Source organism: Cloacibacillus evryensis DSM 19522, from assembly GCF_000585335.1.
GTDB lineage: Bacteria > Synergistota > Synergistia > Synergistales > Synergistaceae > Cloacibacillus > Cloacibacillus evryensis.
On record NZ_KK073872.1, the window covers coordinates 1924081 to 1981751 of the forward strand.

The 57671-nt window shown below is 59.0% G+C and carries 52 protein-coding genes (2 of these 52 only partly in view); 15 read left to right on the top strand and 37 right to left on the bottom strand.

What is annotated here, in order from left to right; translation table 11 throughout:
• From CLOEV_RS08615 to CLOEV_RS08735, 25 genes are all read right to left on the bottom strand, one after another.
• Positions 1-209, bottom strand: partial view of a DUF501 domain-containing protein gene (locus CLOEV_RS08615; RefSeq protein WP_051484998.1) — the 5' portion only. It extends 424 nt beyond the left edge of the window; the window shows 209 of its 633 coding nt (coding positions 1-209); the start codon lies at positions 207-209; the stop codon falls past the left edge of the window.
• 1 nt (position 210) lies between these two features.
• Positions 211-633, bottom strand: a complete 423-nt coding sequence (locus CLOEV_RS08620) for a S1 RNA-binding domain-containing protein (RefSeq protein ID WP_008712024.1) — start codon at positions 631-633, stop codon at positions 211-213.
• A 112-nt stretch (positions 634-745) separates the two neighbouring features.
• Positions 746-1108: a response regulator gene (locus CLOEV_RS08625; protein WP_008712025.1), complete on the bottom strand. Its 363-nt coding sequence runs from the start codon at positions 1106-1108 to the stop codon at positions 746-748.
• A gap of 28 nt (positions 1109-1136) precedes the next feature.
• Positions 1137-1970 carry a GTP-sensing pleiotropic transcriptional regulator CodY gene (gene codY / locus CLOEV_RS08630; RefSeq protein WP_008712027.1) on the bottom strand — a complete coding sequence of 278 codons (834 nt, stop codon included), beginning with the start codon at positions 1968-1970 and terminating at the stop codon, positions 1137-1139.
• 37 nt (positions 1971-2007) lie between these two features.
• Positions 2008-2910 carry a tyrosine recombinase XerC gene (locus CLOEV_RS08635; RefSeq protein ID WP_008712029.1) on the bottom strand — a complete coding sequence of 301 codons (903 nt, stop codon included), beginning with the start codon at positions 2908-2910 and terminating at the stop codon, positions 2008-2010.
• 175 nt (positions 2911-3085) lie between these two features.
• On the bottom strand, positions 3086-4423 hold the full coding sequence (trmFO, locus tag CLOEV_RS08640; RefSeq protein WP_034443190.1) for a methylenetetrahydrofolate--tRNA-(uracil(54)-C(5))-methyltransferase (FADH(2)-oxidizing) TrmFO: 1338 nt from the start codon (positions 4421-4423) through the stop codon (positions 3086-3088).
• A complete protein-coding gene (gene topA / locus CLOEV_RS08645; RefSeq protein WP_034443192.1) occupies positions 4407-6668 on the bottom strand; it encodes a type I DNA topoisomerase in 2262 nt (753 codons plus the stop codon). The genes trmFO and topA overlap by 17 nt, the downstream gene beginning before the upstream one ends.
• A gap of 19 nt (positions 6669-6687) precedes the next feature.
• Positions 6688-7788 carry a DNA-processing protein DprA gene (gene dprA / locus CLOEV_RS08650; RefSeq protein ID WP_034443193.1) on the bottom strand — a complete coding sequence of 367 codons (1101 nt, stop codon included), beginning with the start codon at positions 7786-7788 and terminating at the stop codon, positions 6688-6690.
• Entirely contained in the window at positions 7773-9287 is a 1515-nt protein-coding gene (locus CLOEV_RS08655) for a YifB family Mg chelatase-like AAA ATPase (RefSeq protein ID WP_034443195.1), read from the bottom strand. Before CLOEV_RS08655 ends, dprA begins: the two co-directional genes overlap by 16 nt.
• A complete protein-coding gene (locus CLOEV_RS08660) occupies positions 9284-9739 on the bottom strand; it encodes a YraN family protein (protein WP_245591120.1) in 456 nt (151 codons plus the stop codon). Before CLOEV_RS08660 ends, CLOEV_RS08655 begins: the two co-directional genes overlap by 4 nt.
• Positions 9720-10316 (bottom strand): ribonuclease HII, encoded by a 597-nt coding sequence (locus tag CLOEV_RS08665; protein ID WP_008712040.1) that lies wholly within the window; start codon positions 10314-10316, stop codon positions 9720-9722. Before CLOEV_RS08665 ends, CLOEV_RS08660 begins: the two co-directional genes overlap by 20 nt.
• Positions 10317-10318: 2 nt before the next feature.
• A complete protein-coding gene (locus tag CLOEV_RS08670; RefSeq protein ID WP_008712042.1) occupies positions 10319-11152 on the bottom strand; it encodes a YlqF/YawG family GTPase in 834 nt (277 codons plus the stop codon).
• The gene (lepB, locus tag CLOEV_RS08675; protein WP_008712044.1) at positions 11153-11668 is read right to left on the bottom strand and encodes a signal peptidase I; all 516 of its coding nucleotides are present in this window, start codon (positions 11666-11668) and stop codon (positions 11153-11155) included.
• 56 nt (positions 11669-11724) lie between these two features.
• Positions 11725-12561 (bottom strand): diaminopimelate epimerase, encoded by an 837-nt coding sequence (dapF, locus tag CLOEV_RS08680; RefSeq protein WP_034445642.1) that lies wholly within the window; start codon positions 12559-12561, stop codon positions 11725-11727.
• Between the two features lie 208 nt (positions 12562-12769).
• Positions 12770-13552: a tryptophan synthase subunit alpha gene (trpA, locus tag CLOEV_RS08685; protein ID WP_156938390.1), complete on the bottom strand. Its 783-nt coding sequence runs from the start codon at positions 13550-13552 to the stop codon at positions 12770-12772.
• Complete coding sequence (trpB, locus tag CLOEV_RS08690) at positions 13545-14729, bottom strand: tryptophan synthase subunit beta (protein ID WP_008712049.1); 1185 nt, start codon at positions 14727-14729, stop codon at positions 13545-13547. The genes trpA and trpB overlap by 8 nt, the downstream gene beginning before the upstream one ends.
• Complete coding sequence (locus CLOEV_RS08695) at positions 14729-15334, bottom strand: phosphoribosylanthranilate isomerase (RefSeq protein WP_034443199.1); 606 nt, start codon at positions 15332-15334, stop codon at positions 14729-14731. Before CLOEV_RS08695 ends, trpB begins: the two co-directional genes overlap by 1 nt.
• Positions 15331-16122 (bottom strand): indole-3-glycerol phosphate synthase TrpC, encoded by a 792-nt coding sequence (gene trpC, locus CLOEV_RS08700; protein ID WP_034443201.1) that lies wholly within the window; start codon positions 16120-16122, stop codon positions 15331-15333. Before trpC ends, CLOEV_RS08695 begins: the two co-directional genes overlap by 4 nt.
• Positions 16119-17129 (bottom strand): anthranilate phosphoribosyltransferase, encoded by a 1011-nt coding sequence (gene trpD / locus CLOEV_RS08705; RefSeq protein WP_008712054.1) that lies wholly within the window; start codon positions 17127-17129, stop codon positions 16119-16121. The genes trpC and trpD overlap by 4 nt, the downstream gene beginning before the upstream one ends.
• 5 nt (positions 17130-17134) lie before the next feature.
• Complete coding sequence (locus CLOEV_RS08710) at positions 17135-17710, bottom strand: anthranilate synthase component II (RefSeq protein WP_034443203.1); 576 nt, start codon at positions 17708-17710, stop codon at positions 17135-17137.
• Positions 17710-19194 carry an anthranilate synthase component I family protein gene (locus CLOEV_RS08715; RefSeq protein WP_034443205.1) on the bottom strand — a complete coding sequence of 495 codons (1485 nt, stop codon included), beginning with the start codon at positions 19192-19194 and terminating at the stop codon, positions 17710-17712. Before CLOEV_RS08715 ends, CLOEV_RS08710 begins: the two co-directional genes overlap by 1 nt.
• Before the next feature lie 338 nt (positions 19195-19532).
• The gene (locus CLOEV_RS08720; RefSeq protein ID WP_034443207.1) at positions 19533-21647 is read right to left on the bottom strand and encodes a heavy metal translocating P-type ATPase; all 2115 of its coding nucleotides are present in this window, start codon (positions 21645-21647) and stop codon (positions 19533-19535) included.
• A gap of 92 nt (positions 21648-21739) precedes the next feature.
• A complete protein-coding gene (locus CLOEV_RS08725; RefSeq protein ID WP_008712061.1) occupies positions 21740-21964 on the bottom strand; it encodes a DUF1490 family protein in 225 nt (74 codons plus the stop codon).
• A gap of 990 nt (positions 21965-22954) precedes the next feature.
• Positions 22955-23383 carry a flavodoxin gene (locus tag CLOEV_RS08730; protein ID WP_034443208.1) on the bottom strand — a complete coding sequence of 143 codons (429 nt, stop codon included), beginning with the start codon at positions 23381-23383 and terminating at the stop codon, positions 22955-22957.
• 32 nt (positions 23384-23415) lie between these two features.
• Positions 23416-23991 carry a DUF3793 family protein gene (locus tag CLOEV_RS08735; protein WP_034443210.1) on the bottom strand — a complete coding sequence of 192 codons (576 nt, stop codon included), beginning with the start codon at positions 23989-23991 and terminating at the stop codon, positions 23416-23418.
• A 153-nt stretch (positions 23992-24144) separates the two neighbouring features.
• Between CLOEV_RS08735 and CLOEV_RS08740 the strand changes: the two genes are divergently transcribed.
• Entirely contained in the window at positions 24145-24675 is a 531-nt protein-coding gene (locus CLOEV_RS08740; protein WP_034443212.1) for a GNAT family N-acetyltransferase, read from the top strand.
• A 78-nt stretch (positions 24676-24753) separates the two neighbouring features.
• Here the strand turns inward: CLOEV_RS08740 and xth are convergent, their stop codons facing one another.
• A complete protein-coding gene (xth, locus tag CLOEV_RS08745) occupies positions 24754-25554 on the bottom strand; it encodes an exodeoxyribonuclease III (RefSeq protein WP_034443214.1) in 801 nt (266 codons plus the stop codon).
• Positions 25555-25684: 130 nt separating this feature from the next.
• Here xth and CLOEV_RS08750 point away from each other — a divergent pair, with 130 nt between their 5' ends.
• On the top strand, positions 25685-26389 hold the full coding sequence (locus CLOEV_RS08750) for a GNAT family N-acetyltransferase (protein WP_051485000.1): 705 nt from the start codon (positions 25685-25687) through the stop codon (positions 26387-26389).
• Positions 26390-26517: 128 nt separating this feature from the next.
• On the opposite strand, the gene CLOEV_RS08755 is transcribed toward CLOEV_RS08750, so the two are convergent.
• Together CLOEV_RS08755 and CLOEV_RS08760 are read right to left on the bottom strand one after the other, a co-directional pair.
• Positions 26518-27627, bottom strand: coding sequence for an aromatic amino acid ammonia-lyase (locus CLOEV_RS08755; protein WP_034443216.1), 1110 nt, complete (start codon positions 27625-27627; stop codon positions 26518-26520).
• A gap of 13 nt (positions 27628-27640) precedes the next feature.
• Positions 27641-28876, bottom strand: a complete 1236-nt coding sequence (locus CLOEV_RS08760; RefSeq protein ID WP_034443218.1) for an aromatic amino acid lyase — start codon at positions 28874-28876, stop codon at positions 27641-27643.
• 299 nt (positions 28877-29175) lie between these two features.
• On the opposite strand from CLOEV_RS08760, the gene CLOEV_RS08765 reads away from it, so the two are divergent.
• Positions 29176-32250, top strand: coding sequence for an ATP-binding protein (locus CLOEV_RS08765; protein WP_034443220.1), 3075 nt, complete (start codon positions 29176-29178; stop codon positions 32248-32250).
• Between the two features lie 118 nt (positions 32251-32368).
• On the opposite strand, the gene CLOEV_RS08770 is transcribed toward CLOEV_RS08765, so the two are convergent.
• Entirely contained in the window at positions 32369-33313 is a 945-nt protein-coding gene (locus CLOEV_RS08770; protein ID WP_034443222.1) for a LysR family transcriptional regulator, read from the bottom strand.
• Positions 33314-33553: 240 nt separating this feature from the next.
• Here CLOEV_RS08770 and CLOEV_RS08775 point away from each other — a divergent pair, with 240 nt between their 5' ends.
• The 12 genes from CLOEV_RS08775 to CLOEV_RS08830 all read left to right on the top strand — a co-directional run bounded on the left by CLOEV_RS08775 (position 33554) and on the right by CLOEV_RS08830 (position 47418).
• Positions 33554-34750 carry a thiolase family protein gene (locus CLOEV_RS08775; RefSeq protein WP_034443224.1) on the top strand — a complete coding sequence of 399 codons (1197 nt, stop codon included), beginning with the start codon at positions 33554-33556 and terminating at the stop codon, positions 34748-34750.
• Positions 34751-34774: 24 nt separating this feature from the next.
• Positions 34775-36091, top strand: a complete 1317-nt coding sequence (locus CLOEV_RS08780; RefSeq protein ID WP_034443226.1) for a CaiB/BaiF CoA transferase family protein — start codon at positions 34775-34777, stop codon at positions 36089-36091.
• 26 nt (positions 36092-36117) lie between these two features.
• A complete protein-coding gene (locus CLOEV_RS08785) occupies positions 36118-36981 on the top strand; it encodes a 3-hydroxyacyl-CoA dehydrogenase family protein (protein ID WP_034443229.1) in 864 nt (287 codons plus the stop codon).
• Positions 36978-37757 carry an enoyl-CoA hydratase/isomerase family protein gene (locus CLOEV_RS08790; RefSeq protein WP_034443231.1) on the top strand — a complete coding sequence of 260 codons (780 nt, stop codon included), beginning with the start codon at positions 36978-36980 and terminating at the stop codon, positions 37755-37757. Before CLOEV_RS08785 ends, CLOEV_RS08790 begins: the two co-directional genes overlap by 4 nt.
• A gap of 20 nt (positions 37758-37777) precedes the next feature.
• A complete protein-coding gene (locus CLOEV_RS08795; protein ID WP_034443233.1) occupies positions 37778-39016 on the top strand; it encodes an FAS1-like dehydratase domain-containing protein in 1239 nt (412 codons plus the stop codon).
• A gap of 211 nt (positions 39017-39227) precedes the next feature.
• Entirely contained in the window at positions 39228-40502 is a 1275-nt protein-coding gene (locus CLOEV_RS08800) for an oxidoreductase (protein WP_034443235.1), read from the top strand.
• Positions 40503-40625: 123 nt separating this feature from the next.
• Positions 40626-41432: an enoyl-CoA hydratase/isomerase family protein gene (locus CLOEV_RS08805; protein ID WP_034443237.1), complete on the top strand. Its 807-nt coding sequence runs from the start codon at positions 40626-40628 to the stop codon at positions 41430-41432.
• Positions 41429-42574: an acyl-CoA dehydrogenase family protein gene (locus CLOEV_RS08810; protein WP_034443239.1), complete on the top strand. Its 1146-nt coding sequence runs from the start codon at positions 41429-41431 to the stop codon at positions 42572-42574. Before CLOEV_RS08805 ends, CLOEV_RS08810 begins: the two co-directional genes overlap by 4 nt.
• A gap of 5 nt (positions 42575-42579) precedes the next feature.
• Positions 42580-43368, top strand: coding sequence for an electron transfer flavoprotein subunit beta (gene etfB, locus CLOEV_RS08815; RefSeq protein ID WP_034443241.1), 789 nt, complete (start codon positions 42580-42582; stop codon positions 43366-43368).
• Between the two features lie 35 nt (positions 43369-43403).
• Positions 43404-44594 (top strand): electron transfer flavoprotein subunit alpha, encoded by a 1191-nt coding sequence (locus CLOEV_RS08820; protein WP_034443243.1) that lies wholly within the window; start codon positions 43404-43406, stop codon positions 44592-44594.
• A 456-nt stretch (positions 44595-45050) separates the two neighbouring features.
• On the top strand, positions 45051-45794 hold the full coding sequence (locus CLOEV_RS08825) for a SpoVA/SpoVAEb family sporulation membrane protein (protein WP_034443245.1): 744 nt from the start codon (positions 45051-45053) through the stop codon (positions 45792-45794).
• A gap of 16 nt (positions 45795-45810) precedes the next feature.
• Complete coding sequence (locus CLOEV_RS08830; protein WP_051485002.1) at positions 45811-47418, top strand: S-layer homology domain-containing protein; 1608 nt, start codon at positions 45811-45813, stop codon at positions 47416-47418.
• A gap of 83 nt (positions 47419-47501) precedes the next feature.
• On the opposite strand, the gene CLOEV_RS08835 is transcribed toward CLOEV_RS08830, so the two are convergent.
• The 8 genes from CLOEV_RS08835 to CLOEV_RS08870 all read right to left on the bottom strand — a co-directional run.
• Positions 47502-48452, bottom strand: a complete 951-nt coding sequence (locus tag CLOEV_RS08835; protein WP_051485003.1) for an FAD binding domain-containing protein — start codon at positions 48450-48452, stop codon at positions 47502-47504.
• An 11-nt stretch (positions 48453-48463) separates the two neighbouring features.
• Entirely contained in the window at positions 48464-50704 is a 2241-nt protein-coding gene (locus CLOEV_RS08840) for a xanthine dehydrogenase family protein molybdopterin-binding subunit (protein WP_034443247.1), read from the bottom strand.
• Positions 50704-51183 (bottom strand): (2Fe-2S)-binding protein, encoded by a 480-nt coding sequence (locus tag CLOEV_RS08845; protein ID WP_008712202.1) that lies wholly within the window; start codon positions 51181-51183, stop codon positions 50704-50706. The genes CLOEV_RS08840 and CLOEV_RS08845 overlap by 1 nt, the downstream gene beginning before the upstream one ends.
• 104 nt (positions 51184-51287) lie before the next feature.
• Positions 51288-52805: an HAL/PAL/TAL family ammonia-lyase gene (locus CLOEV_RS08850; RefSeq protein WP_008712204.1), complete on the bottom strand. Its 1518-nt coding sequence runs from the start codon at positions 52803-52805 to the stop codon at positions 51288-51290.
• Complete coding sequence (locus CLOEV_RS08855; RefSeq protein WP_051485004.1) at positions 52802-54394, bottom strand: BCCT family transporter; 1593 nt, start codon at positions 54392-54394, stop codon at positions 52802-52804. The genes CLOEV_RS08850 and CLOEV_RS08855 overlap by 4 nt, the downstream gene beginning before the upstream one ends.
• Before the next feature lie 52 nt (positions 54395-54446).
• Entirely contained in the window at positions 54447-56684 is a 2238-nt protein-coding gene (locus tag CLOEV_RS08860; RefSeq protein ID WP_034443249.1) for a xanthine dehydrogenase family protein molybdopterin-binding subunit, read from the bottom strand.
• Positions 56677-57522: an FAD binding domain-containing protein gene (locus CLOEV_RS08865; RefSeq protein WP_034443251.1), complete on the bottom strand. Its 846-nt coding sequence runs from the start codon at positions 57520-57522 to the stop codon at positions 56677-56679. Before CLOEV_RS08865 ends, CLOEV_RS08860 begins: the two co-directional genes overlap by 8 nt.
• Positions 57519-57671: the end of a (2Fe-2S)-binding protein gene (locus tag CLOEV_RS08870; RefSeq protein WP_008712209.1), read on the bottom strand. The gene runs 321 nt beyond the window's last position; the window shows 153 of its 474 coding nt (coding positions 322-474); the start codon falls outside the window, past its right edge; the stop codon is at positions 57519-57521. Before CLOEV_RS08870 ends, CLOEV_RS08865 begins: the two co-directional genes overlap by 4 nt.

Sequence of the window (57671 nt, forward strand, 5' to 3'; positions counted from 1 at the left end):
ATCCCCGACGACGAGATAGGCGATGAGACGACGACCTGCGGAAAACCATGGCGGCAGCGCCGCGCCACCGCCAGCACGGCGGAGGTGTCAAATTTCCTGCCCTTCGTCTGCTCGCACAGTATGGGGAGGTCCTCCTCCCGCAGGTCCGTCCAAAAGGCCGGAAGAGCGTACTCTTCCGGCCCAGTCTCTTTTATTGTATGACCTGTCACGTTACTTCTTTCCGGAAGTCCCGCCGCCTGCGCGGCGTTTCGTTCCGCGGGGGTCTTTGCATTTGCTGTTCAGGTCAGCTATCTTTTCGTCGCTGAATTTGAGAAAGTTCGTCAGCTTCTTTTCAAAATCCTCTTCACGATGTACCGGCGGGCGGACCTCTTTTACCTGCAGAGCCTTGATCGACAAATCGATACGGCCTTTATCGTCGATCTTTATGACCTTTGCTGTGATTTTTTTACCCTGTTCGAGAACATCTTCTACTTTCTTCACATAGTTGTGGGAGAGCTCTGAGATATGTACCATGGCCTTCTGCCCTGATTCAAGTCTTACAAAGGCCCCGTATGGAGCGACATGTTCTACCGTGCCGCTTACTGTTTCTCCCACGCTTACCGCCGGTGCTGCTGCAGCCGCCTTCTCTGCCATCTGTGGTTTCTGACCTCCAAAATTTGTTTTAAAAGACAATAATACTCTCAAGCCCTTTTAAGACTATGAAGCGAATTGTACCATATTTTTTAATTTAAGTATTGCGAAAGAGTTATTTCAGCGCTCTTTCTATCGCCTCGGCGACGCGTTCCGATTGGAGCGGCTTGATAAAAAAGTCCGAGGCCCCCGCCCTGATCGCCTCTATCACCTGGTTCTGCTGGTTCATTGCGCTGACCATCACCACTTTGGCATGCGGGTGCTCGTTTTTTATCGCTTTGAGCGCCGCGATCCCGTCCATCTCCGGCATAGCGATATCGAGCGTTACCACGTCCGGGTGGAGCTCATTGTACATCCGTACGGCCTCTTCACCGTTTTCAGCCTCGCCTACAACGTCGTATCCGTCTCTTATGAGTATGTCCTTAAGGATCATACGCATGTGTGTGGAGTCTTCCGCTATCAGCACTGTAGCCTTCATCTTTGCCGCTCCTTTCTTATTTTTCTTATTATCTGGCCGCTATTCCAAGCTCCTCAAGGAAGAGGGGGCTCAGCACCTTGATGTAGGTACCCTTCATTCCAAGGCTTCTGCTCTCTATTATACCCGCACTTCCCAGTTTTCTCAGCGCGTTCACGATGACGCTCCTGGTAACTCCGACTCTGTCCGCGACTTTGCTGGCAACGACGACGCCCTCGGGGCCTCCGAGGTCTTCGATGATGTGGCGGACGGATTCCACCTCGGAGTATGAAAGGGCGCGCATCGCCATTTGAACGACGAGGCGTTCGCGTCCGCGCTCTTCTATCGATTTTCCGCGGTCGTTAAGTATCTCAAGGCCGACGACCGTCGAAAGGTACTCGGCGAGTACGAGGTCGCGGGTGTCGAACTGGCAGCCGAAGCGGGCGAGTATAAGGGTGCCCAGCCTATCGCCGGCGCCGTTGATCGGTACGATCAGGACGTGCTTGTTGGAGTAGGCGCAGGGCTGGTCGGCATAGGCGCAGAGGCCGTGGTCTGTGTGGTTGAGGACCGATTCGTGGAACTGGTTCACCTTTTCGACATAGGGAGCCGGCATTGCCCCATTTATGAGGATCTCCGCCATTATCGGGCAGTCATATTCGCTGACCCAGGCGTAGCCGAGTATCCTTCCCTCTCTGTTTATCACGTAGACGTTGGCGGCCGAGAGGTCGGACATCAATCTAGCGAGTTTCGGGTAGTCGGGCGTGCCCCTGTCTTTTCTGGCCTGCAGCACGCGGCTGACGACGCGGGTCTTTTCAAGCAAGTCCTGCATTGCTGACTGGTTCATTATTTTAGGACGGTTTTCGATAAGTTCTTTCGGCGTATCCATTAAAATTGCCTCCCTGATTTCTTTCTATATACAAAGACTATAATTCTCCGTCTTCCAGCGCTCTGGGGTGTGCCTCCAGATAACTCTTTTTGATCTGCTCGGATGTGATCAGCAGATATCTCTGCGTCGACGCGATGCTCTCGTGTCCGAGCATCTCCTGCACGACGTGGAGCGGCGCTCCGTTTTCCAGCATGTGCGTCGCGCAGCTGTGGCGCAGCGTATGCGGCGTCACTCCGTGCAGCCCGACGCGTGCCGCGGCGCGCAGCACTATACGGTCTACGGTGCGGACCGTAAGGCGTTCGGCCCCCTTGGCGGAGAGAAATACCGGGGCCGCACCGTCAACGCAGGTGACGTCGCGCCAATCTTCCAGCAGCTTCTTCAGCGGCGCGCCGATCGGCACGAGGCGTTCTTTGTCGCCCTTGCCCATAACGCGCAGCATCCGCTCGTCAAGCTCCACCATGTTCCAGTTGAGCCCGATCAGCTCCGACACGCGCAGCCCGGCCCCGTACATCAGCTCAAGCACGAGCCTGTCGCGCCGGAAGCTCTTCGAGCCCTCCTCCGGCCCCTCCGTGAGCAGCTTGTCGATCTGCTCATATGAAAGAGCGCGCGGCAGCGCCTCGGACTTCTTGGGGCCCTTCAGCCCCAGCGAAGGGTCTTCGGCGATCAAACCGCGCCAGCAGAGCCACGCCGTAAAACCGCGTACCGCCGAGAGCCTTCTTGAAGCGGTGGTCTTTTCCTCGCCTACTCCAAGTATACTGCTTAAGAAAATCCGTATCGCGCGCGTATCTATTTCACGCACATCGGTAATTCCCTGATTGGAAAGATAGCCTTTGAAATGCGAGAGGTCTATCTTATAGTTTACCGTTGTATGTTTAGATTTTCCCAGTGATGTCAAATACTCAATATAAGCATCGATATTATCAGATATATTTTCCATCATGAACGGTATTTTAACAGGAAAATTGTAAATATCAAGCGGAATTTTAAGAAAATTCGCAAGTAACTGTACAATGTGTACGATTTAACAAACTCGTTACGGCAGAAGGCGGGCAAAGGCGGCCAAAAAGCCGGGCCGCGGCGGGCTCCGCCGCCGCATGGTCCGGCTCGGTCGAGTTCTATTGATCCGGAAACAATCCCTTATTTTCCGCGATCAGTTTTTCCACGGCGGCCAGGGAGCGCGCTGCATAAGCCTCGCAGCGTTCGGTCCTTTTGCGTATTTTTTTCCCGTGCAGGCGCGGGAAGATGCCAAGGTTGACGTTCATCGGCTGGAAGCTCTTCGGCAGCGCCGTCCTCAGATAGTTCAGAAGGGAGCCGACAGCGGTCTCCGGCGGAAAATCGATCATCGGCCGGCCGCTGAGCCGCAAATATGCGAATATCGCCGCGGCAAGCCCCATCGCCGTGCTCTCCATGTATCCCTCCACGCCGGATGCTTGCCCGGCGATAAAGAGCGCCTCGCGCCCGTTGAAGCGAAGGTAAGGGTCAAGCACCTTCGGAGCGCAGACGAAGAGGTTGCGGTGCATCACGCCCTTGCGTACAAATTCGGCCTCTCTGAGCGCTGGGATGAGCCTGAACACGCGTTCCTGTTCGCCCCATTTCAGGTTTGTCTGAAAACCTACGATGTTGAACAGGGTCCCGTCCTCGTTGTCCTGACGCAGCTGTACGACGGCGCAGGGCTCTTCGCCGCCGTTCGCCGCCTCGAAACCTACCGGGCGCAGCGGGCCGAACAGCAGCGTCTTCTCACCGCGCTTGGCGATGACCTCTACCGGCAGGCAGCCGTCAAAATGGCGCATCTGCTCTTCCTCAAAATCATGGCGCGGCGCGGTCTCGGCATTGACGAGTTCCTTCCAGAAGACAGCGTACTCTTCTTCGTTCATTGGGCAGTTTATATAGTCCCCCTCCGTGCCGTAACGGTTGGCGCGAAAGGCTTTAGTCATATCAACGGTGCTTACGTCGACGATCGGCGCGACCGCGTCGTAAAAATAAAGGAAATCCTCTCCCGTGAGCGCCGCGAGCGCCCGCGCCATCGGCGCGCTTGTGAGCGGCCCCGTGGCGATTATCGCCGGCTCTTCGGGTATCTCCGTCAGTTCTTCGCGCGCCAGCTCGATATTCGGGTGGTTAGCGACGCTGCTGTCGATGAGATGCGCGAAGACCTCCCGGTCCACCGCAAGCGCGTTGCCGGCTGGTACGCGGCTCGCCTCCGCGCAGCGCATGATGAGGCTGCCCATACGTTTAAGTTCTGCCTTCAGGATGCCGGCCGGGGTCGTCGGCCTGTCGCCGCCGAGGGAATTGCTGCAGACGAGCTCGCCGAGCAGCGGCGTCTCGTGCGCGGGGGTCATCTTTAGGGGGCGCATTTCGCAGATGCGGACGCGCACGCCGCGCTCCGCAAGCTGCCAGGCGGCTTCGGAGCCGGCAAGTCCGCCGCCGGCTACGGTCACATCACATGTCGGTTTCATTTGTCTCCGTTGCCGGCGATCCCTCTTCCCCGGCCGCGCCATCTTTGCCGGGCTTCTTCCAGGAGACGTAGTCGCAGTCCGGATAACGTTCGCAGCCATAGAAGAAACGGCCCTTCATCTTGCCCTTCGTCGCCTTACGGCGGATCAGTTCGCCCTCGCCGCATTTCGGACATTTTATGCCGGTCGTTTTCACTATCTTTCTCGTATATTTGCATTCGGGATAGCCGGTGCAGGCGATGAATTCCCCGAAACGCCCGCGTTTTATGATGAGGTCGTGCCCGCATTCGGGACATTTTTCGCCGATCAGTTCCGGCTCCGGCCTCATGCTTTCGCCATGTGCCGAGACCTCATCGACGACCGGTTTAAAACCGCGCCAGAAATCGGCCATCAGCTTCTTCCACTCGATATCTCCGGATTCGATCTGGTCAAGCTCCTTCTCCATCGTCGCCGTGAAGCCCTCGTTGATGATCGAGGAGAAGTATCTTACAAGAAAATTGTTGACAAGCCTCCCCAGTTTCGTCGGGATCAGCTTCTTATCCTCTTCGCCGCGGTCTACGTAGCCGCGCAGCGAAAGAGTGTCGATTATCGTCGCGTACGTGGAGGGGCGTCCGATGCCCTTTTCTTCGAGCGCCTTGACAAGTCCGGCCTCGGTGTAACGCGGCAGCGGCTGCGTGAATTTCTGCTCTTTGATTGTGTTTTCGATCGAGAGCTCCTCGCCCTTCACCGCGGGCTCCATCGTAACGTCCTTGATGCCGAGCGGATAGACGCGCCCCCAGCCGTCAAAAGTGACGACGACTCCTGACTGTTTCATCTGATAACCGGAGGATGAGCATAACAGGTTTGTGCGCGCCACGACGGCGTCCCTCATCTGGCTGGCGATGAAACGGCTCCATATCAGCTCGTAGAGCCTGTACTGTTCCGGGGTCAGATAATCTTTGACGGACTCGGGCGTGAGCATGGGGTCGGTCGCGCGTATCGCCTCGTGGGCGTCCTGTGCCTTGCCCTTCGGCATGTATTCGTTCGGCCTGTCGGGCAGGTAGTCCCCGCCGAAGCTGTTCGCGATGAAGGCCCGCGAGGCTTCCAGCGCCTCGGGCGCGAGCCGCAGGCTGTCGGTGCGCATGTAGGTGATGAGCCCCGTCGGGCCGCGCCCCGGTATTTCGATGCCCTCGTAGAGCGCCTGCGCGATGCGCATCGTGCGCTTAGGCGCGAAGCCGCAGCGGCGGGAGGCCTCCTGCTGCAGAGTGCTGGTCTTGAACGGCGGGTTCGGCTGTTTTTTGCTCTCTTTCGTGCTGAAGTCGTCGACCGTCAGCTTGCCGGCGCGGATCTCGCCCTCTATCTTGAGCGCCTCTTCCTCGTTGTTTATCGTCAGAGGCTTGTTTTGATATTTTTCAACGCGAAGCTTGTAGCCCCGTTTTTTATCAAGGCTTTTCGCATCGACGTCCATGAGCCAGTATTCTTCGGGGATGAAGCGTTCGATCTCTTCCTCGCGCTCACAGACGATCCGCAGCGCCACGGACTGGACGCGTCCGGCGGAGAGTCCGCGCTGGACTTTGTACCAGAGAAGCGGGCTCAGTTCATATCCGACGAGCCGGTCGAGCACGCGGCGCGCCTGCTGGGCCTCGACGAGCTCCATATTTATCGTGTCAGGCTCGGCGATGGCGCTCTTCACGCCATGCTCCGTGATCTCGTGCATCCTGATGCGGCACTGCTGCCGCGTGTCGATGTCGAGCAGAGAGGCAAGGTGCCAGGCGATCGCCTCTCCCTCGCGGTCGGGGTCGGAGGCAAGCAGCGTGCGTTTGCTCACAGCGGAAGCGCCTTTGAGCGTCTTTATCAGGTCGGCTTTGCCGCGTACCTGGATATATTCAGGGTCGAAGTCATGCTCGATGTCGATCGCAAGGCGGCCCTTCGGCAGGTCTCGCACATGTCCCACGCTCGCAAGCACTTTATAGCGCGCGCCGAGTATCTTTTCAAGCGTCTTGGCCTTCGCGGGAGACTCGACCACCACCAGCGTCTTGCCGTCATACTGAGAAAATTTCTGGCTGCGGGAGGTTTTTGTCGTGCTTTTCGTCCCCGGCGCCTTTTTTTTCGCCGTCGTGCCGGCGCTCGTTTTAGCGGTCTTTGTTGTTTTGGCCGTCTTTTTCACAGTTTCAGCCTTAGTCTCTTTCTTTGCGGAGGCGCTTTTAGCGCTTTTTTTTATCTCACGGGGTGCTGCTTCTTCCTGTTCCACGGTTTTTTTTGCAGCCATCGTTGCGGACACCTCTTTCTTACAAATTACCCTTTACGCTGTATCGTCCAGGCGCGGACATAAAAACAATCCCTTTTGCGGATAAGAGTGCAATATTTTTTAAAAGGTCAGCGGGGCTCATTTTAACGGCAAGCGATAGGTTGTCAATCGTCATCGCCCCGTTTTCCGCGAGAAAATTGAAAATTCTCTTCTCTTCGCCGGATATCCCCGCGCCTTCCGGGCCTTTCTTTTCCGGCGGCGAGGCGGCAATGTCAATGCCGCAGGCGTCGAGGAATATCTCCTCGCCGATATATGGGTAAGCCCCGTCGTATATCAGGCGGTTCGTTCCCTCAGAATTGGCGCCGTATATCTGCCCCGGCACTGCCCATATCTCGCGGCCGAGTTCCAGCGCGAGACGCGCCGTGATCATCGATCCGCTTTTGAGCGGGGCCTCCACCACCACGACCTTTTCCGAGAGCGCGGCGACTATCCGGTTGCGCTGAGGAAAGTGCCACGGCTCGCCGTTCGCTCCGAGAGGAAACTCGGATATCAGCGCGCCGCGTTCGGCGATCCGCTCAAACAGTTTTTTATTGGCCGCGGGGTAGACCAGATCGATGCCGGTGCCAAGCACGGCGAAGGTCTCCCCTCCGCCGCCGCAGCAGGCCTCCTGCGAACAGCCGTCGACGCCCCAGGCGCCGCCGCTTATCAGTATGATATCATGTTTCGCGCAGGCGGCCCCTATACGCATAGAGACCTCTCTGCCGTAGCGGCTCATGCGGCGGGTGCCGACGACGCCGATTTTCTTTTTATCGGGCAGTTTTTTTGCGCCGCCTTTCCAGTAGAGCACCAGAGGGGCGTCTTTAAGGTCAAACAGCTCTTGCGGATAGTCGCCGTCGTCCACCGTCAGCAGCCGCGCGCCAAGCTTACCGGCGCGCTCAAGCTCGCGCTCCGCCCAGGCGGCGTCGTTGGCGGCGCGTATTTTCGCGAGGCTCTTTTCGCTGAAGACCTCTTGAGCGACGTCTGTTTTTGCCGGATTCCAGAGCTCGCGCGGCTCGGCCCCGCGCAAAAGGAATTTCGCGAGCGCGGCGGCGTTGGCGTTGACGCTGTTTAGAAGCAGCATCATCTTCAGGCGGTCATCCATGCGGTGGCCTCCCCTTCGCGGTAGCTTACCGCCTCGGCGACATGCTTTACCTCTATCTGCGCCGCGCCCTCAAGGTCGGCGATCGTCCGCGCCACGCGCAGCACGCGCGAAAGGCCGCGGCCGGAGAGTTTGACACCCTTGAGCGCCTCTAAAATGAACGAGCGCACCTCCGGCCTCATAGAGGCGTTGCGGCGCAGGAATTTTTCCGGTATCTCGGAGTTGCATTGAAAACCAAAGCGCGACCAGCGTTCCGCCTGTATCTTACGCGCCGCGGAGACGCGCGCGCGCACCCTCTCGCTGCGTTCCCCGCAGTCTCCGCCGAGTGAAACGAGTTCTTCGGGGGTGAGGCGCGGGACCGCCACATGCAGGTCGATCCTGTCCAGGATCGGACCGGACAGCTTTCGCCGGTAGCGCTCAAGAGAGGCGGGGGTGCAGACGCACTGCTTCTCTCCGTCTCCCGCGAATCCGCAGGGGCATGGATTGCAGGCCGCGACGACGAGGACCTTTGCCGGATAGACGACGCTGCCGGCCGCGCGGCTCACCGTGATCGAGCCGTCCTCAAGCGGCTGCCGCAGCGCCTCGATCACGTCGCGCTGAAATTCGGGAAATTCATCAAGAAAAAGCACGCCGCGCGAGGCAAGGCTTATCTCGCCGGGGCGTAGCGCGGAGCCGCCGCCGCAGATCGAGACGGCGCTCGCGGTGTGGTGCACGGAACGAAAGGGGCGCTCGCGGCTGAGCTCGAAGCCGAGCCCGGCCGTGCTGCGCAGGAGGACGACCTCCATCATCTCCGCGTCGGTAAGCGGCGGCAATATGCCCTTCAGGGCGCGGGCCAGCAGCGTCTTTCCCGAACCGGGGGAGCCGACGAACAGTACGTTGTGATGGCCGGCCGCCGCTATCTCCAGAGCGCGTTTAGCGGCGGCCTGCCCCTTGATGTCGGCAAAATCGGGATCGGCGGGGGCCGGGACATCCTCTATTTTACGGGCGGCTATCGGTTCAAGCCGCCTCTCGCCGCGCAGATGCGCGAAAAGCTCGCGCAGATCCTCCACGGCGTAGGCGCGCGCGCCCTCGACGAGGGAGACCTCGGCGGCGTTATCCGCGGGGATAAAAAGCTCGATATTATTTTCTTTGGCAAAGAAAGCGGCCGGCACGGCCCCTCTGACACCGCGCAGCCTTCCGTCGAGCGCCAGCTCGCCGATGAAGAGCGACGGGGCGGGGACGGAAATATATCCGGAGGCGGAGGCCATGGCGACGGCGATCGGCAGATCGAGCAACGCCCCCTCCTTGGGGACGTCGGCGGGAGCGAGATTTATCGACACGCGCCCTCTTATGTTGACGCCGGCGGCGCGAAGCGCGGCGCGCACCCTCTCGCGCGCCTCTTTGACGGCGGTGTCGGCCAGGCCGACCACCGATATCGAGAAGAGCCCCCCTGTGATCTCGACCTCGACTTCGACAGGGACGCCCTTCACTCCGCGCAGCGTCAGCCCCGAAACGTTGTTCATATTATCGGCTCCGTTATATCGCGCAGGTGTTCTATCAACGGCTCTCGTCCCTCTGCCAGGGTCACGGCGACCAAGTCGACGCGCCAGAAGCCGTCATAATTACGCCCTTCGGTCCAGGCGCGTCCGGCATATTGGAGGTTGGCGAGCTTCTTTGGTCCGACGCTTTCCGCGGGAGACATCATCCATCCCTCGCTGCGCGTGCGCACCTCGGCGAAGACCAGTTCGTCCCCGTCCCTGGCGATGATGTCTACCTCGCAGCGCCCGATCTTTACATTTCTGTCCAGTATTTTAAAACCGTGTCCGGTGAGATATTCGGCCGCGATATCCTCGCCCATGCGCCCCTTGGCGAGATGCGGAGCCCGGGGAGGCTCCGCCGCCGCACGTTTCGCGGCGGGAGCGCCGCCGCACCCGGCTTCGCTCTTCAGCGCGTATTCAAGAGAACGTTTTGTCATCGTCGGCAAGCACCCCTCTGAAAGAGAGTCTGTGTATCGGTGACGGCCCGTATTCCGCGATCAGGCTCTTGTGCAGCGCGCTGGGATAACCCTTGTGGCTGGCGAAGGAGTACCTGGGATATATGCGGTCCATGGCCTCCATCACGCGGTCGCGCAGCACCTTCGCGATCACCGAGGCGGCGGCGATCGCGGGGACGCGGTCGTCTCCCTTGATCACCGGCTTCTGCGGCACCGATAGGCCGGGTATCGCCATGCTGCCGTCAACAAGCACGAGCGACGGCGAGACCGACAGCCTTTCAACGGAACGCCTCATGCACCAGAGCGAGGCCTGAAGGATATTTATCCTGTCGATGCGCCTGGCACAGGCGGCCTGCGCCCGCCAGACCACGCCGGTGCGGCATATCTTTTCAAAAAGCGCCTCCCGGCGCTTAGGCGTCAGCTTTTTTGAATCGCGGAGCCCCGCGGCGAGCAGCAGTTCCCGCTGTTCCGGCGTCAGCACCGCAGCGGCGGCGACCACCGGTCCCGCAAGAGGACCGCGCCCCGCCTCGTCTGTCCCCGCAATGATAAATGCGGCCACGCCTACAGGCTCTCCCACAGCGGCGGGTCTTGAGGCTTTTCGAGACTCATCCGCCCGAGTTTGCCGGTCGCGAACGAATCGATAAAGACGCGTCCCGCGGCCTCCATGTCAACGGTCCCGCCCGCCTTAAGCTTTCCAAGGCGGCGGCCTATATTTTCCAGAATATCGTTCGGAGGGCCCTCCGGCTTTATGCCCCACGCGGCCTCAACACCGCGCCAGAGCCCCTTGTCTATCATAAATTTTATACAGTCTTTAGCGTGTTCTTCCAGGTTTCCGATAACCTGACCGCGCGAAGAACCTATCCATGAGATCAGCCGGTGCGCGCGCGCGTCGCTGTGCGGGTCAAGTATCCCGGGCGAGTCCACAAGCAGGAAGCCCTGTCCCTTGAACCAGGAGACGCCCTTCGTGATGCCGGGGATGCCGCCCACAGGGGCCGCCTTGCGCCCCACAAGCTGATTGATCAGCATCGACTTGCCGACGTTCGGCGTGCCGACGACCGCCATCCGCAGATCGCGAAAGGCGGGCTTTTTGTCGGTGAGATTTTTTATTATGCGGCTCATACCGCCCTTACGCAGATCGAGGGGCCAAGCGGTCAGCCCCTCTCTCCTCAAATGCTCCACCCATAGCTTCGTTATCCTGTCGTCGGCCAGGTCGGCCTTCGAGAGCACGACCATCGTCTCTATCTTCGGCGCAAAGAGCGAAAGCATCGGCGAGGAGGTGAGGCGCGGCGCGCGGGCGTCGCGTACCTCTATCAGCAGGTCGATGTCGGCGGCAAGCGCTTCCAGCTGACGCCTGCCCTTCGCCATATGCCCCGGATACCAGACGGTGCGCGGCATCTAGTCGAGCAGCCCTATCCGGTTCAACGGCCAGTAACGGAAGACGGCCGGGCCGCGCACGAAGTTCGCGGGGACAAAGCCCCAAAAGCGCCCGTCCTGCGAGTTGGGGCGGTTGTCGCCGAGGCAAAAATAGCTGTCCGGCGGCACGGTGACGGGAGCCATGTTGTAAGTGTCGGTATTTTTTACATAGGGCTCGAAGAGTTCATTGTCATTCACATAGACGGTACCGTTCCTCATCTCCACCTTGTCGCCCGGCAGTCCGATGATACGCTTCACAAAATCGCGCCGCGGGTCCACAGGATACTTGAAGACGACGATGTCGCCGCGCTTTGGCTCGACCTTCGGCAGATGATACCAGAACTTCAGCACCAGCACCCTGTCTCCGATCTCCAGCGTCGGTATCATCGAACCGCTCGGAATCCAAAAGGCCTGGACAACGAAGGTCCGCAGGATCAGAGCGAGCACCACCGCCCATAAAACAGTCTCTATAGTTTCACGCCACCAGGGTTTGGCCATTACATGTTTACCTCCAAAGTATATTACAGATTGCCTTTTCGTATTGCATTACAAATTCAGCGCAGCGCCTCGGGGAGGATCGTTATCTCCGCGATCATCAACGCGCCGCCCTCAAGCCGCGGGGATATCAGGTCGCTTCCGGAGAACTCCAGGCTTACGCGGTTCACGCCGCCTGGATTTATCACTTCGACACGCTCTCCCGTGATACCCAGCAGCAGCCCCGCGATCGCGCTGGCCGTCGAACCGGTGCCGCAGGAAAGCGTCATGTCCTCCACGCCCCGTTCGTAGGTAATCACGTCGAGCACGCCGGTGCGCTCAAGGCTCGGGAGCACGAAATTGACGTTCGTCCCCTCAGGGAAGAGGTCGAGCCTGTTGCGTATCGCGCGCCCGATAGGGGCATAGTCCGCAAAGGAGCGGCTGCGTTCCCTCTCGAAGATCACCGCGTGGGGCACGCCGACGGTAATAAAAGTATAGTTGAATTCAAAACCGTCGACTTCGGCATGGGCGTCTACGACGGCCTCCGCCACCGATACCGGCGCGAGGTCGAGCGTCACGCGGTCGCCGCGCGCCGCCGCGCGGACGCTGCCGCCCAGCGTCTCGAAGGTCATATCATTTGACTTCACGATCCCCTTTTCAAAGGCGAAGCGCGCGATACAGCGCGCGCCGTTTCCGCACATCTCTCCCTCCGAGCCGTCGCGGTTGAAGAGGCGCATCTTAAAATCGGCGCTCTCCGACGGTTCGGCGGCAAGGATGCCGTCCGCGCCGATCGCCTCGCGGCGGCGGCAGGCCAGGCGCGCGGCATCGGCAAGCGCCGCCGCGCCAAGCGCAAGCGACATGTTATCTATGACAAGAAAATCATTTCCGTTCCCATTCATCTTAGAACAATTTATCATCGCCGGTCTGCCCTTCTTATAGGGATACTCATACATGCGGTATTTTATCACATAAAGGCAGGGAGGGCGAAAAAAAGAGAAAAGAGCCGGCAGAGGCATCAAACCGTTTAACGAAATCATTGGACGGCCCGCGGCGAGCCGATATTGGACACGGAGGAGATGCGAAATGGGCTGCGGCGCCCGGCGGCGTTCCGCAGCCCACTTCGCCTTACCGTCCGCCCTCTCTTACGGCGGCCTTCATCTCCCTGACGTACTCCGCCACATAGGGCGCGGCCTCCTCGCCGTATTGCGCGCAGAGCTTGACGACGGCGCTGCCGACGATCACCCCGTCGGCGGCGGAGGCCATCCGCCGCGCCTGTTCCGGCGTCGAGATGCCGAAGCCTACGGCGCAGGGGATTTCCCTCTCTTTTTTCACGAGCCGCACCATCGCGCCGACGTCGGTCGTTATCTCGCTCCTGACGCCCGTCACGCCAAGCGACGATACGCAGTAGACGAACCCCTCCGCGGCGCGCGCGATCAGCGAGATGCGGTCGTTGGAGGTCGGCGCGATCAGCGAGACGAGCTCCAGCCCCGCGGCGCGGCAGGGCGCGGCAAATTCCTCTTTCTCTTCAAAAGGAACATCGGGCAGTATCAGTCCGTCTATTTCAAGATCAGAGGCAATTTTTACAAAGCTTTCTGTCCCATAAGAATAGACCACGTTGGCATAGGTCATAAATACCATCGGCGTATCGATCCTCTCGCGGAGACGGCGGACCATCGCGAAAATTTTATCGGCGGTGACGCCGCCCGCGAGAGCGCGCACGTTGGCCGCCTGGATCACCGGCCCCTCCGCCGTCGGGTCGGAGAAGGGAATGCCGAGCTCGATAATATCCGCCCCGGCCTCCGCCGTCGCGCGGACGAGCCGCTCAGTGGCCGCAAGGCTCGGGTCGCCGCAGGTGATGAACGGGATGAAGGCCTTGCCGGCCTTGAATGCGTCGCGCAGCCTACTCATGGATATCCTCCCCCCGGTAACGGGCGATCGCCGCGCAGTCCTTGTCGCCGCGGCCCGACAGGTTGATGACGATTATCTGCTCTTTGCCCATCAGCGGCGCGATCTTCCGCGCGTGGGCGACGGCGTGCGCGCTCTCGATGGCGGGGATGATCCCCTCCGTGCGCGAGAGGTATTCAAAGGCCTCTACCGCCTCCGCGTCGGTGACGGCCACGTATTCGGCGCGCCCAGTGTCATGCAGGTGCGCGTGTTCCGGCCCGATCCCGGGATAATCCAGCCCAGCCGAGATGGAATAAACGGGAGCGATCTGCCCGTATTCGTCCTGGCAGAAGTATGATTTCATGCCGTGGAAGATGCCGGGCCTGCCGGTGGCGATGGTCGCCGCCGTCTCCGGCGTATCCGCGCCGCGCCCCGCCGCCTCGCAGCCGATGAGCCGCACGCCGGCGTCGGGGATAAAATGATAGAAGGCCCCGATCGCGTTGGAACCGCCTCCGACGCAGGCCAGCACCGCGTCCGGCAGTTTGCCCTCCGCCGCGAGCAGCTGCTCCCTGATCTCCTTTGAGATCACCGCCTGGAAGTCGCGCACGATCGTCGGGAATGGATGCGGCCCCATGCATGAGCCCAACACATAATGGGTGTCGCTGATACGGCTCGTCCATTCGCGCATCGTTTCGCTGACGGCGTCCTTGAGGGTGCCGGTTCCGCTCTCCACGGCATGCACCTTCGCCCCCAGCAGCCGCATACGGTAGACGTTGAGCGCCTGCCGCTCTGTATCCTCGCGCCCCATGAAGACCTCGCACTCTAGCCCCATCAGCGCCGCGGCGGTGGCCGTAGCCACGCCGTGCTGCCCCGCGCCCGTTTCGGCGATGACGCGCCTCTTTCCCATGCGCACGGCCAGCAGCACCTGCCCCAGCACGTTGTTTATCTTGTGCGCGCCGGTGTGGTTTAGATCCTCGCGTTTCAGATATATCTTCGCGCCGCCGAGGTCGGCGGTCATGCGCCGCGCGAAGTACAGCCGCGAGGGACGCCCCGCGTAATCGTTGAGCAGCGCCGTCAGTTCCCGGTTGAAATCGGCGTCGTCCTTGTAATGGCTGTATGCCTCTTCAAGCTCAATAACGGCGTTCATCAGCGTTTCTGGTATGTATTGTCCGCCGTGGACGCCAAACCGTCCTTTGCTCATTATGAATACCTCCTGACGGCGGCCACCGCCGCCTCTATCTTTGCGGGGTCTTTGACGCCGCCCGTCTCCACGCCGCTGCTCATATCCACCGCGAAGGGCCGCAGCTCCGCCAGCGCAGCGGGCAGATTGTCCGCTCCCAGTCCTCCGGCGAGAAAGTACGGCCTTTTAAAACCCTTTATCAGCCGCCAGTCGAACGTCCGGCCGGTGCCGCCGCCGCTGTCGAGCAGAACGTAATCCGCCGGGCTCGCCGCGGCGCGCTCCATATCGGAGGGCGAGGCGACGCTGAAGGCCTGGATCAATATCCCGCCTGTGCACCGCCGCAGAGCGCCGATATAATCCTCATCCTCGCTCCCGTGCAGCTGGGCGGCAAAAATTATCCCGTCGTTCAGCATGGAGGCTACGACCTCGGCCCTTTCGTTGACAAAGACGCCGACCGGCATGATATCGGGCGAAAGCAGCGCCGAAAGCGCCCGCGCCTCTTCCGGTGTCACGCTGCGGCGGCTCTTGGGCACGTTGACGACGAAGCCGGCGTAATCCGGCCCGCAGCGATTGACAAAGCCGATATCGCAGCGGCGCGAAAGGCCGCATATTTTTATCTTCGTCATCTTGCGCCGTCCCGCAATTCGTCAAGCATCGCGCGCCTGTCCGCCGCGCGCATCAGCTTTTCACCGATAAGCACGGCGTCTACGCCGTATCGCCGCAGTTTTTGAATATCTTCCGCGCCGTTCACGCCGCTCTCGGAGACGAAGACGACCTCAGAGGGCACCAAAGGGCGCAGGCGGCGGCTCACCTCCATGTCGACCTGAAAGGTCCTGAGATCGCGGTTATTGACGCCCACGACCCTCGCTCCCGCCTTAAGCGCCCGCTCGACCTCCTCCTCGTCGTGCGCCTCGACCAGGGAAGAGAGGCCGAGCTCGTCGGCCAGCTGCCTGTAAGAGAGCAGCCGCGCGTCGTCAAGGATGGAGACTATCAGCAGCACCGCCGAAGCGCCGAGCGCCCGCGCGGCGTAGACCATGTACTCGTCCACGGTAAAATCCTTGCGCAGGACCGGGATCGAGAGCGCCGCGGATATCTCGCGCAGGCAACGGTCCTCCCCTTTGAACCAATAGGGCTCGGTGAGGCAGGAGACCGCCGCCGCGCCCGCCGCCTGGTAATCGCGGGCTATATCCAGGTAAGGAAAATCCCGCGCGATGAGCCCCTTTGAGGGTGAGGCCCGTTTGACCTCGCAGATGAAGGAGATATCCTCCCCGCGCAGAGCCCTCTCAAAGGCAAAGGAGGCCGCGCCTTTGGCAGCGGACTCGGCCAGACGCCGCACCTCCGCAAGCGGCAGGCACTTCTTATCCTCGGCCGCCCGCAGCTTCGTCCGCGCGGCGATCTCCGCGAGAATATTCAACGATTGCTCTCCCTGACAAATTCGTCCAGCTTTTTCAGCGCCGCGCCCGAGTCGATAAGGCTCTCGGCCATCCGCACGCCATCCTCCATCGACACGGCGCCGCCGCCGATATAGAGAGCCGCTCCCGCGTTCAGACAGACGGCCTGCCGCTTCGCGCCGCATTCTTTGCCGGTAAGGATATCCCTCGTTATTACGGCATTCTCCGCCGGCGTGCCGCCGACTAACTCGGATTTGTCGCAGCGGCTGTAGCCGAAACGCTCGGGCGTTATCTCGTAGGACTGGAACCAGCCCTCCCTTATCTCACATACCGACGTCGGCGCGCTCATCGATATCTCGTCCAGCCTGTCCTGTCCGTAGACGACCATGCCGCGCACGACGCCGAGCCTGGACATCACCTGCGCAAGCGGCTCCACGAGGGATTCCTCGTAGACGCCCATCAGCTCGCGGTTCGCCCCGGCGGGGTTGGTGAGCGGGCCGAGTATGTTGAATACGGTGCGGATGCTGAGCTCTTTGCGGATCGGCGCCACGTACTTCATCGCGAGGTGATAGTTCTGCGCGAAGAGAAAGCAGATATTTATCTCCTTCAGCAGCCTCGCGCTCTCCTCCGGGGGGAGGGTTATCTTCACGCCGAGCGCCTCGAGCACGTCGGCGGCGCCGCACTTGGAAGAGGCGGCGCGGTTGCCGTGCTTGGCGACAGGCACGCCGCCGGCGGCGATCACCAGCGCCGAGGTCGTCGAAATATTGAAGGAGTTGGCGTTATCGCCGCCGGTGCCGACGATCTCCAGCACGTCCATCTCGTGCAGGAGTTTGACACAGTGCCGGCGCATCCCCGCCGCCGACCCGGTGATCTCCTCCGTAGTCTCGCCTTTGAGCGACAGCGCCGTGAGATAGGCCGCGGTCTGGACCTGGCTCGTCTTTCCGTCCATCACCTCGTTCATCACTTCCTGCGCCTCGGAATAGCTCAGATCCTCTTTTTTTGACAGCTTTATGATTGCCTCTTTTATCATTTTCCTTACCTCCTGATCGATTCAAGATAATTTTGCATGATTGCCGGGCCGTCCGGCGTCATCACCGACTCTGGATGAAACTGTACGCCGCAGATGAGACGGCCGCGGTCCTCCACCGCCATCACCTCGCCGTCGTCCGACCTTGCGGTCACCACAAGCGAGGGCGGCAGGCTCTCCTCCACGGCCGAGAGCGAGTGATAGCGCGCCGCGGGAAATCCCCCTTCCAGCCCCTTGAAGAGCAGGCTGTTTGGTTCCGCGGAGACATTCGAGACTTTGCCGTGCATCAGGTTCCCCGCATAAGACACGCGCCCTCCGAGGGCGGAACAGATGACCTGCAGGCCTAAACAGACGCCAAAGATAGGGATATCTCCCGCGAAACGCCTGACAGCCGCGGGACAGATCCCGGAGGCCTCCGGCCTGCCCGGCCCGGGAGAGAGAAAGATCGCCCGCGGCGAGAGCGCCGCGATATCTTCAAGCGTCAGCGCGTCGTTGCGCGCCACTGCGACGTCGGGATCGAAAGCGCCGATAAGCTGATAAAGGTTGTAGGAAAAACTGTCGTAATTATCAATGAGAAGATACATTATAACCCTCCTTCTGCGGCGCGCAGCGCGCGCACGACGGCCTGCGCCTTGTCGGCGCATTCGCGGAACTCCCGCTCGGGAACGCTGTCGGCGACGATCCCCGCCCCGGACTGCACACAGACGCGCCCATCCTTTTTATAGGCCAGTCGAATGGCGATGCAGGTATCCATGCCGCCGCCGAAATCGAGGTAACCGACGGCTCCACCGTAGATGCCGCGCCGGCAGCCCTCAAGCTCGCGGATGATCTCGCAGGCGCGTATCTTAGGCGCGCCGGAGAGGGTGCCGGCGGGAAGGATGGAATCTACGGCGTCGACGGCGTCGCGGTCGTCACGCAGCAGCCCGGAGACCGTAGAGCCGATGTGCATCACATGAGAAAAACGCTGAACGGCCATATACTCCTCCACGCGCACCGTATTCAGCCGGCACACGCGGCCGAGGTCGTTTCTTCCAAGATCCACCAGCATATTGTGTTCGGCGAGCTCCTTTTCGTCGGCGAGTAGCTCGCGTTCAAGCGCCGCGTCCTCTTCGCCGTCCTCCCCGCGCCTGCGCGTACCGGCGAGAGGGAAAGTATAAAGCCGCCCCCCGTCGAGCCGCGCCAGCGTTTCGGGAGAGGCCCCCGCGATCTCGATATCGTCGCTTGAGAAGTAGAACATATAGGGCGAAGGGTTAAGCGAGCGCAGCACCCTGTAGGTGTCGAAAAGGCTGCCCTCGGCCGCAGCCGTGAGAGGATCGGAAAGCACGACCTGAAAAATATCCCCCTCGCGGATATAGTCCTTCGCGCGCCGCACCAGCGCGCAGAACTCCTCCTCCGAAAAACGCGGACGCAACTCCTCTTTAAGGCGAAGCGGCCGGAAGACCGCCTTAGCGCCGCTCTCCAGCAGCGCCTCCATTTCATCTAGCGCCTCGCAGGCCGCGCGGTATCCCTCCGTGACGCCGTCGGCGGGAACTCCCGCGATCAGCACAAGCTTCTGACGATAGTGGTCGAAGGCGATGACCTTGTCAAAAAGCATCAGGTCAACATCGCGGAAGTCCCGCCCCTCATCCGAAGCGCCGCGCAGCGTCGGCTCCGCGTATTTCAAATAGTCGTAGGAAAAATAGCCGACCAGCCCGCCGCAGAATGGCGGCATCCCCTTCACCTTGGGGGCGCGGTGATCTCTGAGAATGGCGCGGATCGCCTCGCCCGGATGCGAAACCTCCTCCACGCGCTCCCGGACATCCTCGCCGTCGACGCCGCCGCGGATACGCAGCAGGCCGTCGGCGCAGGTCAGCTCCAGCGTAGGGGCGTAACCAAGAAATGAGTAACGGCCCCACCGCTGGCTGTTATCGGCGCTCTCAAGCAGAAAACAGTGCCTGCCGGCGGCCCGCAGCGTCCGCATCACCTCCACCGGGGTATAACGGTCGGCGTACAATTCACGGCAGACCGGCACCCTTCGGTAATCTCCCGAGCGGGCCAATGCCCGTACCTCTTCCAACGTCGGATACATAAAAAAACCTCCATTCCCGCCGGAGGGAACAAAAAAACCGCCCCCGGCAGAATATCATTCTGCCAAGGACGGGTAAATTTTCCCGCGGTGCCACCTTGCTTCACGGCTGTGCGTGCTCTTTGCGAGATACCATCATATCTCCGGCAACTTACGTATGCCCCCACGTCGCGGAATACTCGGCCGAAGCGGCCTTTCCCCGCGCCCTCGGTGGTCCATTTGCCAGCCTGCGTTCCATCCGGTTCTCATCATCCCGGACTCTCTGTAAGTGCACGGCGGACGTTATCTCCACGTCAGCGGTTTTGCCATATTCAACTAGAAGAAAGTATATTCAGAAATCTTTATCTGTCAATAGACTGCCGGCGATTTCCCCGTATATCTTTGCCAAGGACGGGAGCCAGGCTGTAGATACTCGCTCCCACCGTCGAAAGGTTATGCAACAGCGCCGAAAGGGCGGGAGAGATGAACCCGCCGAGGCCGAGCGCCAGCAGCAGCGTATTCGTCCCGACGATAAAGCGGTAATTCATGTGTATCTTCCTCATCGTCCGAACGCTGATGCGCCGCGCGTCCACTAGCGTGCGCAGGTCGTTTTCAAGCAGGACGACGTTCGCCACCTCCTGCGCGATATCCGCGCCGCTCCTCATCGAGACGCCGACGCTTGCCGCGGAGAGCGCGGGGGAATCGTTGACGCCGTCCCCCACCATGATGACCGCGCGCCGCCTTTCCGTAAGCCTCCTGACATACTCCGACTTATCGACCGGCAGCATCTCGGAGCGGACCTCGCCGATGCCGAGCTGCGCCGCGGTGTTCTCCGCCGCCCGCCGACAGTCGCCCGTGAGCATCACAAGGTGCGGCACACCCTCCGCCCTCAGCCCGGAGACGACCTCGCGGGCCTCGCCGCGCAGCGGGTCGTCTATACAGATTATCCCGGCCAGCTCCGTACCGACGGCGAGGTAGAGCAGCGAATAGTGCGCGCACTCCTCATCGATGACCTTTTTATCAGCTTCGGAGACCTTTACCCCCTCGTCCTCAAACACGAAATGGGAGCTGCCGATGATGACCCTCTCGCCGCGCAGACTGGATACGATGCCGTGCGCGACGGCATATTCCACCTCGGCGTGTTCTTCCGCGTGGTGCAGATCGTCCTCTTCCGCGCGGCGGACCACCGCCTTCGCTATCGAGTGCGGGAAATGCTCCTCAAGGCAGGCCGACAGTTTCAGCACATCTTCTCCGCCGTATCCGTTGAGGGCGATGACCTTGGCCACCCGCGGCTCGGCGACGGTCAGCGTGCCGGTCTTGTCAAACACCGCGGTGTCCGCGTCGGCTAACGCCTCAATATATTTTCCGCCCTTGATCAGCACGCCGCGCTTTATGCCCTCGCGCATCGAGGCGAGGATGGCCAGCGGCGTCGCGAGCTTGATCGCGCAGGAATAATCCACCATCAGCGCCGAAGAGGCCCGCACGGCGCTCCTCGTGGAAAGATAGATGACGCCGGCCAGGATGAAGTTGAAGGGAACGATGGAGTCGGCGAGACGTTCCGCGCGCCCCTGGATCGACGCCTTGCGGCTCTCCGATTCCTCCACCACGCTGATTATCCGGCTGATCCGCGTGGAGCTTCCGAGAGCGGTCGTCTCCACGACGATCATCCCCTCCTCCACTACCGTGCCGGCATAGACGCTCGCGCCCTCTTTCCGGACGATGCCGAGCGGCTCGCCCGTCATCGACGACTGATTCACCACCGCCTCGCCCTCGGCGACCCTGCCGTCCACGGGGATCACCGTCCCCGCGCGGACGACGACCAAGTCGCCGACATGAAGTTCCGAGAAGGCCATTTCTACGTCACAGCCGCCACGCCGCACCCAGACGGTATCGACGCGCAGCGCGAGGCTCTGGGCGAGATCCTCCTTCGACTTGCGCTGCGTCCAGCTCTCAAGGAGGTCCCCCAGGGAGACCAGCGTCATTATTATTCCCGCCGAAACAAAATCGCCCCTGACGACGGCGCTTAAAATCGCCGAGGCGTCAAGTACGGATACATTGACCCTGCGGGAAACAAGAAGAGACCGCGCCCCTCTTTTTACAAATGACGAGGCGCGGCATATATTTATCACTTTACGCAGGGGCAGGGGAAGCAGAAGGCGGAAGAGCGTGCGGGCGGCCATTGCCGCCAGGCCCGCCTTCAGGCTCTCCTGCGGCGCTTCGCCGCGGAGCCCCTCAAGCTCCTCGTCGTCATAATAATCTCTGGTCATGAGAGCCGCCGCCGAAAGGACTCCTTCGCGGCACGAGACTTCAAAACAGATAAGGATGCTGCCCGTAAGATATGACGCCTTGACCTTCTTTACGCCCCGCTGCGATTCAAGCAGCGCCTCCACCGCCGGCGCGTTTTTTTTCGAGAAGGTCCCCTTGGGGGTACGCAGGCGGATACGCCCGGGCAATTCGTGGGCTACGACAAATTCCATAAAACATTCCTCACAATTCCGGGCCCGCATTCACGAAAAAATGCGGACCCTGCAAAAAAATAATTACCGCGTTACCGCTGCCGGAAACGGAATTACTTCTCCTCTTCCATGCAGCACTTTGCCTCGGCGATCGTATCCGCGACAGATTCCTTCGTCCTCTCGGCCGCGGCGGCGACCTTTTCCTGAAGCTCCATCCCCTTTGCCAGCGCCTTGACGGCGGCCTTCTTCGCCTTTCCGTTCTTCACCATCGCGTAAGCTCCGGCCCCGACGATCAGTCCGGCCGCAAAGACCAGGCAGCGTTCGCATTCGATCCTCATAAATATATACCTCCCTAAGTTAGTTCTAGCTAATTAGCCTTAGCTAATTATACATCTTTTTTAGAACGACGTAAAAGGATTTCAAAAAAAACGGCGTTTATAGCCGCAATCGCAGGGTAAAGATAAATCGGCGTTTATACGCGCCGTCTGCGTCATAACTTGCCCTCTGAGTGTCCTCGCCGTATGACCAATACGGCTCCGGTACTCAGAGGGCAAGTTATTTAGCATCCGGCACGTCTGGTGGACAAACTCATATAATATGGACATCCTGACCAAAGGAGGTCAGAGATAGAAAACGTCAAGTCCCATTTAACAACATAAGGTCATACGGGTAGAATTACCCTGATGATATAGGAGAGACGGAAAGACCGAGTACAATCTACGCGATTCACACAAAACGCAAAACCGGCGTTTTGGTTCACTGCGTATAAACGCCGATTTAGCGCCCTTCCGTCGCTCCGGCCTCCGAGCCAGAGTGGCGTTGGTTTTACTTTTTTAAAGGCTCCCTCGCCGAGGGAGCTCCCCGCGAAGCGGGGTCAGGGAGTGTTGACCTTGGGTTTTGTTTTTGTTCTGACCTTATCCTCTTCCGCGGCTTGCGCCGCGGGCACTGTGTAGCGCGGAAAACATACGCCACACAGTGCAACACTCCTTCCGACCCGGCGCAAAATCACGCGCCGGCCCACCTCCCTCGGCGAGGGAGGCTTTAAAAGATAAATCGCAATTTATCTTTCCTCGCAATCGCGTAAATCGGCGTTTAGACGTGCGAATAACGAAATAACCGAGGGCCTGCCAAGCGGAGGCGCACTAGTGTGCGGTGAGCATTGGCAGGCCCTCGGTTATGAAGTTAGTCGTGCGTATAAACGCCGATTTACGCCGATTTACAACAGAGGGGGAAGGTCCTCATGTCAGAGACCTTCCCCTTCTGTGCGGTTTATGGCCGGCATGGTAGCCATAAAACTTTATCGACAGCCGCCTTTGGCGGTCAATCTTTTAAAATTTGGCGAAGCGAGCTCCGAATTCCTCGCACTGTTTTATTCCATCTTCATCGGGAGTCAGGTTGATGATCAGCCCCGTTTCAAAGAGCAGGCAGCCGTCGTCCGCCATTCTCTTCTCCCAGTTCCTCATCCACTCGCCGTCGCCCCAGCCGTAAGAGCCGAAGAGCGCCACCTTTTCGCCGGCAAGCCCGGATTCTATCGAAGAAAGGAACGGTTCAAACTCGCACTCCTCAAGAACTTCGGCCCCCATCGAAGGGCAGCCGAGAGCGAACTTCTCATAATCGTTCACGCTCTTATTACCGAACTCCGAGACGCTGAATACCTCTGCCCCGACGTTTTCCGAGGCTATGCCCTTGGCTATGGCCTTCGCCATCGCCTCGGTGTTTCCCCCCGCGCTCCAGTAGATCACTGCGATTTTACTCATTTTTCTTCCGCCTTTCTTTTATCTGTGGACTTCTAGCCGAATGTCGGTACTACGTTCAAAAGCTGCGCCATTTCGCATCCCGCCTCGAACTTATTGTAAAAATACTCCGTGCACCTCTTATAGCGCTCAAAAAGGGCGAGAGCGCTCTCTCTGTCGCCGTAGACCTTCCACGCGCCGCAGGCTTTGCAGCCCTCTCCCCTCTTTTCGATGAATCCCCTGACGTCTTCCAGCGGATAGCCTAGAAAGACTCCGATCTCATGGGGAAACTCGCCGCACGTAACAAGACGGCTCTTCAGAGCGGCTATCTTTTCCGCGATGTCGGAGCCGGCGGCATATCCGCAGCCCTCAAGGAAGCGTTCGGCCTCGGCGGTGAAGAGCCCGCGCAGCATATCCGCGCGGTAGACGAAGATCAGGGCATGGCTGTCGCACCGGCAAAGGACCTCCATACTGATGCCGTAAGGAGCGAGTTTTGCGCGTGTGACGTCCATATTGCCGTCCGTACTCTGCCCATTCGTATGATGCCACGTAAAAAGGTTGGCGGCCTTTATCCCCGCCAGCGTCGGAGCGCAGTGAAATGTGATAAGCGATTCCAGAGAATTTTTTACCATCAGCCCCGCATCTCCCTTTTAATATTTGTTAGCGTCCGCTAACCAACGCGAATATAATACATTAGCATAGGCTAACTTGTCAACAGGCAATTTTATCCAATATACTATTCGCAGTACAAATAAAAGAGACAGACTGAAAGGCTGCGGGACAATATGAAACTGGTAAGGATAAAAAACAGCGGGCACGAGAAATTCCCCGAAGCGACGGCGCTCTATGCGGCGAGCTTCCCCCTCCATGAACGTCGTGAGGACGAAAGCCAACGCGCCGTGCTTGACGACGAGGAATATCACTTCAACCTTCTCTTCGAGGGAGAGACCTTTCTCGGCCTGCTCCTCTGCTGGGAGACGGAGAGATTCATCTACGTGGAGCACTTCTGCATCCTGCCGGAGATGAGGGGCAAAGATTACGGCGGCAGGGCGCTGGCGCTGCTCTCAAAGAGGGGGCGAAGCGTCATCCTGGAGATAGACCCGCCCGAAGACGATATCTCGATCCGCAGGAAGGCTTTCTATGAGCGCTCGGGATACCGCGCGAACGGATTTACACACGTCCACCCGCCGTACAGGAGAGGCTTTGACGGACACCGGCTGGTCGTCATGTCCTCTCCCGCGCCGCTGTCGGATGACGGATATAAAGACTTTTTCCGCTATCTCTGCGAGCGGGTCATGAAAAACGAACCGCGTTAAGGAAACCACCAAGAGCCGCAGAGATACAGCCGGCGCTCGTTTTTCAGCGGCGCGCCGGCATGTCGTTAAAAGGTTTCGCTATAGTTCAAATGTACCGACAACCGCCGTGTGGTCGGAGGGCCTGTCCATCGCGCGCAGGCCGCGTTCCACCCTCACGCCTTTGCATAGCTCCGCGGCGCTCTCGGTCCCCAATATGTGGTCTATCCGCCAGCCGATGTTCCGAGAGAGAGAGTCCTTGACGCGGTAATCCCAGAAGGTGTATTGCCCCTCGCCTGGTAGGTGTTCGCGGAATATGTCCACCAGCCCCCACGACATCGCCTGCGCCAGAGCCTCCTTCACGTCCTCGTGAAAACAGACGTGATCCTTTTTGTTTTTCGGATTCGTCACGTCGATATCGGTCGGGGCGACGTTCAGGTCGCCAAGCCAGACCACCTTGTCGGAGGAGCTGCATTTTCTCTCCAGCAGCCGCTTCACGCGGCCGATGAAGCGCAGCTTGTAGAGATAGTCGGGGTTGTCTATCTCCTTCCCCTGAGGTATGTAAGTGTTGAGCACGGTAAGGCCGCCGAAGCGGACACGCGCCACGCGCGCGTTCTCCGACTCTTCGCGCCCCTCCTCGCCCTCGTCGCAGAGGCCGAACTCAAATTCGTCCGGCTCGGCGCGCGAGACCACGGCAACGCCGTTGTAGCTCTTCATTCCCTTGAATACGCAGTGATATCCCTTATCCTCAAAGAAAGCGGCGGGGAAATCCTCGTCGCGGCACTTCGTCTCCTGCAAACAGAGGATGTCGGGGGCGTTCTCCGAGGAGAGCCATGTATCGAGTATCGGCAGGCGGCTCTTTACTGAGTTCACGTTAAATGTCGCTATGTCTGTCTTTGGCATTGTCAGCACCTCATATACGTTATTTTGATGATTAGATTATAAGGCACGCGGCCCGCCGCCGGAATAGCCTATTTACATTTGTAATGGTACTATTACCGCGTATTTAATCCTTATTTTGAGGTGCGAAAAAATGCCACAGACGACGGCGGTTAAGGCAAAAGAATATCTTTCGCGGGACGCCCTTTCCCATATCGACATGCTGGAGGCGATCGACAGGGGCAGCGCAGATATCCTCTACGCGGAGCGCGGCGGCGTAATCCTCATCGAACGGGAGAGCCGAAGCTGCATGATCTCCGTAGACGAGATCAGTATATGCGAGGAACTGCCCTCTCTCGGCAGTTATCCGCAGTACGCGGCGCACCAAAGGGATGCGGCGGCATATATCACGCAGGGACGGAGTTTTCCACATTCTCTCACCGTCTGCCAGGCCGCCTATCTGGAGAAAGAGCCGCCTCGCGCTTTGGAGGCCGATATCCGGCCACTGACAGAGGAGCAGGCGGAAACTGTCTTTCACAGCTACGAGGCGATGGACGATCCGGCGTATATCAGGGAACTGATCTCCCGCGGACAGATGTGGGGCCTCTTTAAGGACAGCCTCTTGGCGGGCTTCATCGGCGAACACCTCGAGGGCAGTATGGGGCTGTTGGAGGTCCTTCCAGAACACAGAGGGCGCGGATACGGATACGCGCTGGAATCGTTTCTCATAGGGCGCACGCTGGCACGGGGAAGTATCCCCTTCTGCCAGGTCGTGACCGGCAACCGCCCCTCGCTGGCGCTGCAGAAAAAGCTGGGGATGGCGATTTCTAAAGGAAAGACATACTGGCTGTTTAACTGAAAAGGACAAAAAATACGCCCGGCAGTTCACGGCGTTCTGCCGCAGGCTACCAGGCGTTGGGGTACGCCGCCTTAGGCGGCGCGTCCTCCAGCTTAGACGACTTTTTATTCAGGTTCTGGTATATACCGTCAATCAGTCAGTTTATAGACCGCCATCAGCTCGGCGAAAAGCTCTATGCCGGCGTCGGCTTTTCTCGCCGCGGAATAGCTGAATTCCACGTGGTCTTCCTGGCCGCCCTTGGTCGGGATGGAGTCGGCGCTGACCTGCATCGTCATGCCGCGCAGTTTATCGAGCAGCGCCGAGACGCGCGGCGTTTCGCCGAAGAGCTCCGCAACGTCCCAGCCCATCTCCGCGAGGATCACGCTGAGCAGGTCCATCACGTATCCGACCTGCGTGTTGCTGCAGTTGCAGCCCATGACCGCCTCAAAGGTGCCGTCTTCAAGCTCGAAGAGGTTGGGATTGTCGCAGGTGATGTTGTTTTCAAAGTCAAGTATCCCGCGGATGAATTCCACAGTCTCTTCGCAGGCCGCGAGCTTGTCGCGGTCCACCTTGCCGGCGGCGGCTTTGCGGTAATTTTCAAAGAGTCTCTGGAATCTGATGAAGGAGACGACGGCGATGCTCTGGCTCATCGTCGAGCCGTTCATCTGGGCGAGGACCTCTTTGCATTCAAGCGTGAAGGTCTCCGCCATGCCCTTCGCGCGATAGGCTTCGGCGGCGGGCACGACTTTGCCGTCAACGATCGCTCTCGCGCCGGGAAGCCCAGCGACGGTCATGATGTTCTGCGCGATCGGCGCGAGGTCGCTGAGTCCCGTGGAGCCGTCGCCGTGGACCGCGGGCGATATGCCGTTGTTGAACATATCGAGCAGTCTTTCGATCAGCGACACGCGCACGGCCGAAAAGGCGCGGCAGAGGATGTTGGCGCGCAGCAGGAGTTCGGCGCGCGTCACCTCGGCGGGAAGAAAGTCGCCGAATCCAGCGCCGTGGACGTAAGGCAGCGTCTTGTTCCACTCGATATGCTTGTCTGGCGGCACCGGCACGTCCTTCAATGCGCCCAGGCCTGTGTTGATGCCGTATATGGTCGGCGCTCCCTCTTTAAGCCATTCGTCTATCTGTCCGCGGCTCTTCTCGCAGCGCGCGCGGGCTTCGTCTGAAATTTTTACCTGAGGATGCTCGTCGCTCAGCATTTTGGCGACGTCGGCAACTGTCAGGCTGTAGCCGTCCAATATGTATGTTCCCATAATGATGCCTCCCCTACTTCAGTGTCCCGACGGCGGCTTCCACCGCTTTGAGGATCACGCCGTCAGCCGTCAGACGTTCCGCCGCGATCATATCCGGCGCGACGAAGCGGTTCTCGTCCATCATGGAGATCTCGCCGCGCAGGCATTTATGCGCCGCGGCCGTGCCGGCGCCGCAGGGGTAGCCGGGTATCTTCGCGTGTACGATGTCGAGCGCCTGCGCCGACATCAGGATCTCCACGGCCATTACGCGGTTCAGCTTCCTGATGAGTTCAAACAGTTTGCTCACCGAGTAATAGGCGAGAGAAACGTTTTTCCTCTTTATCGCCGCCGCCGGCAGCGCCAGAAGCTTCAGTTCCGCCGTCTCCGCGGCCTGCGTCGACTGTATGATGGGGAAGCCGTAATTGATGCCAAGTTCGTCGGGAACGAGGTTCATCGGCAGCCCGTATGAAAGGCGCGTATCGCAGAGGCGGAAGCTGCGGCGCTCGCTGGTATGGGCAAGGTCGGCCAGCGCCGTCGCCAGCGCGTCCATCGCGTATTCCGTCCTGTAAAGAGTATGCGCGTGGCTGTTCCAGTCGGAGGCGACCTGCGCGGCGCACCAGTGGAAGATGTCGCGCACCCCGCCGTGCGTCTGCGGCGTCGCGCGCACGCAGATGGCGTCCTGCACCCTCGGCTTCTTATCGTAGCCGAAGGCGTAGCGGCCCTCGTCGGTGGTAAGTTTCGAGCCCGCCGTGACGCGGCGCACATTTTCCGCCGATTCGATCTGTCCCGGATAGGGGCGGCCCAGCTCCTGGAGTCGCTTGTCGAAAGCGCCGAGCTCTCCGCGGATGGCTTCGAGGTTCATCGATACCGCGACGTCCGCGGTCTTTATCGCGCGTCCAGCGACGGCGCAGATATACATCGCCATACCCGTCGTCACACAGTTGCTTTTAGCGACGAAGTCCCTCTCTTCCACGGGCAGTTCTCCACCGGTTTCCAGAGCCTCGGCGAGCATCTCCGCCAGCGTCCCTTCATCCGCGTCCTCATAGGGCAGTTCGGGCAGGACCTGCCCCTTCAGGCGTTCTTCCGCCGCCTTCTGAAGCTTGAGGCAGCCCTTTTCCGCCGCACCCTCGGCCAAAAGTTCAAGGATGACGGCGACGCAGCCGTCGGGAAGCGTCTCCTTCTTTGTGCAGCATTCCGTGTTGACGACCGGTTCACGTGAGCCGCCGCGGCGAGCCGCCAGGATATCGTCGATCCACTGCAAATTTTCCAACTCTTCGCACCTCCAAGATAATAAAAATCCGGCAATCTGACCTCTCCGCCATTTTCTCTCCGGCATTTATCGCGAAGAAAGCCTTCCGGTTGATTTCTGCCTTTGATTCTACAAAACCTCCGTCGAAAATTTATAGAATTTTTATAAAAAAAGCGTCTAAAACCAGAATTTTCACCCTGATTTTGACGCGAAACTGACGCGTATCAAATAGGCGCGTTTGCGGCAAAGGCCGGTTCAGGATAAAATATAGGACATAAAATCAGGCTGGTTTTACAAGGGATCTGCGAAAGGAAATTTCGATGGGGACAAAAGTGGTCAGGATAAAGTTGATGGGCGCACCTGAAATAGCGATCGACGGCACCCCCGTCAGACTGCCCTTCCGTCAGGCCGACGCGCTGATCTATTACCTTGCCGTTACCGGCTCCGCCGCTAAGACAAAGCTCTGCGACCTCCTGTGGGGAAGCAAATGCACCGACGAAAAGGCAAAATCCAATCTGCGCAACACCGTCTATGTGATCAGGAAAGCGTTCGGCGGCGACTTCATCGACGAACCGGCACGACAGACGATGGCGCTGAATCCCCGACGCCAGATAGAAAGCGACCTTCAAAGCTATATGGAGGGCGAAGCCCCTGACTGGGAAGACTTCCTCGGCGGTTTTTATCTGAAGGACAACGAAGAATTCAGCGAGTGGACCGAGGCTACGGCGCGGCAGGTCAAAGAGAGCTACTGCCGGCGGCTCAGGGAAAGGATAGCGGCGGCCTACGACGCGCGCGACTTCACCCTCTGCCGTTCGCTCTGCGACTCGCTCGCCGGCGCCGATAAGTATGACGAATACGCCTGCCGCCGCCGGATGATGATGCTGAAAAGCGAGGGCAAAGAGGCGCAGGCGCAGAAAATATATGAAGAGCTGAGAAAACTTTTGCGGGACGACCTCGCGCAGGAACCTGAGGCCGAAACGACGCGGCTCGCTCGCGAAATAAAAAGCCGCCCGCCCCGCGCGGCGCGGCCCGACCTCGGCATTGAGACGAGACGCGCCGCCGCGGGAGCGGGGTTTTTCTACGGACGCGAGGCGGAGCTGGCAAATATCTCTCGCACGCTGCGCCTTTTCATGGGAAACGCGCCCGCCGCGAGCATCGTGGTAAAGGGCGAAATGGGGATCGGAAAGTCCGCGCTAATGGAAGAGGCGCTGCGCCGCACGGCGGCGGGCGACGCCGCGCTGATATCGGCACGCTGTTATCAGGCGGAAGAGAGCTTTCTGCTCAAACCGTGGTACGACATTTTTGAACAGCTCCTGTCATCCCTATCGAACGACGTCTCCGAGGAGGCACGCACGCTGAGAAAAGCGGTGACTTCGCTCTTCCCGAGCGCGGATTCCGTCGTCGCGCCCGCAGACGAACTTTTCTCCGCCTGGGGAGAATATTTTCTCGTCCGGGCGCTTGTCAAGTACTGCGCCGGCAGCCGCCTGATCCTCAAGATAGACGACATCCAGTGGGCCGACCCCGCGAGCCTCGCGCTGATCCGCAACATCGTCACGATGGACAAAAACCGAGCCATCCTCTTCGTCATGGGCTGCCGGAACGACGCCCCCGCAGCGACGGAGCGGCTGACGAGCGGCCTGAAATTGGCGGGTTTACTGGAGGAATACGATCTGGAGCGCTTCACGCCGGAACAGACCGCCGACTTCGCGAAGAAGTTCCTGCCGCGCCGCGGCTTCGACGCCGCATTCGGCAGTTCGCTCTTTCGCGAGACGGAGGGCAACCCGCTCTTCATAACGGAGACGCTGAACAACATATCCTTCAGCGGCTCGCTTGCCGGCTTCACGCCGAAACTGGGCGACGTCATCCGCCAGCGCATCCTCGGCGTCGAAGGAGAACCGCGCAAGGCGCTCGACCTGATCTCGATGATGCCGGACGGCGCGGCCTTCGAAACGCTGGCGCGCATCTCCGGCAAAGAGCCGGCCGGGCTCGTGGATGATCTCGAACAACTGATAGAGCGAAAACTAATCCGCGAAGAGGCGGCCTCCGGCGGCGTCATCTTCCGTTTCAGCCACCAGAAGATCAGGGAATACACATACGAAAACATCCCCCTCGTCAGAAGAAGGCTGCTGCATGAAAAGATCGCCCTCTACTTTGAGAGCACCCTGGCCGCGCAGCCTCACGGCGCTTTCGTCTTCCCGAAACTCATCTATCACTTCGAGAAGAGCCGCCTGCTGAAAAAATATCTCGAATACGTCATAAAGAATATCATCGGCTACCTCAACATAACGCAGGAATACTTCCCCACCGGCGGAGACGCCGCCCAACCGCTCATACTGAGCGGCGAGAACGGCGTATCCGTGCTGGACATGAACAACATCGAAAGCTATTTCCAGAGCGTGGAGCGAAAGATAACGGAGGACCCCGCCCCCTTCCGCGACGAAGAGGGGCAGGCGCTGCTTTCGGAATTCTACGTCCTCCAGGCCAGGCATTACACCCATAACCTGGGCTACGCGCGCGCGCGGGAGTGCATCGCGAAAATCCGCGAGATCAACGGTTCCTGCGCGACGGCGGCGCAGCGCGGATACATTTTAAAGGCCAACTATCATCTCAGCTCCATCTGCATGGACAGGATGGAGATCGCGCTTCTGCTGCGCACCGCCGACGAATCGGCGCGGCTCGCGGAAATAGACGGAGACCGCAACTGGAAGGCGGCGTGGCTGCGCATAAGCGGGATGTCGCGCGCCTTTGCGGGAAACTACGGCGAGGCCGTCCGGCTGCTGGAAGAGGCGGCGGCGCTCTTTTCCTCCTTCGGCGATACGGCGGCGTACCGCTACTCCCTCTGCGCCTGTTACGCCTGGCTCGGCGAGGCGAAGCGGAACCAGTTCGATTTCACGGAGGCCGAGCGCTGGCATGAACGCGCGGTCGGCCTCTGCCGCGAGGCCGAGGCGCGCGGAGGCGCGGCGCTTATTTACACATTATACGCGCAGTCTCTCGCCGACAGCGTGCTCTCCGGTCACGAATGCGACGAGGCAAAGCTGCGCCGCGTCCTGAAAAGGGCCCGCGCGTTCTTCGACAAATTCCATCTGCGCTGGTATCGCGGCGTCGCCTGCGCCTATTCCGCGCTCGCCGCCTGCAAAGCCGGCTCTTACGAAGAGGCCGCCGACTGCCTTGCGGAGGCGCGCGCCGCCGCGGAGCTTCTCGACAGCGATTACGAACGCTGCGTCGCGGACCGCGTCTCGGCGCAGATCAAAGCCATCCTCGCGCAAAACGGCGAAGGCACGGAAACGCTGGCCGCTTTAGTCAATGAAGATATCGAGTTCTATAAGGAAAGGGCGCTCCGTGTGACGGAACGCCTCTCGCTGCCGATAGAAAAAGCCTGCCTCGAAGGGCTGTAAAAACAGCGGACGCCGGACAAGCAAGACGCCTCTTTTGAGTTATGCGATTTTGTTATAACAAAATCAATTAACGTATCGTTCAAAGAGGCCCATGTATATGATGCCGGTAAAGCCGGCGCTAATCTTCTTTTGCGGAATTTTTGGGGAATACTTCGCGGATCGATCGTAAAAACAGCGGGAGAGCGTGGTTTTCGTTATTTGCCCTGTAATAGCAATTCATGGAAATGACGCAGTCTGGGTCTTCGAGCGGTATGATCGTGCTGTCGTGCAGGTTGATAGTCTTCTCGCCGAAACAGAGGGGCACCACGCTGACGCCGCCGGATTGCAGGATCGCCGTTTCAAGGGTGTTCATCTGGTGGGGGAATCGTACTTTTTTAGCCTCGACGCCGCGTTTTCGCATTAAAGAAAGAACAAGTTCCGTAAAGTTCGTGATCGAATCGTTCTCGTCCTCTACGGAGACAAAAAGGTCGTCCTTAAATTCGTCGAGCCTGACCGACGAACGCCCAGCCAGGCGATGTTCCAAACTCATAGCGACGGCCAGCCTTTCCCGGGCGAACTCGTATCTGCATATTTGGTCGTTGATCTCATCGATACTGATCGTCATGCTGATGATGGCGATATCCGCTTCTCCGTTGCACATTCCTATAAAACAATCTATCGGCTGAAACGACTTCGCCCTCACCTCCACGTTGGGAAAGGTCTTCGCAAAATGCGCCTTGATCGGGTCGATATATTTTTCGGCCCAATAATAGGGGCTGTTTATCTTGAGCGTTCCGCTTATATCTATCCCGTCATTGCATGAGGTCAACCGCTTGATCTGTTCGTTGGCGCTGTTGAACGCTTTCAATATCTCCTTGAAAGATTCATAGACAATCTGCCCCGCGGGAGTTATGCTCACGCCCTTCGTATTGCGGATGAAAAGCTTTGCGTCCACCATCTCTTCAATTATGGAAATATGCCTGCTGAGAGCGGGCTGTGTAATATACAGATGATTAGCTGTCTTTGTGAAGTTCAGATTCTCGGCTAAGGTCACATATTCCTCGATATAGTTCAGCTTTATCATGATATGCCGTTATCTCCTTCATTTTATTCATTATAACGGAGAACACCGCTAATTATAACGAAGAACGACGACTGTTACAAGCGGCGGCTTCAAATGCGGTTTTATCCCCCTCGCGGCGCTGGCTATACGCTCCCGTTATATCAACGTCAATAAAAGAATTTCACTAATGCCGCAGATTTGAGGATAATGCTCGTGAAGAAAATAATTAACTTAAATCGTTTGAGAAGGGGGTATACGTTCGTGAAATTCAATAAATCTTTCATCCCATACGGCGGATACTATTCAACGCCGTTCGCTCGCTGGAACGGATCATTGAAGGCTGAAAATTCAGTGGTGCTGGCTGCGGACACGGCAAGAAGGTGGTTTGTGGAAAAGCAGATCGATCCGACCGTGCTGGATTTTATCTACTATGGGATAACTACGGCTCAGCCGTTGTCGTTTTACTCTCACGTCTATTCAAGCGCGGTCATCCTCGACCGCAAGAAAAACATCCCTGGGATACAGGTGAGCCAGGTATGCGCGACCTCCTGCACGACCATGGGGTCGGCGGCGGCCGATGTTGAAAACGGAGCCTATGAAACAGTATACGCTCTGGCGGGAGACCGCTGCTCCAGTACGCCTCTGCTGGTGGTGCCCAGCCCGAATAACGGCTCGGTGGTCACGGAAAATATCGTTACCGACAATTTCAAGCGCGACCCGTCGCCGGGCGCGGGCTTGGCGATGTTCGAGACGGCGGAAGCGGTGGCGAAGCAAGCCGGCATAACCAGAGAGGAATGCGACGATATCGCGCTTCTCAGATATGAGCAATATTTGGATGCGACGGCAAACGGAAGGGCGTTCCAGAAACGCTACATGTATCCTGTGGAAATAAAAGAAAGAAAGCAGATAAAGCGGATCGACGCCGACGAGGGAGTCGCCGCCAGGACAAAAGAGGGCCTGGCCGCCTATAAAACGGTCATTGAAGGCGGAGTGCTGACAAGCGGCAGCCAATGCCACCCCGCCGACGGCAACTGCGGCGTTATCGTAACGACGAAAGAAAACGCCGGTAAGCTGAGCGCGGACGGCACCGTAACGGTTCAGATCATATCCTACGGCGTGGTCAGGGTCGCCCCCGGACGCATGGCTTCCGCGCTGGTCCCCGCGCTGACGCTGACGTTAAAAGACGCCGGCATCGGCGCAGGCGAACTGAAACAGGTAAAAACGCACAATCCCTTTATCGTAAACGACATCTACCTGGGAAAAGAGATGGGAATAGACCAAAAGCATATAAACAACTATGGCTCTCCCATGATCTTCGGGCATCCCCAGGCGCCTACCGCCGGCAGGGCCATCATCGAGCTTATCGAAGCCCTGGCCGTACAGGGCGGAGGCTATGGCGCCTTTACCGGATGCGCGGCCGGCGATCTCGGAGCCTCCTTGATCGTCAAAGTGTATTAGTTTTTCAAACGGAAGGAAGATAACATGGCTGATTTGAAAAAGACAGAAAGAATACCGGCTCCCGCCTTCATCCCCAAGTTCGGCGCTCTGTCGGGGATGCGGGTCCTGCTGACGGGGACCATCGTCGCGGGGCCGTTTACCGCCACACTGCTGGCAGAAAACGGCGCGGAGGTCATCCACGCTGAGCGTCCCGGCGGAGACAATTACCGCCTGCAATCGCCGGTGGTGACTTTGGACGGCGACGATATCGTGATAGCCGGCCCGGAAGTGCCGATGGACAAAAAAGTAAGCACCGCCTGGATACAGGAGGGACGCAACAAACTGAGCCTGACCTTTAACTGGGACTTGAGGATACCCGAAGCGAAAGAAGTATTTTTCGCTTTGATCAGGCAGGTCGACGTCTATGTGGAAAATATCCTCTGGACCGAGAAACTGGGGATCAGGGACGAGGAGCTGCTCAGCGTGAACCCGCAGTTGGTCATCTGCCATATCAGCGGATTCGGCCGCAAGGAGTTCGGTGAAGGCGACGGCTGGAGCACCCGGCGCTGCTATGACCCCATCGCGCAGATGGAGGGCGGCTGGATGAATCTCAACGGCTTTCCCGACGGTCCGCCGGTATGCGGAGCTTCGTTCATAAACGACTATATTACGGCCTACTACGCAACTATCGGGATAGTGATGGCCTACAACAGCGCCCAAAAGACCGGGCGGGGGCAAGTCATCGACGCGTCTCAGATAGAATCCATGAGCAAGGGGCTCAACGACTGCTTCGTCAACTACTTCCTGCTTGGCATGATCAAGGAAAGATCGGGCAACGCCACAGGCATATTCCAGCCCGGCGACCTCTATAAGGCAAAAGATAACTACCTCTATATCGGCAGTTCGGGAGAGGCGTCCTACAACAAGTTTGTCAAAGCCATAGGCACCAGCGCCGAACGTTTCCCGTACCATACGTGCGCCTCTTCAAAGGAAGCCATCAATTCGCCGGAAGGGCTGGAGTTTAAAAAGTATATCCAGGATTGGGTAAAATCGCGCACCGCTCAGGAAGGTTTCGAGCATCTAAGCAAATTCAACGTGGCCTGCGCCATCCCCAAGAACATCAAGGAAGTGGCGGAAAGCGCGCATTACCAGGTGCGCAACGATTTCATCGAGTATGTCGACGAGACCCTGGGGAAAAAGGTAAAGGCCTTCGGCTTCGCCCCCAAAATGGGAGGGACTCCGCAGAAAATATGGCGCGGCGGCCCGAAGATCGGGCAGGATACCGAAGTCATCCTCAAAACCCTGGCCGGACTTGGCGATCCTGAAATGGCCGCCCTTAAAGAGAAGGGCATCATCGACTGATTTTGCAGATACAGGAGGGTAAAAAAATGGTTATTAAGAAGATCGGGATATTGGGAGCCGGGGCCATGGGCGGAGGCATCGCCCAACTGGCGGCTCAAAGAGGATTTGAAGTGATTCTTGGCGACGTCGATATCAAGTATGTCGACGGAGCGGTCGCCAGAATGGAAAAATTAATGGCCAGAAGCGTGGAAAAGGGAAAAATCACGGCCGAAGAAAAGGACGCCGCTCTTGCTCGCATCACAAAGACGGCAAAGTTAGAGGACTTCGCCGCGGCCGACTTTTTCATCGAAGCGGTCGTAGAAGATTTCGCCGTTAAAACAGCCGCCCTGGCGAAAGCGGAAAAGATTTTAAGGCCCGAGGTCGTCATGGCGTCCAACACTTCTTCCATGTCCATCACGGGGCTGGGAGCCGCCACCGGCCACCCGGAGAAGTTCATCGGCACGCACTTTTTCAATCCGGCCCCGGTAATGCGCTTGTGCGAGATCATCCGCGGCGCGCTGACCAGCGACGATACTTACGCGACCGCCGCCGGACTGGCGACGGCGCTGGGCAAGACCCCGGTCGAAGTAAAGAAAGACACCCCTGGCTTCATCGTCAACCGCTGCATGATCCCCCAGTTTATCGAGGCTATCCGCCTGGTCGACGAAGGAGTCGCGACGCCGCAGGATATAGACACCGCCGTCAAACTGGGGCTGAATTACCCCATGGGGCCTTTCGAGCTCATGGACCGCACCGGGATAGACATCGCGCTGCTGACTATGGACTACCTGTACTCCGAAACGGGAAGAGAGCTCTGGAAAGCGCCACATGCCATAAAGAGCATGATCCGGGCCGGAAGGCTGGGCGATAAGACAGGGGCCGGCTGGTACGCGAAGGAGAAAACGGCATGACCTACGAGACTATTCTGCTTAACAAAGAAAACGGCGTGGCGACCATTACCCTGAACCGCCCTCCGATGAACCCTCTGAACAGCCGTTTGTTCAAAGAGCTGTACGACGCCGCCGACGATGTCGATATGGATCCGACGGTGAAGGTCGTAATAATTACCGGAGCCGGCTCCAAAGCCTTTGCCGCCGGAGCCGACGTCTCGGAGATGGCCAACTTGAGCCCGGTGGAAATATACGGCTTCAATATGGTTTCCAGAAAGGCCTTTGAGAAGATCGAAAATATCGGCAAGCCCGTCATCGCGGCCATGGCAGGCATCACTTTCGGCGGCGGCTGCGAACTGGCCCTTTGCTGCGACTTCCGCATCGCGGCGGAAAATCTCAAAGTCGCCTTCCCAGAAACGGGACTGGGGATCATCCCCGGCGGCGGAGCGACCGTGCGGCTGCCCAAGCTTATCGGAGCCAGCAAGGCGAAGGAGCTGATCTACACGGGGGCGGCGGTCGACGCGGCGACGGCGGAAAAGCTGGGCCTCGCGGATAAAGTGGTACCCGTGGACGCGCTGGTCGAAGAAGCCCGTACTTTTGCCGCCAAAATGGCAAAAAAGCCGGCCGTAGCGCTGAAGATGGCCAAAGAATCGATCCAGACCGGAGCCAATATGGACATCAATTCGGCGTTGAATTTTGAAAACCAGAGCTTTATTACCGCGTTTGCCAGCGCTGACGCCCAGGAAGGCCTCCATGCCTTTTTGGAGAAGCGCAAGCCCGATTATAAAGACAAATAAAAAAGTAAAGGAGCAGGAAAATGGGAAATAACGAAGTCAAAAAACTCACCATGGAAGAAAGGCTTGAAGCCTTTAAGAAGAAGGTTGGAGTCAACAGGGTAAACCGGGCCGTCGTCGAGGCAGGGCTGCCGCGCGGCCTGTATCTTTCAAACCATAACGCCTCCAGCGACAACATCCGCAGATGGGCGCTCGGAGTAGGCGAACTGAATCCGCGCTACATAGACTCAGAATATGCGAAAGCTACGAAATACGGACGCCTTGTCGCGCCGCCGTTGTTCCTCCAGAGCGTATACTTTGCGGGCGCGGCCCCCGAAACGACAGAAATAGACGAGTATGCGCGCCCCTTCCACAGCGGCAGCGAATGGGAATTTTACAAGCCGGTACTCGAGGGCGATGAAGTCGATTACAACGCGCTGCGCCTCATCGACGTCAAGCTGGTGCCGAGCAAGTTTGCCGGCCAGATGATGGTCATGACCTCCGCCAGCCAGTACACCAACCAGCACGGAGAGACGGTAGGCCTGATAAAGTTCTTCTTCCATCAGTCCTCCAGCGACGAAGAGGTCAAGAAAATAGGCAAATACGACAAACTGGTCGAGCCCTATAAGTATACCGACGAAGAGCTGCACAACATACAGGAAGAACAGTCAAAAGAAGAAATGCGCGGGAGCCTTCCGCGGTACTGGGAAGATGTAAAGGAAGGCGACTCCGTAGGCCCGCTCGTCGTCGGCCCCCATACCGTTATGGACAGCGTCGGCCATTTCTCGGCCATATGGGGAGGCTTCCCTCTCGGTACGTGCGACCGTTCATACAAAGCCTGGGCGAAAAAAGACGGCAACGGCATCGCGGTCTACGACGCGCGGATAAACGCTTACGTGAACGCAGACCTGCCTCACCTGGATCATGACCTCGCGCGGGCTGTCGGGGCTCCCGGCGCCTACGATAACGGAGGCGGCAGAGAATGCATAGCTTCCATCCTCATGACAAACTGGATGGGAGACGCCGGCTTCCTCTGGAAGTATTCGATCCAGTTCCGCCGCTTCAACGTCTACGGCGATACGACATGGTACCGCGGCACGGTGGTAAGGAAGTACGAGGACGACGGCAAATACTGCGTGGATATCGACCACTGGGGTGAAAACCAGCGCGGCGAGAAAAATACCGCCGGCAAGGCGACCATCATCCTTCCCTCAAGAGAGCACGGCGAAGTAAAGTATCCGGCTCCCCGTACGCTGGACGATATTTACCCGGGCAAGCAGTAAGGAAGTTCCGTCAGGTAAGGCGGAGCACGAGGAGGTGACCGCCCGAGCCCAGCAAATCAAGCGGAGGAGTAAAGAGGATGCGCTTCCATTCGTTTGCCGACCACGCACGTCTATTTTGTCGGCCGGATCTGCCAGCAGTCAGATGAGCAGATGTCAGTCACGGTAAGACAAGACAAGAAAAGAAGAGAAATAAAAAACAGGAGGACATAATATGGACACCAAAAATTCAAACAAAAACGTAGATTTCTCAGCATTGGTATCGCCTTTTAAATTCGGCCCCTTCACGCTTCCCAGCAGAACGGCCGTCGCCCCGATGAACAACATGCGTCAGCAGGACGGCTACCCGAACATGGATTCGCTCTGCTTCTATACCCGCAGAGCCAGGGGCGGTTACGGCCTTATCATCGCCGAGCCGGTATCGACGGGCAAGTTCCAGGACGAGCTCAACCCTTATCTTCAGACGAGGCTTTACACGCCCGAGCACGCCAAAGCATGGAGGCTCGTAGTCGAGGGCGTGCACTCTTTCGGAGGCCGCATCATCGCGCAGCTCGCCGGTCTGGGCGCTGGGCGCCAGCATTGGGACCCCACCGGAAAGACACGCCCGGCGGCGGCTTCTCCCATCCCCTTTGAAGTGACGAAGGACCACCTGCCGAAGAACTTCGACAAGGACCCCAACATTGAGATGCACCTGAAAGGCGACATGCCGCGGGAGCTGACCAGAGCTGAGATATATAAGGCGATAGGAGATTACTACATGTCCACAAGAATGGCCATCATGGCCGGCTTCGACGGCGTAGAGTACCATACGTGCCACGGCTACTCGGGACACAATTTCTTATCGCCCAATCAGAATTTCCGTACGGACGAGTTCGGCGGAAGCTGGGAGAACAGGACGCGCTTCGCCAGAGAATCCTTCAAGCAGATAATGCGCGCCATCAGGGACGAGGGCGTCGAGGGCAAGTTCGTGGCAGGCTGCAGGACCAGCGCCGCAGAGCATACGCCGGGAGGCTTTACATACGAAGATATGGTCAAATTCCACAAGATGCTGATCGAGCTCGGAAGCTCCTTTGTTGACCTCTCCGACAGCGCCGGCTATGAGAGATGGGACATCTTCATTCCCGATGAAGACAAGATGCCTCTTAAAATCGAGCAGGCACACTATTTTGACAAGGAACTTGACGTGCCGGTCCTGATTCCTTCGGTCCACGACCCTGTGCTCGCCGCTCAGCTCGCAAACGAAACAAAGAACATCATCTTCTCGCACGGACGTCAGTCCCTTGCCGATCCCGACTGGACGAACAAAATAAGGGACGGAAAAGTGGACGAGATCAACAGGTGCAAGCGCTGCAATATCGGCTGCATGCTCAAGTACGGCATTCACGCCGGGGTACAGCTGCGCTGCATCATCAACCCTGAGATGGGCTTCGAAATGTACGACAGCGCCAACTACCCCAAGCCGATGGCGCCCGGCAAGTATCTGCGCTAAAACCGTAAATGCGGAGGGGGGAGCTCATCCCCCCTTTTTTGATTTTTCAACATCACAAGCAGTACAGCCATACTCTTGCGATAAAGCATAGACATAATGAAGATTTTAAGGAGGCAACATGATATGGCCGCTCAAAAGCCTGTCGCCAGACCAAAATTTGAGGAATATAAAGAAAAATACAAAGACTATATAACTATGGAGCGCAAAAACGGCATCATCGTGCTGCGTATGCATCATGACGACGGGCCGGTCCTGTGGAACGAGATGATGCACTGCGCGCTGCCGCAGGCTTTCCACGATATCGGGAACGACCCCGAGAATCATGTGATGATCCTAACCTCCACAGATCCTTACTGGATCGGAGTGATGGACCACGACGCGGATTTCGTGATGGATTACAATACCTATTACGTTGACGCGACAAAATTGCTTGAAAACCTGATTTTTGACGTGGACATCCCCACCATCGCCGCGGTGAACGGCCCCGGTTTTCATACGGAAATAGCGCTGTTGTGCGATATGACTCTGTGTACGGACGACGTCGTCTTTCAGGACGGACACTTTTCATTGGGGTTCGTGCCGGGCGACGGGCAGCTAGTGACTCTTCAGGAGCTGATCGGCGCAAAACGCGCCGCCCATATGGTGTACACCGGCGAGAATATCGACGCTAAAACCGCTTTGGAGTGGGGAATGATCAATGAAGTCGTCGCAAAGGATAAACTGATGGCGCGCGCATTGGAGCTGGCGGAAAAGATCATGAAGCAGACGCGCGCGACCCGCTGTATGACGCATCATCTGTTGACGCGCGACTGGAAGCGCCGCCTGATCAACGACTTCCAATTCCACATAACCCAGGAAGGATTTGCCTCTCTCATCGACAGACCGCAGCATGACCTCAACAAGCTAAGAGAGAAGTGGGAAGAAGAATGATTTTTACTGAAAAACATGATCTTATCAGAAAGCTGGCCCGCGATTTCGCGGAAACCGAGCTGACCGGTACGATCCTTGACGAAATAGAAGAAACAGGACAGTATCCCAAGGAAATACTCGACAAAATGGGGAAGGCCGGATTTTTTGGGATCAAGACACCCAGGGAATATGGCGGACAGGGCTCCGACAATATATCCTACGTCATCGTCCTTGAGGAGATCGCCCGCGTGAGCGCCGTGAGCGCCATATGGGCGGGAACGCCCAACGCCCTCGGCAGCGGCCCGCTGCTGCTGGCAGGGACCGAAGAGCAGTTGAAAAAATACCTGACGCCGCTTGCCCTTGGGGAAAAGACTATATCCTTTGCGCTTACCGAGCCCGGCGCCGGTTCCGACGCCGGAGGCACGGTCACTTACGCCGCGAAAGACGGCGATTATTATGTGCTCAACGGCCGCAAATCATTTATAACGGGCGCGCCGGTGGCGGACTGGGCCATCGTCTACGCGAAGACTGACCGCAGGCAGAAGGGGTCGAAGGGCATTTCCGCCTTCATCGTAGATATGAAGCTGCCCGGCGTCTCCTGCGGCAAGGCCGAACGTAAAATGGGCATCATCGGCTGCCCGACCTCCGATATCATTCTTGAGGACGTGCGCGTACACAAGGACGACCTGTTGGGCGAGGAAAACATGGGGTTCCAGAACGCCATGAAAACGCTCGACGTCGGACGCATCGGCGTGGGCGCCACGAGCATCGGCGTCGCGCAGGGCGCTTTCGACGAGGCCGTGAAATACGCTAAAGAACGCAAGCAGTTTGGCCGCCGTATCGCCGATTTTCAGGGCGTCAGCTTCATGATCGCGGATATGGCGACGAAGCTGCAGGCCGCGAAGGAGCTCGTATACAGAGCCGCGCAGCTCAAGGACACGAACAGCCCCGACGCGGGCGTGGCGGCTTCGATGGCGAAGTATTACGCCTCAGAGGCGTGCAACGAGATCGCGGCCAAGGCTGTGCAGATCCACGGCGGATACGGGTTTATCAAGGACTACAAGGTCGAGCGTTTTTACCGCGACTGCCGCGTTTACACCATCTTCGAGGGAACTTCCCAGGTACAGCAGATGGTGATCGCGGGCAGCATTATCGGGAGGTGATCATAATGAAAATAATCGTTTTGGCAAAGCAGGTACCGGATACGAACGAGGTCAAGATCGACCCCGTAAAGGGAACGCTTATCCGCGAAGGAGTGCGCTCGATACTGAATCCCGACGACGCCAACGCCCTTGAAGCGGCGCTCGAACTGAAAGATAAAAACCCCGGTACTACCGTTTCCGTTATGTCGATGGGGCCTCCACAGGCCAAATATATGCTCAGAGAATGCCTGGCGATGGGCGCGGACGACGCCTATCTGCTCTCCTCGCGCGCTTTTGGCGGCGCGGATACCTGCGCCACCTCCACCACTCTTGCCGCCGGCGTGCGGCAGCTCGGAGATTTTGACATTATCTTCGCCGGCCGCCAGGCGATCGACGGTGATACCGCGCAGGTAGGGCCGCAGACGGCGCGCCGCCTCGGCGTCCCGTCGGTCTCATACGTGCAGAAGGTCCGCAAGGTCGAGGAAAAGACGCTCACCGTGGAGCGCGCCCTCGAAGATGGTTTTGAGGTCATAGAGGTGCAGAAGCCCTGCCTGCTGACGGCGATCAAAGAGCTGAACAAGCCCCGCTACATGTCGGTCGGGCGGATCGAGGAGGCGTACAAAAAGGAGATCACTGTCTGGGACGAAGGCTCTCTGCATGTAACGCCCGACGAAGTGGGGCTCAAAGCCAGCCCGACCCAGGTGTTCCGCAGCTTTACCCCTCCGCCGAAGGGCGCGGGAGAGATGCTCGCCGGCACGATACCGGAAATGGCGGGCACGCTTGTGGCGAAGCTGACCGAAGAGCATGTGCTGTGAGCGATGCGTGGTAAATATAGAGAGGGAAATGACAAATGGCTATAAAAGTTATTGAGGAAAAATGCAAAGGCTGCGGTCTGTGTGTAAAAAACTGTCCACAGGGAGCCTTCAGCGTACAGAATAAACACGCCGTCATCGGTTTGGCCTGTAACGTCTGCAATCAGTGCCTTGAGCCAAAATTCTGCCCGTTCGGCGCCATCGTGAAGGTCGAGGAACGTTCCATGGCAAGGGCCGTGGACACGACGCAATATCATAACGTGTGGATCTTCGCAGAGCAGCGCGGCGGAAAACTGATGGACGTTTCGCTGGAGCTTTTGGGTGAAGGCAAAAGGCTCGCCGACGAAATCGGCTGCGAGGTCTGCGCCATTCTTTGCGGCGATTCCACGGACGGGCTCGTTACGGAGCTGTTCGAGTACGGCGCGGACAAGGTGTATTACGCCAACGCTCCCGAGCTGAAGACCTATAACACCGACGCCTATACAAGCGTGATCTATAAGGCGATACTGAAATATAAGCCCGAAGTCGTGCTGATGGGCGCAACGCATATCGGGCGCGACCTCGGCCCCTGCCTCGCGGTCCGCTGCGAAACCGGCCTCACAGCCGACTGCACGAAGCTTGATATCGACCCCGAGGATAAAAAACTCAGACAGACGCGTCCGGCTTTCGGCGGAAACCTGATGGCCACGATACTCTGCCCGAACCATCGCCCGCAGATGTCCACGGTGCGCCCCGGCGTTATGAAAAAGTCCGAGCGCGTCGCCGGCAGAAGCGGTACGAGGATCGACCTCGCGGCTGTTTTTGAGCCGGGCGAGATCCGCATGAAGGTGCTCGAGGTCGTAGCGGCTGTGAAAGAGATAGTCTCGCTCACCGACGCGGACGTTATCGTCTCCGGCGGCGCGGGGCTCGGCGGCCCTGACGGTTTCAAGGTCATCAAGCAGTTGGCCGACCGTCTCGGCGGCGTTGTGGGCTCCTCGCGCGCGGCGGTAGACGCCGGCTGGATCGATCACTCGCACCAGGTCGGACAGACGGGCACGACCGTAAAGCCGAAGCTCTATATCGCCTGCGGCATCTCCGGCGCCATCCAGCATCTGGCCGGTATGCAGACTTCGGATTATATTGTGGCGATCAACAAAAACGAAAACGCACCGATATTTGAAGTCGCCGATTACGGCATTGTCGGCGATCTGTATAAGGTCATTCCCGCGATCCTTGACGCGTTGGGATAAAGCTTGCCCCGCCGGCCGCCCTCCTCTGTGCCGGAAGCATTCAGGCGTCACGACGGAAAAGCCCCGTCTGGGCGAACGCCCCGGCTCGGCGGACACAGCGTGAGGAGCATTAGGCGCCCCAAGCCGACCTCCAGCGGCGCGCGGCGCTTTTGAACGATCTCCGCAGCGGAATGCAGCGGCGTCGGCTGGCATTCTCCCAGCCTTCCCCGCGGCCCGTTTGGGACCGGCACCGGAAAAAGCTGACGGTGGATCAAAACGCCCCGTCCGGAAGATATCTTCAGGGACGGGACGTTTTTTCGATATTTCGTACCGCTTGACAAACACCCCGTACAAATTTATTGACACAAAAGCAATAGCAAAAGAACTGTAACTTCCATGTAATCAAATCTTGGTTTTGTGCCGCCGGCTATAATTCCTGCGCGCGGAACCATCTTAATAACGGAGGGAGTTTTTATCATGACAGTTTTAACACGGGCCATAAAGGCTTTTCTTGTAGGCGCTTTTGTTGGATTGACCGGCCAGTCCCTTATATGGGTGTGCGCGCTGTTCGTACCCCCCGCAATGGCGGTGCCGGCCGCTACGCTTCTCTTCGGCGTACTGGGCATCGCGTTGATAGGCACCGGTTTTTACGCCGGGGCGATGGAGTTTGGAGGAAACGGCGCCGCGATCCCCATCTGGGGCCTCATGTTCGCCGCCGCCGCCGGACGCGCGGAGGCGCAGTCTAAAGGGGTCGCAGCTCCAAAAGCCTTTTGGATCGGATTTATCCCCATTATAAAAATTATCGGCGCCGGCTTCGTGCTTGCGTTCCTGTTGGGGATGGCGCTTAAGGAGACCGGCGCGACAACGGTCGAGGCTCCGGGGCTGATCATGCAGTTCGTCTGGGCCGTCATCATAGGCGGCGCGATCTCCGCCGCGGCGCAGCTGCTCTCGGAGACGAAGGCGCCGTTTCCTATTATCGCGGTCATTATGATCGCCTTCGGCGGCGGACTGCTGACCTATTTCGGCTTCATGAAAACATTCGGCAGGCTGGGCGTCGGCGGCGCGTCCATGACGGCCGTCGCCTGCGGCAGCAGCGCCTATGAGGCCGGGACCGTGATATTGAGCGGCGTTGCGGCTCCGCTGATAATCGGCGTCGCGCTGAACATAATACTTGTGGCTATGGGCGCTTTTGCCGGCGTGTTTATGTTGGACAGGGACTGACGGGAGGCTGAGGCGTATGAAATTCTTTATAGCCGCTATGATTGCGGCATTCGTGTTCATCGCCGCCCCATTTTCCGCGGACGCCTCGTCAAATCCGTTCGCGGACGTTCCTTCCGGCCATTGGGCCTACGACGCCGTGGCGCAGTTGGCCGCCGACGGAGTCGTTTCCGGTTATCCCGCCGGCGATCTCAATGGCGCCCGTTTATGCACACGCTATGAACTCGCCTCCGTCGTCGCCCGCGCTCTGGGAAAGACGGACGCGGGCAAGGCGTCAAAAACGGACGTCGGGATCTTGAACAAGCTGGTCATGGAGTTCAAAGATGAACTTGACGCGCTGGGCATAAAGGCCGATAAAGCCGACAAGAGCGCAGCCGCGCTTGAAGAGCGGCTTGGCGGCTGGAGATTGTCCGGCGTATTCATCTTTGACGCCAATTTTACGAGCAAGGGCTGGTATAACAAGAACGAAAACGTCAATGATTTCAATAATAATCTTTTCGCGCTGCACCTTGTGAAAAATATTGACGAAAACACCTTTTTCTTCGCCGAATTCCGCAGCGGCTTTTTCGCCGACGGCAAAGGACGCGGCGACCAGTCCCCCGAACTCGACGAAATTTACGTCCAGACCAAGCTGCCTTACGACATAGACTTCAGAGTTGGCCGCTGGCTGGAGGACTTCGAGCGCGCGAACGGCCTCTACTGGAGCCAATACGAAATGAATTCCCTTTACGGCAGCTACCGCACCGACGGCTTTCGGTTCCATAAGAATTTCGGCAGCTTTGACGCCACCGCCTTTATCGGACGCAACGCCAGGCACGGCGAGAGTTTTCTTCTCCAAATGCTGAACCGCGGCGTCATGAATGAAGAAGAGTGGGTGCTGCCGACATCGGGAGACACGTCGGGCAGCGAATACATGAATACCGTCGTCTACCTCCAGTGGCAGCCGAATGAAAAGTTAAAGCTGGGCGCCACTCTCAACTGGTGGGACGCGGACTCCGGCAAAGCCGGCGAATACGACCTCGGGATGGCGATATACGGGCTTTACGCGGATGCGGCTCTCACTCCGGCAATAAACCTCAAAGGCATCTATTACTGGGAGAAGCTCGACGACGGCTTCACACGCCTCAACGAATACGACAACAGGCTCCAAGGTATCGCCGATACTTCGCCGACCGCCTATAAAATCGTCCTGGACGTCAAACAGGAGGCGCTTAAATTCACCTCGTTGTGGCTGGAATATTCGACATACGACAACTCCTTCACGCTGAACAACCTTCAGCACGTCATGAACTGGGGCGAACGGAACCTGACGCCCAGCGTCATGGACAATATGCCCTACGGCAGGGACGGCGCGACGAAAATCTGGATGGTAGGCGCCGAACAGCGCTGGAACGACAAGTGGACGACTTTTGAGAAATACGCGAAGGCGGCTTACGGCAAAGAATGGGCGGACGACGCGGAGAACTTCACCATCGGCGTTACATATCAATACACGCCGGCGATCGCGTTCCAAGTTGTCTACGACTATCTGGATTTCGGCTACGGGACCGGCGACCCTCTCGTCTCCCATAACTACCGCTTCGGTACGGACCACGTGCTGAAATTCCGCACATGCGTCTGTTTTTAGCGTAACGCTGGAATCACATATAGAGAGCGCCCCCTCCATTGGATAGATCCGGGAGGGGGCGCTTTAATGGCTTAACGGGACGCTTATGCGGCGTTTAATTTTTTGAGCAGTTCTCCGATCAGTTTGTAGGACATCATCTTGACCTTCGGCGGCACGACTGATTCGCGGATGAGGCCGCCGCCGGCTTTTATCTCTTTTACCGCTTCCTCCGTCCATTCCGCGCCGTCGGCTGGGGCGTTTTCGTCAAGCAGGCGCGAAGATTTTTCAAGGACGAGCGGCACCGGCCCGACCGCTCCCGCGACGGCCATCGCGGGGCGCGCTCCGTCGGAGAGGCGCAGAGCGAAGTTCACGAGCGGGAAGTCGATCGACGAGCGCACGTTGTATTTCAGGAAGCCGCTCTTCTCGCCCACGGGCGGCAGGGGGATGTGGAGGCGCACCAGCAGCAGGGCGCTCTCTTCGGAGCGGAGACCGTTTTCGGCGCTGTGCTCCGCGATCAGCTTCGCGGCAGGGATCCTTTCCAGCCTGCCGTCCCTCAATATCTCGGCCTCGGCCTCGTAGAGCACAAGCGCCGTCGCCGTGTCGGAATAGTATATGGCGCGGCAGACCGCCGAATTCCTGATCTGCAGGCAGACGCCGCCTCCCGCTTTAAAGCATTTTTCCATGGAGCTTCGCCACGAGGACGACTGATTGAAAAATATGCAGCGCCGGTCCTGCATTACGTTGCCGCCGATCGTGCCGACGTTCCTTATTTGCAGGGAGGCCGTCTTTTCGGCGCTCTGTGCGAGCGCGGGAAGGTATCTCAGGACATCGGCGTTTTCGGCGATCTCCGTGAGCGTCGCCGCCGCGCCGATCGATATTTCTTTATCGGAGAGGCTTATGCCGCGAAGCTCGGTGAGCTTCGTCACGTCGATCAGCAGGCGCGGCTCTTTCAGTCCCAGCTTCATCAGCGGCACAAAGTCGGTGCCGCCGGCGATGAAGCGCCCCGCAAGTTTTTTATCATCTAGTTCCGCAAGTGATCTGACTCTTATATACATCGCTCTTCTCCTCACTCCGCAACGTTCGGCAGTATGAGAAATTCCTCGCAGAGCGGGATACTGCTGATCTCGCGCCCGCTCGCGCGCGCCGCCGCGTTGACTATCGCGGGCGCGATCGGCACCGTGCTCAGTTCGCCGACGCTCTTCGCGCCGCAGGGGCCGGTCGGCTCGTAGCTTTCCGCGATAAACGAATGTATCCGCGGCAGGTCCGAACAAAGAGGTATCTTGTAGTGGAGCAGGTCGGAGGAGAGCGGCTTTTTCGCGATGTTGCTGATCTCTATCTGTTCCGTCAGCGTGTAGCCGACTCCCTGCGCCGCGCCGCCCTCGATCTGGCCCTCCACCGTGAGCGGATTTATCGGCGTGCCGACGTCGACCGTCTCGATGAGGTGGAGCAGGCGGATGGCGTTTATTTTCTTATGGTACTCGGCCTTCACCATGCAGACGGAGAAGGGGTTGGGACAGGCGTCGGCCTTGTAGAAGCCGCGGCCGACGATGACGCCGCCGCGCTGGTGGAAGAGCGCCCTCTTTACCGCCGCGCGGAAGTCCAGCTTTTCGCCGCCGATGTAAAATATCCTCTCGCAGAGGATGACCTTGTCTTCCGATATCTGGTCGAGTATTTTTTTCAGCGTTTCATAGACGTCGAGACAGGCGCGGTAGACGGCGGTGCCGCAGATGAAGGTCTGGCTGCTGCCGAAGGTCCCCGTGTCGTAAGGGGTGATCTTCGTGTCGGCCGCCGTGATCGTCACCTCCGCAAGCGGGACTTTGAGCGTTTCGGCGGCGATCTGCGAGAGCATCGTTTCGCTGCCCTGACCGATGTCCGCCGAGCCGACGAGCAGCTCGACGCTGCCGTCGCTGTTGACGTTGACGATCGCCGAGCTGAGCCCCTCCTTCGACGACGGGCCGGAGCCGTGGCAGCCGAAGGAGACTCCCCAGGCCTGGCGGATATCGTCGTTGTCGATCAGCCCTTCCGCGGCGTCTATCTTTTTACGTTCCTTCATGCAGATGCGCACACACTGCTCGATCTCGCAGCTTGTAACCGGCAGCTCCGAGCCTGGGAAATGCCCGCCGACGGTGACGTGGTTCTTGAGGCGCAGCTCTATCGGGTCGATGCCGAGCTTCCGTGAGAGCCTGTCGAGCATCACCTCGCGCGCGAAGGCCAGCTGCATGTTGCCGTAGCCCCGGAAAGCCCCCGCCGTGGCGTGGTTCGTGAGCAGGCATTTGCCGTCGAAGAAGTAGCTCTGGATGGCGTACTGGAATTTTCTCGCGCCCGCGCAGAGGACGGTCGGGCCGTGCGTCGTGTATGGCCCCGTGTTGAGCTTGTAGTCGGCGTAGAAGGCCGTCAGCTTTCCCTCTTTCGTCGCGCCGAGGCGCACCGCCGCCGTGGCTCCGTGCCTGACGACCGTGCCGGTCAGCTCCTCCTCGCGCGTGTTGACGATCTTGACGGGCCGCTTGATCTTCTTCGACAGGAGCGCCGCCGCCGGCTGCGAGTGAAGCTGCTGGCGCGCGCCGAAGCCGCCGCCGACCGCCGGCTTAATGATGCGTATTTTGTTTTCGCGGATGCCGACGAGTTCGCTGATTATCCGGCGCTCCTGAAAGACGGTCTGGGAGTTGCTCCAGATCGTGAGCTCGCGCCCGTCGCTGAAGTCGCAGATGCAGGCGGTCGGTTCGATCGCCGTATGCTGCATCGGCGGGATGTGAAAACTGCCCTCGATGATGACGTCCGAGTCTTTGAAACCCTCGTCGGTGTCGCCCTCTTTGACCTCGCGCTTCCAGATGACGTTGTCTTCGGCAAGGTGCGGCTGAAGCGGTTCGTCTCCTCTTTTCAGCGCCTCGTCTATCGTGAAGATCGGCGGCAGTACGGAATATTCGACGACGACTTTATCGCAGGCCTCGCGGCATGCTTCGGGGGTCTCGGCGGCGACGCAGAGTATGCGGTCGCCCGCGCACTTCGGTTCCGTCGTGAGTATCTTTTCATCTTTAAGCAGCAGCGGCGAGGGCGGGTTGCCCGAGCAGTTGTAGAGGGTGTCAGGCACATCCTCCGGCAGGAGCGCGCCCACATATCCGGGGACGGCCTCCGCGGCGCTCAGATCTATTTTAGTGACGACGGCGCGCGCGTGGGGACTTCTGACGACGGCCCCATAGACCATTCCCGGCAGCTTCATGTCGTCGGTGTAGACTGCGCGCCCAGTCAGCTTGTCCCTGGCCTCGAGCCGCACCACGGGATGTTTGACAACGGAAAAATTCCTCTCCATCACTTCGTCCCTCCGCCCATTCTTTCGGCGGCGAGTTTCACCGCCTTCTCTATCTTTGTATAGCCGGTGCAGCGGCAGAGATTGCCGGCAAGGGCTTTGCGTATCTCGTCGGAGGACGGAGCGGGCTTTTTATCGAGCAGCGCCTTCGCCGAGAGCACCATGCCCGGGATACAGTAGCCGCACTGGACGGCTCCCGCGTCATAAAAGGCCTGCTGCACGGGATGGAGCTCGGAGCCCTTTGTGAGTCCTTCGATCGTGACGACGGAGCGCCCGTCGGCCTGGACCGCCAGGTATGAGCAGGAGTTCACCGGCTCGCCGTCGAGCAGCACGGTACAGGCCCCGCACTCCCCGCTGTCGCAGCCGCGTTTGCAGCCCTCAAGGCCGGCCCTTTCGCGTATAGTGTCAAGCAATGTTTCATTTTCAGATACTTCGAAACGGCATTTCTCTCCGTTAAGAAGTATCTCTATTTTGTAATTCATGATTCTCTTCCTCGTGAAATAAAATATTACGGACGGCGGGCAAAGGGAGGGAACGGAGACGCCCCCGCCCTTTGCCGTCATTGTTGTTTATCTGCCGTGAAAAGTTACAGTACCTCTTTGACGCTCTTTAAAATCGCCGCGCTTTTGACAAACTCGTAGGCCTTCTTGACGTCCGGCGCCAGCGGCCTGTCGTTGGTATAGAGCGGGATCACTCGGCGGAACGCCTCGTATGCCGCGGCGGTCCCTTTGCCGAGGGCAAAGCCGTCGCGCTGTTTGCGCAGCTCGATGGCCTGGCAGGCGTGTATCAGCTCCATGCCGTAGATATACTGGAGATCCTTCACTATCTGGCGCAGATGCTGCACGACGAGCGGCGTGTTGTTGGAGTGGTCCTCTATCGAGCCTGAGAGCGAGAGGTAATCGACTGAACAGGGATTCGATAGGTGGCGTATCTCCGTATCAAGCGAGCCAAAACACTTCTGTATCGTACCGAAGCAGTGCGACTCGCCGCCGTCGTGGCTCAGGAAGCGCGGCAGCTTCGTCAGCTCGGGGTTGGCGAGGCGCAGCATACGGTAGCAGGACATGCGCGAGACGTGGCTGAGGACGATCGAAAGCATCTCCACCGCCGTCGCGAGCGTCGTCGTCTCGAAGTTGGAATTGGAGATGATCCGCTTCTCGTCAAGCAGCAGGCAGGGGTTGTCGTCAGTGCTGTTCATCTGGATGACGAGATATTTCTCCGCGTATGCGAGCGCGTCGCGCAGCGAGCCATTGATATAGGCCGCGCCTCTGAAGCAGAGCGGGTCCTGCACCGGCTTGCCGGGGTATCTTTTGTAGACGTCGCTGCCCGCGAGATAGGCGCGCATCCGTTCCGCGCTCTTCGCCTGCCCTTCCAGCTTCCGCGCCGCCATCACCTCCGGTTCGAGGGGCGAGGTGTTGCCGTGGAGCCCTTCGAGCGAAAGGCTGGATATGACGTCCCCCATTTCGACGAGCTCTTCAAGCTCCTTTACCGCCAGCGCGGCCTCTCCCGCGGAGAAAGCGCTCGAACTGACGATCGCGAGGCCATCCTTCGGGCCGAGCACGACCGGCTCGAGGCCGGCGAGCTTGTGCGCCTCGGCAGAGCTCATGCGGCGGCCCTGGTAATAGGCCTCGCCCTCGCCGATCATCACGAGGCCGATGTGCGCGAGCGGCGTGAGGTCGGCTTCTCCGACGGAACCCTTCTCGGGAACGACGGGATGGATGCCCGCGTTGAGCAACTCGGCGTAGCGACGCGCGACGGCGGGCTGGATGCCCGTGTAGCCGAGCAGCAGGCAGTTGAGCCTGATCGCCATGATCGCGCGCACCTCGGCCTCGGAGGCCTCCGGCTCCACGCCGAAGGAGTGCGAATAGATAAGCTTGCGGTTGAAATCCTCGAAAAATTCTTTCGCTATCGTGTGGTCCTTGTTCCAGCCGACGCCGGTATTGAAGCCGTAGACGGGCACGTCGGCGTCCACCAGCTCGTAGACGAGTTTACGCGAAGCCTCAAGCCTCTCGTTCGCCTCGGGGCTGATCTCAACTTCCGCGCCGTTTACCGCGATCTCCCATACCTTGGCGACGGTCAGATCATTTCCTGTCAGTACGATCTTCATTTCTGATGATCCTCCGCTGCCGGTTCCTCCTGGAACTTATCGATAAAGAATACCTTGACAAAAGCTACCACCTGTATCGCAAAGATGAAAAGCACCACGAAGCCGGCCGCGGAGGAGAGCGCCTTGACGCCGTCCACTCCCTGAGCGCCGCCGCCGAAGGCCGCCATGATGATCGAGACGATACCGACCGAGATACCCCAGACTATCTTGATCTTCGCCGGAGGCTCGGTGCCGATGGGAACGTTGCGCATACACATCGAGCCGATGTTCGTCAGTGTCGCGTCGGCGCAGGTGATGAAGGAGGCGAGGATGACGAGGATGTTGACAGGCAGCACGACATAGCCGATGCCGAAGGGCAGGTTCTTAAGGAATTCCCAGAGCGCCATCACCGCGCCGCCGCTGTTGAGCGCGCCGACGAGGTCGGCTCCGCCGGACATCTGCATGTGCATCGCGCTGGAGCCCCAGACGGCGAACCAGACAATGCCGAATAGCGAGGGAAGCACCCAGTTGACGATCATATATTCGCGTATGGTCCTGCCGTATGAGAGCATGGCGAGGAAGATGCCCGTAACAGGCGCGTATCCGACCCAGAAGGCCCAGTCGAAGAGCGTCCATGAGCGCGTGAGCGGAGCGCCGCCGATATCGATCGGGTCGAGGCCCCAGAGCCAGAAGTTGTGCATCCAGGTGGCAAGCCCCGCGGTGCCGATCCTGAGGATGAAGAGCGTCGGTCCGGCGACGAAGAGGAGCACGATCAGCCCATAATAGAACCAGGCGTTGAGGTTGCCGACGATTTTAAGCCCCTTGTCGAGGCCGACGTATGTCGAGAAGGTGAAAGCGCAGACGATCGCCACGCCGATCGCGATGAAGACAGGCAGATTCACGTCGATGCCATAGCCCGCCTTGAGGCCGGTGACCGTGAGCGTGATGGCCATCGTGAGCCCCGTCGTGAGCCCGATCGTCAGCGCGAGCATCGAGAGGGTGTCGATGACCGCCGATGCCGCGGGCGTCGCGATCTTGTCGCCGAAGAGCGGCTTCAGCGTCGCGGTGACCGTGAGGCTGTCCCTCTTATGGTAGTAGATGTAGGCGACGAGCAGTCCGCACAGCGCGTAGATCGCGTAAGGCACGAAGGTCCAGTTATAGTAGGTGCGCGCCATCGCGAAGATAGCGGCGTCGGTCGTTCCGGGAGTGATGCCCAGTTTGTCAAGTTCTCCCCAGACGTTGCCAAGATAAATTACCGGTTCGTTGACGCCCCAGGTGACGATGCCGGTGGCGATGCCGCCCGTGAGCGCCATCGCGAACCATGTAGCGAATGAATACTTGGGCTTGGCGTCCTTGCCGCCGATCCTGATTTTGCCGATCTTCGAGAAGGTCACGACCGCCACCAGCACAAAACAGGCCATGATCGAGATCTGATAGAGCCATCCAAAGGTGTCAAGCGACCAGGTAAAGATCATGTTGCAGGCCTGAGTCAGCATGTCCTTGTTGACGATGCCTACAATAGCCGCCGCCGCGATGACGATGTAGGCGGGAATAAATACTTCCCAACGCACCGCTTTCTTCATGTCCATCGGAGTTTTTCCGGAATCCATAAAAACAACCTCCCAATCTGTTTTTATAATGAGGGGCCCGAAGGACCCCTTATTACCTTTTTTCAGCCGCCGCCGCGATCTTCGCCGGCGTCAGCGGCAGTTCCGTGAGCGAGGTCCCCAGCGCCCTGTTGACGGCGTTGACTATCGCCGCCGATACGGGGACGGTGCAGACCTCGCCTATGCTCTTGGCCCCGAACGGGCCGCCCGGCTCTCCGTCCTCTATGAGCAGGATATCGACCTCGGGCATATCGGGCGCGTTGACCATGTGGTACTTGTCGAAGTTTTGAGCCTTCGGCCTGCCGTCGGCTCCGTAATCAAGTTCTTCGCAGAGCGCCATGCCGATGCCCATCTGCACGCCGCCGTATATCTGCCCGTCGACGAAGCTGCGGTTTATGCTCTGCCCCACGTCATGGACGGCAAGGTATTTCTCTACCTTGACCAGGCCCGTAAGTTTATCCACCCTCACCTGCGCGAAGTGAACGCCGAATGAGGCGGGGTTGGCGTCAGGCGCGTGCTCATAGTGAGCTTCGACCGAACAGCGCTTCTTCATCATTATGCTGCGCACGGCCTCGCCGAGATCTATCTTCTTGCCGCCGGCGACGACAAAACCGTCGCGAAGCTCGGCGGGGGCGTCGTATATTTCCGAGGCTTTGGCGCATAACAGCTTGACGGCCTCCTCGGAGACGAGGCGCGCGCATTCGCCGCAGACGTAGATGACGCGGCTCGCCTGACAGCCGGCGTCGTAAGAGCTGAAATTCGTGTCGCCCTCCGTGACTGTCACCTTTGAAATGTCTATTCCGGTGGCCTCGGCGACGATCTGCGCGAGCGCCGTCGTCGTGCCGTTGCCAAGTTCGTGGATCGCCGTGCGCAGTATCGCCGAACCGTCCTCAAGGATGCGCAGCGACATCTGCGTCATGTCGTGATAAATGGTTTTGTAATAGCCGTTGCCATGCGTACAGCAAGCAAAGCCGGACGCCGTGACGAAACGTCCGTCGGGACTTTCCGAAGGTCCGCGAAGCCATTCCCAGCCGAAACGTTCCGCGCCCCGCGTGAGGCACTCTATGACGCGCGCTTTGCCGATATTGGAAGCGCCGCTCGGGTCGGCGTCGCCGTCGTGGACGAGGTTGTCGAGGCGAAAACGCACGGGGTCGAGGCCGAGACGTTTGCACATGAGATCCGTATGTATCTCGGTGATCGTGTGTATCTGCGGCGAGCCGTAGCCGCGGCAGGCACCCGCCGGCGTCGTCGAGGTGCGCACGACGCGCCCCTCGTAAACCATCGCGGGGATACGGTAGAGGCGCGAAGCTTTTTTGCCCATCGCCATCATCACCTTTTTCGTCCCCGTCAGATAAGCGCCGGCGTCGGCGGTAATGTCGAACTTGCGCGCGAGAATGCGGCCTTCGGCGTCGAGCGCCGTCGTCACGCGGCCGCGAACCGCGGCGCGCGTGCGCGTGGCGGCCATCGTCTCGCCGCGGTTCGTGTTGATGAATACGGGGCGGCGCAGCTTCCAGGCGGCCCAGGCACAGAGCGGCTCAAAGACCGACTCCTGCTTGCCGCCGAAGGTGCCGCCCATGTTGGCCTTGATGACGCGGATCTTTGAGAGCGGCAGCGGCAGCACCTGCGCCACCGCGTGCTGAACGCCGAATATTATCTGGCACGGAGTATGCACCTCGATGACGTTCTCCGGGCGCGGCAGCGCGAGGACGCAGTGCGTCTCCATCGCCGCGTGGTGTATCTTGGGCGTGTATATCTCGTCGCTTTCGACGTAGGCGGCCGCGGCGAAAGCAGCGTCGGCGTCTCCGTAGCCGAGGCGGCCCGTGAACGAACTTTCGCCGTCCTCGTGGAGCAGCGCCGCCTTTTCCTGCGCTTCGCGCATATCGACCACCGGCGGCAGCGCCTCATATTCGACCTTTATCATGCGCAACGCGGCGCGGGCCCTGTCCTCGTCATCCGCGAGCACGAGGCCGATGCGGTCGCCGACATGGCGCGCGTGGCCGGTGAGGATCGTTTCATCAGGAAAGTCGTTCTGCCCGGGGAACCATTCGCCGCTGTTGTATTTATTGTCAGGCGCGTCGCGGAATGTGAGCACAATGACGCCCTCCATCCGCTCCGCTTCGGAAATATCGATATTTTTAATAATAGCGTTGGGCTGTTCGCTGAGCAGCGGCACTCCAACGAGCGTGTCCTGCGGCAGCGAGTCCGCGAGATAGTCGTACGCGCCGCGCACCTTGTCCGCGGAATCCTCGCGAATGACCCTTTTGCCTATATATTTAAAATCTTTATTAGTCATCCGCCCCACCCCTTCCCGTTCTCTTCATAAGAAGGGCAGTCACATCCTGCGCGAGCGCGCGCAGCGCCGACTGCTTATAGGGCAGCGTCGGACGTCCCGGGATAGCCGAAGCGGCAAAGGCGCAAAGCTCCTCTGGGAACCCCTCTTCAAATCCCGGCGCGCCGAGCGCGGCTTCCGCGCCGGCGCATCTTTGGGCCGCGGAGCCGAGCGTGCCCACATAGACGCGGGCTTCTTTATAAAGCCCGTCCTCGTATCGCGCGGAAACGGCGATGTTTATGCGTGAGATGCTGACCTGGCTCCGGCTGCCGATCTTCAAGAACGCTGAGACGCGGCTCTCGTCGGCAGGTATGACAAATCCTTTTATGATCTCGCCCGCGGCGAGTCTATTTTTATTGCGGCCGAGGACCTCTTCGATGGTAAGGGCGCGTTCGCCAGCCGCCGATGCGGTCACGGCCCGCGCGCCGAGCGCGGCGAGCGGAGCCGGGGTATCCGCCGCGGGAGAGGAGTTGGCGACGTTGCCGCCGACTGTGGCGCGGTTGCGTATCTGTTCCGAGCCCATGACGTAGGCGGCGTCCGCCAACGCGGAGGCGTATTTTCGCACCAGCCGGCTGCGGTGAAGGTCCGTCATCGTCTCCATCGCGCCGATCCGCAGTAAGCCTTCCTCAAAAGATATCCCTTTGAGCTCTTCCATCAGCGAAAGATCGGCCACCGAGGTTCCCCCGGCGAGCCTGCCGTGATTTTTTATCACCCAGTCGCTGCCCCCGGCTACAAATTCCATACCGGGGCGGTAGATCGAAAAGAGTTCGTCCAGCGTGCGCGGGCGTTCGAGGACGTTCATCTTCCGTTCCCCCCGAGCCTTTCGGCGGCCTCAGAGACGGCGTTGACGATCGGGATGTATCCCGTACAGCGGCAGACGTTCCCCGCGAGCGCGCGCTTGATCTCGTCGCGGTTCGGATGGGGATTTTTCAGCAGCAGCGCCTTCGCGGA

Bases quoted from the DNA above. Each gene is read 5' to 3' on its own strand.
- CLOEV_RS08795 (WP_034443233.1), top strand. From the start codon at position 37,778: ATGGGAAATAACGAAGTCAAAAAACTCACCATGGAAGAAAGGCTTGAA.
- CLOEV_RS08660 (WP_245591120.1), bottom strand. From the start codon at position 9,739: ATGACAAAACGTTCTCTTGAATACGCGCTGAAGAGCGAAGCCGGGTGC.
- trpB (WP_008712049.1), bottom strand. From the start codon at position 14,729: ATGAGCAAAGGACGGTTTGGCGTCCACGGCGGACAATACATACCAGAA.
- CLOEV_RS08750 (WP_051485000.1), top strand. From the start codon at position 25,685: ATGCCACAGACGACGGCGGTTAAGGCAAAAGAATATCTTTCGCGGGAC.
- CLOEV_RS08635 (WP_008712029.1), bottom strand. From the start codon at position 2,910: ATGATGGAAAATATATCTGATAATATCGATGCTTATATTGAGTATTTG.
- CLOEV_RS08695 (WP_034443199.1), bottom strand. From the start codon at position 15,334: ATGACGAAGATAAAAATATGCGGCCTTTCGCGCCGCTGCGATATCGGC.
- CLOEV_RS08850 (WP_008712204.1), bottom strand. From the start codon at position 52,805: ATGAAGATCGTACTGACAGGAAATGATCTGACCGTCGCCAAGGTATGG.
- CLOEV_RS08655 (WP_034443195.1), bottom strand. From the start codon at position 9,287: ATGAACAACGTTTCGGGGCTGACGCTGCGCGGAGTGAAGGGCGTCCCT.
- CLOEV_RS08730 (WP_034443208.1), bottom strand. From the start codon at position 23,383: ATGAGTAAAATCGCAGTGATCTACTGGAGCGCGGGGGGAAACACCGAG.
- CLOEV_RS08770 (WP_034443222.1), bottom strand. From the start codon at position 33,313: ATGATAAAGCTGAACTATATCGAGGAATATGTGACCTTAGCCGAGAAT.
- CLOEV_RS08715 (WP_034443205.1), bottom strand. From the start codon at position 19,194: ATGTATCCGACGTTGGAAGAGGTACGGGCATTGGCCCGCTCGGGAGAT.
- CLOEV_RS08720 (WP_034443207.1), bottom strand. From the start codon at position 21,647: ATGGAATTTGTCGTAGCCCACGAATTGCCCGGGCGTATCCGCCTGCGT.
- etfB (WP_034443241.1), top strand. From the start codon at position 42,580: ATGAAAATAATCGTTTTGGCAAAGCAGGTACCGGATACGAACGAGGTC.
- CLOEV_RS08865 (WP_034443251.1), bottom strand. From the start codon at position 57,522: ATGAACGTCCTCGAACGCCCGCGCACGCTGGACGAACTCTTTTCGATC.
- CLOEV_RS08805 (WP_034443237.1), top strand. From the start codon at position 40,626: ATGGCCGCTCAAAAGCCTGTCGCCAGACCAAAATTTGAGGAATATAAA.
- xth (WP_034443214.1), bottom strand. From the start codon at position 25,554: ATGCCAAAGACAGACATAGCGACATTTAACGTGAACTCAGTAAAGAGC.
- dprA (WP_034443193.1), bottom strand. From the start codon at position 7,788: ATGGATGACCGCCTGAAGATGATGCTGCTTCTAAACAGCGTCAACGCC.
- CLOEV_RS08625 (WP_008712025.1), bottom strand. From the start codon at position 1,108: ATGAAGGCTACAGTGCTGATAGCGGAAGACTCCACACACATGCGTATG.
- CLOEV_RS08800 (WP_034443235.1), top strand. From the start codon at position 39,228: ATGGACACCAAAAATTCAAACAAAAACGTAGATTTCTCAGCATTGGTA.
- topA (WP_034443192.1), bottom strand. From the start codon at position 6,668: ATGGCTGCAAAAAAAACCGTGGAACAGGAAGAAGCAGCACCCCGTGAG.
- CLOEV_RS08825 (WP_034443245.1), top strand. From the start codon at position 45,051: ATGACAGTTTTAACACGGGCCATAAAGGCTTTTCTTGTAGGCGCTTTT.
- CLOEV_RS08810 (WP_034443239.1), top strand. From the start codon at position 41,429: ATGATTTTTACTGAAAAACATGATCTTATCAGAAAGCTGGCCCGCGAT.
- CLOEV_RS08835 (WP_051485003.1), bottom strand. From the start codon at position 48,452: ATGTATATAAGAGTCAGATCACTTGCGGAACTAGATGATAAAAAACTT.
- CLOEV_RS08860 (WP_034443249.1), bottom strand. From the start codon at position 56,684: ATGACTAATAAAGATTTTAAATATATAGGCAAAAGGGTCATTCGCGAG.
- CLOEV_RS08840 (WP_034443247.1), bottom strand. From the start codon at position 50,704: ATGGAGAGGAATTTTTCCGTTGTCAAACATCCCGTGGTGCGGCTCGAG.
- CLOEV_RS08670 (WP_008712042.1), bottom strand. From the start codon at position 11,152: ATGCCGCGCACCGTCTGGTATCCGGGGCATATGGCGAAGGGCAGGCGT.
- CLOEV_RS08735 (WP_034443210.1), bottom strand. From the start codon at position 23,991: ATGGTAAAAAATTCTCTGGAATCGCTTATCACATTTCACTGCGCTCCG.
- CLOEV_RS08830 (WP_051485002.1), top strand. From the start codon at position 45,811: ATGAAATTCTTTATAGCCGCTATGATTGCGGCATTCGTGTTCATCGCC.
- CLOEV_RS08820 (WP_034443243.1), top strand. From the start codon at position 43,404: ATGGCTATAAAAGTTATTGAGGAAAAATGCAAAGGCTGCGGTCTGTGT.
- lepB (WP_008712044.1), bottom strand. From the start codon at position 11,668: ATGGCCAAACCCTGGTGGCGTGAAACTATAGAGACTGTTTTATGGGCG.
- trmFO (WP_034443190.1), bottom strand. From the start codon at position 4,423: ATGAAACCGACATGTGATGTGACCGTAGCCGGCGGCGGACTTGCCGGC.
- CLOEV_RS08725 (WP_008712061.1), bottom strand. From the start codon at position 21,964: ATGAGGATCGAATGCGAACGCTGCCTGGTCTTTGCGGCCGGACTGATC.
- CLOEV_RS08780 (WP_034443226.1), top strand. From the start codon at position 34,775: ATGGCTGATTTGAAAAAGACAGAAAGAATACCGGCTCCCGCCTTCATC.
- CLOEV_RS08755 (WP_034443216.1), bottom strand. From the start codon at position 27,627: ATGGGAACATACATATTGGACGGCTACAGCCTGACAGTTGCCGACGTC.
- trpA (WP_156938390.1), bottom strand. From the start codon at position 13,552: ATGAGTAGGCTGCGCGACGCATTCAAGGCCGGCAAGGCCTTCATCCCG.
- CLOEV_RS08765 (WP_034443220.1), top strand. From the start codon at position 29,176: ATGGGGACAAAAGTGGTCAGGATAAAGTTGATGGGCGCACCTGAAATA.
- trpD (WP_008712054.1), bottom strand. From the start codon at position 17,129: ATGATAAAAGAGGCAATCATAAAGCTGTCAAAAAAAGAGGATCTGAGC.
- CLOEV_RS08855 (WP_051485004.1), bottom strand. From the start codon at position 54,394: ATGGATTCCGGAAAAACTCCGATGGACATGAAGAAAGCGGTGCGTTGG.
- CLOEV_RS08740 (WP_034443212.1), top strand. From the start codon at position 24,145: ATGAAACTGGTAAGGATAAAAAACAGCGGGCACGAGAAATTCCCCGAA.
- codY (WP_008712027.1), bottom strand. From the start codon at position 1,970: ATGGATACGCCGAAAGAACTTATCGAAAACCGTCCTAAAATAATGAAC.
- CLOEV_RS08845 (WP_008712202.1), bottom strand. From the start codon at position 51,183: ATGAATTACAAAATAGAGATACTTCTTAACGGAGAGAAATGCCGTTTC.
- CLOEV_RS08785 (WP_034443229.1), top strand. From the start codon at position 36,118: ATGGTTATTAAGAAGATCGGGATATTGGGAGCCGGGGCCATGGGCGGA.
- dapF (WP_034445642.1), bottom strand. From the start codon at position 12,561: ATGATAAATTGTTCTAAGATGAATGGGAACGGAAATGATTTTCTTGTC.
- CLOEV_RS08710 (WP_034443203.1), bottom strand. From the start codon at position 17,710: ATGTATCTTCTCATTGATAATTACGACAGTTTTTCCTACAACCTTTAT.
- CLOEV_RS08620 (WP_008712024.1), bottom strand. From the start codon at position 633: ATGGCAGAGAAGGCGGCTGCAGCAGCACCGGCGGTAAGCGTGGGAGAA.
- CLOEV_RS08790 (WP_034443231.1), top strand. From the start codon at position 36,978: ATGACCTACGAGACTATTCTGCTTAACAAAGAAAACGGCGTGGCGACC.